Origin of the sequence: Aeromonas sp. ASNIH7 (assembly GCF_002903485.1) — a bacterium.
GTDB classification, from domain to species: Bacteria; Pseudomonadota; Gammaproteobacteria; order Enterobacterales; family Aeromonadaceae; genus Aeromonas; species Aeromonas caviae.
In genome coordinates this window covers 2,690,179-2,747,849 of record NZ_CP026226.1, presented here as the reverse complement: position 1 = coordinate 2,747,849, position 57,671 = coordinate 2,690,179, and the positions used below count along the sequence as shown (strand labels likewise).

Here is a 57,671-nt window from a genome sequence, read left to right as displayed (position 1 = left end):
TTCGCTGGCAGGCTCAGGCGAGCGACGGCTTCGACGTGCATGGAGTGCGGGAACATATCGACCGGCTGCACCTCGTCCAGCACGAAGCCCTGCTTGACCAGCCAGGCGAGATCGCGGGCCAGGGTCTGCGGGTTGCAGGAGACATAGACCAGACGGCGCGGCGCCATGGCCACCAGGGTCTGCAGTACGGCCTTGTCACAGCCTTTGCGCGGCGGATCCATCACCACCACGTCAGCGCTCACCCCTTCGGCATGCAGGGCTGGCATCAGCTGCTCCGCCTTGCCGACGTGGAACTCGGTCTGCTCGATGCCGTTGAGGGCCGCATTGCGACGGGCGTCGCTGATGGCGCTCTCGACCGACTCGATCCCCACGACCTTGGCGGCCTTGCCGGCCAGGAACAGGGAGATGGTGCCGATACCGCAATAGATGTCGAACACCGTCTCGTTGCCGGTCAGCTCGCAATACTCCAGTGCCTTGGAGTAGAGCACGTCGGTCTGGCTCGGGTTGTTCTGGAAGAAGGAGAGCGGCGAGATCTCGAATTCGAGTTCGTGGATCTTGTCGCGGATCACCCCGCTGCCCAGCAGCACCCGGTTGTTGTCGCCCAGAATGCGGTTGGTGCGCGCTTCGTTGATGTTCTGCACCAGGGTAGTGATCGGCAGATCCTGCAGAGCCGCCAGCAGCTCGGCTTCGAACGGCAGCTCCTCGCTCAGGGTCACCAGCACCACCATCAGCTCGCCGCTCTTGAAGCCCTTGCGGGTCATCAGGTTGCGCACACAGCCGGTGTGGGCCACCTCGTCATAGGCCGCGATGTCGTGCTCGCGCATCCAGTTGCGCACCCGGGCGTTCAGCTCCACATGCAGCGAGTCCTGCACCGCGCAATCATCGGCGGTGATGAGGTCGTGGGAGTGCTTGCGATAAAAACCGATCTCGGCACCGGCGTCACAGCCGCGCACCGCGTACTGCGCCTTGTTGCGATAGGCGAACGGGGTCTCCATGCCGAGGATGGGATTGACCACGGCATCACCCAGCCCGACCTGCTCCAGGGCGCTCTGCACCAGACTCTGCTTGAGCTTGAGCTGAGCCGGATAGGCCAGCGGGCGCACCTGACAGCCACCGCATTCTGTGTTGGGACAGAAGTCGGCTACCCGGTCGGCAGAGGGCTGGGTCAACTCGACCAGCTTGCCGTGCAGGTAGTTCGGTTTGACCTCGGTCAACTCGACCAGCGCCTGCTCACCGGGCAGCAGACCCTCGACAAACAGGGGGCGATCGAACAGGCGACCCTTGCCATCCCCCTTGTCGGTCAGTTCCAGAATATCGATCTGATGTTGGTGTCCCACTAACGGCATGAGCGGCTCCGAAGGCATGAAAGAGAGGGTGACGACGGGGCAGACCCGGCGACCCTGAATAAAGGGTGGCAGAGTTTAGCGGAGATCCGCCCAAAATGCAGGCATAAAAGACCCCGCAAACACAAATAGCGACCCCGGCCACCAGCGGCCCGGTCCGGGCAGCCTGGACAGCCCGCCCCAATAAAAAACCGCCGGACGGGGCCGGCGGTATGACATTCATGGCAGCAGGATCAATGGCTGTAGGCTTTCTCGCCGTGGCTGGTCACGTCCAACCCTTCGCGCTCGGCATCTTCCTTCACCCGCAGACCGATCAGCAGGTCCACCAGCTTGTAGGCCACGGCCGAGACCAGGGCGGTCCAGACCACGGTCACCCCCACGCCGATGACCTGTATCTTGACCTGGGCCAGGATGGAGTATCCCTCGGCCACCTGGTTGGTCACATAGTCCCACACCCCGGTGCCGCCCAGATCCGGGCTGGCGAACACCCCGGTCAGCACGGCACCCAGGATCCCGCACACCCCGTGCAGGCCGAACACGTCCAGGCTGTCATCGGCCCCCAGCAGACGCTTGAGACCGTGCACGCCCCACAGACCGGCCACACCGCTGAGCAGGCCGATGATGAGGGCGCCCCCCACACCGACGAAACCGGCGGCAGGGGTGATGGCGACCAGACCCGCCACCGCACCGGAGACAGCGCCAAGCAGGGAGGGACGGCCCTTCATCGCCCACTCGGCGAAGGTCCAGGAGAGGGCGGCAGCGGCTGGCGCGATCCAGGTGTTGGCGAAGGCCAGAGCCGCCGTGCCGTTGGCTTCGAGGGAAGAGCCAGCGTTGAAGCCGAACCAGCCGAACCACAGCAGGGCGGCACCGATCATGGTCATGGTCAGGCTGTGGGGGGTCATGGGGTCACGGCCATAGCCAACCCGTTTGCCCACCATGAAGGCCCCAACCAGACCGGCCACCGCAGCGTTGATGTGCACCACTGTGCCGCCGGCGAAGTCCAGAGCGCCGTGCTGGAACAGATAGCCTGCGGTGGCACCGGCCGCTTCGGCGGCGGCCGCATCCGTGTAGGCATCCGGACCCGCCCAGTACCACACCATGTGCGCCATCGGGATATAGGCGAAGGTGAACCAGATCACCGCGAACAGCAGCACCGCCGAGAACTTCATCCGCTCGGCAAAGCCGCCGACGATGAGCCCGCAGGTGATGGCGGCAAAGGCACCCTGGAACACCACGTAGATGAACTCGCTGATCCCGACCCCCTTGCTGAAGGTGGCGGCGATGGAATCCGGCGTCACCCCCATCAACAGCACCTTGTCGAAGGAGCCGTAGAAGGCGCCGCCCTCGGTGAAGGCCAGGGAGTAGCCGTAGACCACCCAGAGGACGGTGATGAGGCAGAACAGGGTGAACACCTGCATCAGCACGCTCAGCATGTTCTTGGCGCGCACCAGGCCGCCGTAAAAGAGGGCGAGGCCCGGCACGGACATCAGGATCACCAGGGCCGCTGCCACCATCAGCCAGGTATTGTCCCCCTTGTTGATGGTCACGGTCGCGGCCGCCTGTACCACATCGGCCTGCGCGGCCACCTCTTCGGCCCAGCCCGGGGCGGCCATGGTGGCGGCCAGCGCCAGCAGGCCAGTCATTACGAGTCTCTTGAACATACAGCCCTCTCCTTGTCGTCCCGGCATCCGGGTCCATTTCCTGATATGCATTTCCAACCTGGCCACCTGCCCACCGCACCTGTGTGGCTCACGGAGACATCATGGCGACATAACATGGGGAAAGCATAAAGCAGGCCAAGAAAAATAATTCTTTTATTTCATGGAGTTATGTTTTTATTACATTCAACACGCACCATCTTGGCGCACGATGCCCGGTTACAGGGGGAAAATCGCACTTTGGCTGTGCATTGCCGGGAAAATGCACCAGGATGACCCAACCACCTCACAATGACGGGGCGAACCCGTGGTGATGTCACCCTGGCAGGCTTACCTATCCCGCTAAGGTATTTATGAAATAAATGAAATGGGCCATACCATGGTGAAATCAAATGAGGCTGACGGCCAATATCCCCCCATCCGAGGGGCACAAGCACTTTAAGAGTGCAAACGCGCGCCATTCGTCTGGCCTGCCCCGAAATGCCCGGTCATACTGGCAAGCCATCTTCCCCTGTTCCCAGCGCCGCGAGGAGCCCATGCCCAATCTCAACGTGACCGAAATCAAGGCCTTCGTGCCTGCCCGGGATTTCACACTGTCAAAGCAGTTCTATCAGGATCTCGGCTTTACCCTGGCCTCCGGTGGCGACGGCGTGGCCTATTTTCATCTCGGCAACGCAAGCTTCCTGCTGCAGGATGGCAACCCCCCGGGGCTGGCCGAGCAGCTCATGATGCACCTCCTGGTGGAGGACGTGGCCGCCTGGCAGGAGCAGGTGGCAACGAGCCAGCTTGCCCGCCGCTATGGCGTCAGGGTCACGGAGCTCGTCACCCAGCCGTGGCGCATGAAGGAGTTCTGTCTGTACGACCCCTCAGGCGTGCTGTGGCGCATCGCGCAGAACATCGACTGAGGGGATGGCAGTCCGAGAGGCTGATGGCCTGACAGCCTGTGGGTCTGAGGGTCTGAGGGTCTGAGGGTCTGAGGGTCTGAGGGTCTGAGGGTCTGAGGGTCTGAGGGTACACCTCTTAGCACCGCCCGGAAAAACAAAAGGCCATCCGCGAGGATGGCCTTTTGTCATGGAATCTGATGGTGCCCGGGGTCGGACTCGAACCGACACGTATTGCTACGGCGGATTTTGTGTATGGAGATGGTATTCACCTGACAGTTGCCCACAAAAGGGAGTGGTCATACGGCTTCAAACCGGATAACAAAACGGTACCCCTACCGTGTTATCCGGAGTCACCGTATGACCACCAACGAGAAAGTAGCACGTCGTAAACTCAGCCTGCTAGAGCTCGCCAAAGAGCTCAATAACGTCAGCAAAGCCTGCAAGCTCATCGGCTACAGCCGCCAGCAGTTCTACGAGATTCGCCGTAACTACCAGACCTATGGCGCCGAGGGCTTGCTCGACAAACTCCCCGGCTGTAAAGGCGCTCATCCCAACCGGGTCGCTCCCGAGATTGAGCAAGCCATCCTCGATTACTCTCTCACCAGACCAACCCATGGCCCGCTGCGGGTCGCGCAAGAACTGGCTCTGCAAGGCATCAACGTCAGTGCGGGCGGTGTGCGTGGCGTGTGGCAACGTCACGACTTGCTCTCCAAGCATGACCGCTTGTTGCGCCTCGAGAAAACCCACAGGGAACAGACGATTGAGCTCAATGACGAGCAGATCCGCCTGGATTTGACCCCATAGGTCCAGACACTTTTTCCCGCTTAGGGTTGTGATACCCGACTGCGCAGAAATTCCCGTGGTGAACGGTATCCCAAGGCGCTGTGCGGGTGGTGCTCGTTATAATGCTCAAACGCGATAGCCAAATTGCCTACCGCTGTTCGGCTATCCGGTTTTGGCATCATCTCGATATAGTCTCGCTTCATCGTCTTCACGAAGCTCTCCGCTATACCGTTGCTCTGTGGGCTTCTCACAGCTGTCGTTCTGGGTTCCAACCCGATTTCTCGTGCAAACGCGCGGGTCTCATGGGCCCGATACGCCGCGCCATTATCTGTCAGCCACTCCACCGGTGATGCTGGCAACGAATCACCGAAGCGACGTTCGACAGATCTCAGCATGACATCTTGCACCGTGTCACTGTCGTAACCCCCGGTACTGGCAGCCCAGTCCAAGGTTTCCCTGTCACAACAGTCCATGGCGAACGTGACCCGTAGTTTTTCACCGTTATCGCAGCGAAACTCGAAGCCATCCGAGCACCACCGTCGATTGCTCTCCTTGACGGCAACACGCCCCTTATGTGCCCGCTGGGTCAATGGTGCAGCCGGTTTTCTTTCCAGCAGCAGGTCATGATCGCGCATGACGCGATATACCCGCTTGGCGTTTACCACAGGCTGTCGTGTTGCCTCTGACTGACGCCGTAACAGCGCCCAGACTCGGCGATAGCCATAGGAGGGAAGCTCTGCCATCGCCTCCATGATCCGGCCAAGTAAGACTGCATCATCACGCTGGCGATGATGACGACCATCTTGCCAATCCGGTTTTCGATGAACACGAACGGATAGCTGCGCACGCGATACATTAAGGGCCTGGCTCACAGCACTTAATCGTCGTCCCCCGGCAACAAGGGCGCATGCGCAATCCATTTTTTTGCTCGACCATACTCCACGGCTTCTTTGAGGATCTCGTTCTCCATGGTCTTCTTCCCGAGCAGACGCTGGAGCTCTCGGATCTGCTTGATGGCAGCAGCCAACTCGGAGGCTGGAACAACATCCTCACCGGCGGTGATCGCCGTGAGAGACCCTTCCTGGAATTGTTTACGCCATTTGAAAAGCTGGTTGGCGTTGACGTCGTGCAAGCGAGCGACATGAGAGACAGTCATTCCGGGCTCAAAGGTCTGCTGCACGATGGAGATCTTTTCCTGCGGAGTCCGGCGTCGACGGCGCTCAGCCCCTGTTAACACTTCGACCATCTTCTCGTTGTGACTAGTACTGAACATAGCTCCAAGACTACCTCTTAAGTTAAGAGGGGCGAAGTGTCTGGATCTTCAAGGGGCCAATCTACCGCCTGCTCGAGTGCTTCAGCCCCGAGTTTCGCGAACGCCAAATTGAGGTTCACTACACCGGGGAACTGGTGGCGGTCGACACCTTCTTCGTCGGCGCACTCAAGGGGGTGGGCAAGGTGTATCTGCAAACCGTGCTGGACTGCTACAGCCGCCACGCCTGGGGACGGCTCTACACCAGCAAGCTGCCGGTGACCTCGGTCCATGTGCTCAACGAAACGGTCCTGCCGTTCTTCGAGGCTCACGAGGCGCGGGTCTATACCATCCTGTCGGACAACGGGCGCGAGTTCTGCGGGCGCCCTGACCATCACCCCTACGAGCTGTTCCTGCAACTGGAGGGGATTGAGCACCGGACCACCAAGGTACGCAGGCCGCAGAGCAACGGCTTTATCGAGCGGCTACATCGCACCCTGCTGGATGAACACTTCCGTATCAAGGGGAGGACGACCTGGTATGAATCAGTAGAGCAGATGCAGACAGACCTGGACAGCTATCTGGATCACTACAACACCCAGCGGCCACATCAGGGCAGGATGATGGAGGGTCAAACCCCCTACAGCATGTTCAAAAAGGGTCTGAAATTGATACCGAAGGAAGTGCGCACTAAAGTAGCGTAAACAAGACACCGGTTTGAGGCCGGTGTCAGGTGATAACTAGATCTGTACAGATTTTGAATCCAGAAACTGCGGTTTCCTAGGAATAGTACGAATCTCAAGCCATTGAATCAAGTGGGGTTGAGTTATTTCAGGTTGGCTCAAGTTGAGGTGGGTTTGCACACTTTGCACATTTTTACCCACCATAACCATACGACCACGACATTGATAGCATTAGGCTGTGTTCTTAAAGTGATGAAGATATAATCTCACATCTTCTCAACAGCTTAAGATCCATTCCGTGTCCCGCCGTTATCAGCTGACTGATGCACAATGGGGGCTTATCGAGCCCCAGTTTCCTTCTCGAAGCCTGATCGGGCGCCCTACCCGTGAACCGCGCCAAGTGCTCGATGGCATTCTCTGGATACTCCACACCGGAGCTCCTTGGCGAGACCTTCCAGAACGTTTCGGACCATGGAATTCGGTCTACAACACCTTCCGGCGTTGGCAGGATGCAGGCCGGATTGATGCCATTCTGGAAGCGCTGCAACTCAAGCTCAATGAAGAAGGGCTCATCGATTTCGACCTGTGGTGCCTGGACGGCTCCAATGTCAGAGCATCCAAAGATGCTGCCGGTGCACGTAAAAAAACACCTCAATGAATCAAGCCCTTGGCCGTTCGCGGGGAGGTTTCGGCAGCAAAATTCACTTGGTCACGGACGGTCATGGCTTACCACTGAGCTTCTGCCTGTCACCGGGGCAATCAGCAGAAATCAGCTATGCAACCGTCATTCCGCACCTGATTTTGCTATTTTCAGTGCTTGACGGCGATCGGCCGTTCTGATCTATTACTCTCTTTTGCAGGTAGATCATCATGGCCGCACCCGCTATCTCGATCCGTAACCTCGATCACCTTGGTTTGGTCGCCGCACTCTGCCAGGAACTGGGCATTGCCCGCATGATCGATGCCTTGCTCCCCAAAACCCCGCCTTTCAAGGTCTCACATGGTGAAGCCTTGGTCGCCATGATAGTGAACGGCCTCGGCTTTCACAGCAGCACCCTGCACATGTTCCCGCAATTCTTCGCTAACAAGCCGGTTGAGCGCCTGATTGGCCCCGGGATCTGTGCTGATGACCTCAATGATGATGTGCTCGGTCGCTGTCTCGATGCCCTCTTTGAGGCCGATGTCAGCGCCTTGTATCAGGTGATGGCGGCGCAAGTTGTCGAGCGGCTGGGGCTCAAAAGCACCGCAGTGCACCTCGATATTACCAGCTTCCACGTCGATGGCGCCTATGACTGTGCCGATGGGGATCTGGTCGGTAAGCTGCAACTGGTGCGTGGTTATAGTCGTGATCACCGGCCAGAGCTGAATCAAGTGATCCTTGAGCTCATCTGTGAAAATCAGGCCGGCCTACCTGTCTATATGCAGGCCCTGAGCGGCAATAGTAATGACACCAAAGCCTTTGCCCAGACCGTTCGTCGCCATTTGAGCAGTCTCAAGGCCGCGCAGGAGTGCCGTTATCTGGTCGGCGATGCCGCACTGTACTGCGCCGATACCTTGCAATTACTGGCGCAACAGCAGCAACTATTTGTGACCCGGGTGCCCGTCACTCTCAATGAGGCAAAGCAGGCCGTGGCAACCATAGGTGCACAACCGCTGACCGCTCTGGGCAATGGCTATCATGGCCGTTGGCAACACGCGAATTATGCCGGGGTCGCGCAACGTTGGTTGCTGGTGCGCAGCGAACAAGCCAGCCACCGCGAGCAGCAGACATTGGCCAAAAACCTGCTCAAAGACAGTACCCGCGAGCTCAAAGCCTTCGCCAAATTGTGTGCCCGACGCTTTGCTTGTGAGGCGGATGCCCAAGCTGAGTTGAGCTGTTTTACCGCCAGCTTGATGCTGCTGCAACTGGATGCCGAAGTGGTAGGTGAACCCGTTTATACAGGACGTGGCAGACCCAAGCGTGGCGAAGAGCCAATTGGCCATCAGTTTCAAATCACTGGGTTGGCGGCAACTAGCCTGGCTTGCGTTGAAGAGGCCCACAACCAGACCGGGGTGTTCATCCTGGCGACCAATGACCACAGCGATACGCTGACCATGGCCGAACTTTTGGCCACCTATAAAGCGCAGCAGAATGTCGAACGGGGCTTTCGTTTTCTCAAGAGCCCGGAGTTTTTAACCTCCTCACTGTACCTGAAAAAGCCGGAGCGGATTGAAGCGTTGCTCATGGTGATGACCTGTAGCCTGATGATTTACGCAGCGTTGGAGCACCGGATCCGGCAGGGATTAGTGGAGCAGAATCGCAGTGTGGCGGATATGAAAAAGAAACCGACCCAGCAGCCGACGGCCCGTTGGATCTTTTTGCGCTTTGGTGGCATCCATGAATATCGACTGGGAGAAGCTCCGCCACAAGTAACGGAGCTAACAGGAGACCAGCAGATCATTTTGGAGGTATTGGGTGAGCGCTATCGGCAAATTTATTCCTAAATCAGGTGCGGAATGTCGGCTTAATGACCTAAATAGCGACTGTAGTGAAATTGACGTTAAGGTTAAAACTATAAATAGTGCTTATGAAGCTGCAGAATCATTACCGGCTGTAATTCAAGATCTGAATGATGCCAGAGAAAAACTAACATCCACAATAAAAGAAACTAGAGATGACATTAATAAATATAAAAATGAGATAAGTGAAATCAAAGCATATATTGGCGTGGCTCAATCAGAGTCTATATCCATGCGTGATAAAATAAAAACATTATTAGCAAACACTAATGCTTATGCCCAAAGTGCATCTAGCCTAGTTGAACAGTGTGATGATGCATTACAGATAACAACAACTCAGGGGCTTGCTGCTGGTTTCGATCAAAAAGCAAAGGAGCTTCAAAAATCTATCTGGGTTTGGATTATTGGTCTTTTAGTTGCCCTTGCTTTTGGCATTGGCATCGGCTCAAGTCGAGTTGCTGATTTTACAGAGGCATTAAAGGGCGATTTAACGGCTGGTCAAGCGATATTACATACTATTATTTCGATATTCTCTATTGGCGGTCCACTGTGGCTTGCTTGGATTTCAACACAACAAATCAACCACAGATTTAAATTATCAGAAGATTACTCTTATAAAGCAACTGTTGCAAAAGCATTTACTGGCTTTAGGAAAATATCCGAAGACTTCAATCAAGAAACAAGCGAGCGACTTTTCAACTCTACATTAGATCGTTTTGATGAGATGCCACTGAGATTGGTGTCAGGAAAAGACTACAATAGTCCATGGCATGAATTCATAGATTCAGAAGCTTTTAAAAAAGCTATCGACATGGTTCCATCCCTTGCAAAAGAGGCTGGCCGTTTCGCTGAAAGCACCAAGCTAAACAAGAAAATACCTACACCTAAAACTGATGACGGAATAGTGAAAGAGAAGACTGTAGAGAAATCAGCTGCCAACGAAGAATAATATCTACCATTTATTTAAGCGCTCATTAATAAGAAGGGCGCTTTCGCGCCCTTCTTTATTAATTACCCTTCCTGATTTTCCCCGGCTACCGGTTCTGCGCCGGCGACGGGTTCAATCTCGATGCGATCCACCCGCTGCAAGCCACGGGGCAGCTTGGCGCCACGTCGGCCGCGCTCGCCACGGTAGTAGTCAAGGTCAGACGGTTTGAGGGTGAGCTTGCGCTTGCCGGCAAACAGGGTGACCGACTGGCCCTGCGGGATAATGGCCGCCATCACCATAAACTCCTCCCGCGCCTTGACCCGCGCCGACGGGATGCTGATGAGCTTGTTGCCCTTGCCCTTGCCGAGTACCGGCAGGGTATTGAGCGGGAACAGCAGCATGCGACCCTCGTTGGAGATGGCCATGCAGAGATCCGTGTCCGGCGCGCCTATCCTCTGGGGCGCCATCACCAAGCCCCCTTCCGGCACGGTCAGCAGCGCCTTGCCGTTCTTGTTCTTAGCCGTCAGGTCATCGTATTGGCAGACGAAGCCGTAACCGGCGTCGGAGCAAACGAGGTACGGCTCGCCCTCGTTACCCATCACCAGATGGCGCACCTCTTCACCGGCCCCCAGCGCGAAGCGACCGGTGAGCGGCTCGCCCTGACTGCGGGCAGAGGGCAGGGTGTGGGCCTCCAGCGAGTAGGTTCTCCCCAGGGTGGAGAGGAACACCGCCTGCTGGTTGCTGCGGCCATGGGCGTGGGCCAGATAACCGTCCCCCGCCTTGTAGGAGAGGCCCTCCACGTCCACGTCGTGGCCCTTGGCGGCGCGCACCCACCCCTTGTCGGAGAGGATCACGGTCACCGGCTCGCTCGGGGTGAGCTCCTTCTCGGTCAGGGCCACGGCGGTGGCGCGCTCCACCAGCGGGGTGCGGCGATCGTCGCCGTACTTCTCGGCATCCGCCAGGATCTCTTTCTTGAGCAATGTGCTGAGACGGCGCTCGGAACCCAGGATCAGTTCCAGCTTGTCGCGCTCTTCCGCCAGTTCATTCTGCTCGGCACGCAGCTTGAACTCTTCGAGCTTGGCCAGGTGGCGCAGTTTGAGCTCGAGGATCGCCTCGGCCTGGGTCTCGCTGATATTGAAACGCTCCATCATCACCCGGCCCGGCTCCTCCTCGGTGCGGATGATCTCGATCACCTCGTCGATGTTGAGGTAGGCAATGAGCAAGCCTTCGAGGATGTGCAGGCGAGCCAGCACCTTGTCGAGGCGATACTGCAGGCGGCGGCGCACCGTCTCGCGGCGAAAACTCAGCCACTCGGTGAGGATGGTCTTGAGGTCTTTCACCTGGGGCCGGTTGTCCAGACCCAGGATGTTGAGGTTGACCCGGTAGTTCTTCTCCAAGTCCGTGGTGGCGAACAGGTGGGCCATCAGCCCCTCCACGTCCACCCGGTTGGAGCGCGGCACGATCACCAGACGGGTCGGGTTCTCGTGGTCCGATTCATCCCGCAGATCGGTCACCATCGGCAGCTTCTTGGCCACCATCTGGGCGGCAATCTGCTCCATGATCTTGGCGCCGGAGGCCTGATGAGGCAGCGCCGTGATGACGATGTCGCCATCTTCCTCGCTCCACACCGCCCGCTGCTTGATGGAGCCCTTGCCGGTCTCGTAGATTTTGCGGATGTCGTCGCGCGGCGTGATGATCTCGGCATTGGTCGGGTAATCCGGCCCCTGCACATGGGCCATCAGATCGTTCAAACCGGCGTTGGGATTATCCAGCAGCTCCACACAGGCGTGGGCCACTTCCCGCGCGTTGTGGGGCGGGATGTCGGTCGCCATGCCCACCGCGATACCGGTCACCCCGTTGAGCAGGATGTGGGGCAGGCGGGCGGGCAGCACCACGGGCTCTTTCATGGTGCCGTCGAAGTTCGGCGTCCACTCCACCGTGCCCTGGCCGAGCTCGGAGAGCAGCAGCTCGGAGAAGCGTGACAGGCGCGCCTCGGTATAACGCATGGCGGCGAAGGATTTGGGATCGTCCGGCGCCCCCCAGTTGCCCTGACCGTCCACCAGCGGGTAGCGGTAGGAGAAGGGCTGGGCCATCAGCACCATGGCTTCGTAACAGGCGCTGTCGCCGTGGGGGTGATATTTACCCAGCACGTCACCCACGGTACGGGCGGATTTCTTGTGCTTGGAGAGGGCCGACAGACCCAGCTCGCTCATGGCGTAGATGATGCGCCGCTGCACGGGCTTGAGGCCGTCGCCGATATGCGGCAGGGCCCGATCCATGATGACGTACATGGAGTAGTTCAAGTAAGCCTGTTCGGTAAAGGTGCGCATTGGCTGGCGCTCGACCCCGTCCAGACTGAGCTCGATGGCATCACTCATGTGATTTTCTCTTTCGGTTCGGGAGCTGGTTGGCGCTCTACTTCATCCAACAGACTGAGCTCGATAGCATCACTCATAAGGTTGTTCTCTTGCTATGGCACGCCCTCAGAGGGCGCGCCGGAAATGCGGGTCGGCAGGGGGCCGACGGTGAATCACAAGACCCCCTCCCAACCTCCCCCTCCATGAGGGGGAGGAGAGGCTTGGCCCCCTCCCCTTGCGAAGGGGAGGGCCGGGGTACTTGCGACTCGCTTTAGATGATGGCGAGGTTGCCCTTCTCTTCCAGCCATTCGCGGCGATCACCGGCGCGCTTCTTGGCCAGCAGCATGTCCATCAGTTGCAGGGTCTCGTCCCCATCTTCCCCTTCTGCCCCTCCTTCCGCGCCCATGGTGAGCTGCACCAGGCGGCGGGTGTTGGGATCCATGGTGGTTTCCCGCAACTGCTTGGGGTTCATCTCACCCAGCCCCTTGAATCGGGTCACCATCACCTTGCCCTTCTTCTTCTCGGCTTCGACCCGTTGCAGCACGCCGTTCTTCTCGTCCTCGTCGAGGGCGTAGAAGACCTCCTTGCCGATGTCGATACGATAGAGGGGCGGCATGGCCACATAGACATGGCCCTTCTCCACCAGCGTGCGGAAGTGCTTCACAAAGAGGGCGCAGAGCAGGGTGGCGATGTGCAGACCGTCCGAGTCCGCATCCGCGAGGATGCACACCTTGCCGTAGCGCAGGCCACTGAGGTCGTCGGAATCCGGGTCGAGCCCGATCGCCACCGAGATGTCGTGTACTTCTTGCGAGGCGAGCACCTGACCGGCCTCCACCTCCCAGGTGTTCAGGATCTTGCCGCGAAGCGGCATGATGGCCTGGAATTCGCGATCCCGCGCCTGCTTGGCACTGCCGCCCGCGGAGTCACCCTCCACCAGGAAGAGCTCCCCCTGCATGGGGTCGGCGCAGCCGCAGTCGGTCAGCTTGCCGGGCAGGGCCGGGCCTTGGGTTATCTTCTTGCGCACTACCGTCTTGGCGGCGCGCATCCGGCGCTGGGCGCTCGAGATGCAGAGCTCCGCCAGCTGTTCGGCCAGCTCGGTGTTGCTGTTCAAGTAAAGGCTGAAGGCATCCTTCACCACGCCGGAGACGAACGCCGAGCTCTGGCGGGACGACAGACGCTCCTTGGTCTGGCCGGCAAACTGCGGGTCCTGCATCTTGATGGAGAGGATGTAGGCGCAGCGATCCCAGATGTCTTCCGGGGTCAGCTTGACCCCGCGGGGCAAGAGGTTGCGGAACTCGCAGAACTCGCGCATGGCGTCGAGCAGCCCCTGGCGCAGGCCGTTGACATGGGTGCCACCGAGCGCGGTGGGAATGAGGTTCACATAGGATTCGGCGAGGCACTCGCCCCCTTCCGGCAACCAGCACAGGGCCCAGTCCACCGCCGACTGCTCGGAGCTGAAAGAGCCGACGAAGGGCTGCTCCGGCAGGCAGGTGAACTGCTTGACCGCATCGATGAGGTAATCCTTGAGGCCGTCTTCGTAGCACCACTCCAGCTTGATGCCGGTGTTCTTGTCGAGGAACTTGATGGTGAGGCCCGGGCAGAGCACGGCTTTCGCTTTGAGCAGGTGCTCCAGCTTGGAGACCGAGAAGCGCGGCGAATCGAAGTAGCGCGCCTCTGGCCAGAAGCGCACCCGGGTGCCAGTGTTGCGGCGTCCGCAGGTGCCGGTGATGGTCAGATCAGACACCTTGTCGCCCCGCTCGAAGGCGATGTCATAGACCTGGCCGTCCCGGCGCACCGTCACCTCGACCCGATCGGAGAGGGCGTTCACCACGGAGATCCCCACCCCGTGCAAGCCGCCGGAGAACTGGTAGTTCTTGTTGGAGAACTTGCCCCCCGCGTGCAGCTTGCAGAGGATCAGCTCCACGCCGGAGACCCCTTCCTCCGGGTGGATGTCCACCGGCATGCCGCGACCGTCGTCGATCACCTCGAGGGACTGATCCTCGTGCAGGATCACCTCCAGATTGCGGGCGTGACCCGCCAGCGCCTCGTCGACGCTGTTGTCGATGACCTCCTGGCCGAGGTGATTGGGCCGGGTGGTGTCGGTGTACATGCCGGGGCGGCGACGCACCGGTTCAAGGCCATTGAGGACCTCAATGGCATCCGCATTGTATTGAGTGGACATGGAGGGCCTTGCGAATTGACGTTTGGGGGGAATCTTACTCGCTGGGAGGGCCCGGGACAAATGGGGCGCTCGCAAAGGGTGATCCAGAGGGGCTCCGGCCTCCCCGCCCGGGATCAGGCGGGTTCCCCGGGCAGGGCCTGCACAAGCTGGGAGAGGGAGCAGTGGAGTCGCCACACCAGCCCCGCCAGAGCCCGGGCCGCCGGGTCTGCATGTTCCCCCAGCCCCTGGCTGATGCGGTCCAGCTCCGCCAGGGTGCGCCCCAGGGTCTCGTGCTGCACGCCCCCTTCGGTCAGAATGCCTTTCAGGCAGCGCAGACAGCCGTCCCGCACCAGATAGAGGGCCGGATCCCGGCTGCGCCAAAGCCTGAGCTGCCAGACGATATGGCTGCAATTGAGCAGCACCACGCCCCAGCGCAGCACCCAGAGCCGGGCCCCCTGATCCTGACTCTGGCTGAGCTGGCTCACCGCGTGATAGACCCGGGATTCAAACTCCCCCTCGCTCTGATGCGGGGCCGGGGCCAGCTGGTCCACGAAATCCCGCCGCAGACGATGCATCAGGCGGCGGCTCTTGCGCCGATCCGAGCTGGGCCTCAGGAGCTGGAACGCCAGTCCGGCACTCATCACCCCCAATGCCTGCGCGAGGCTGCTGTTGACGAAGGCGAGGTAGTCGTAGCTCGGCGGATTGGTGATGGCGAGGAAGGAGCCGAGCAGCACGATGAGCTGGCCCCAGAGCGCCGCCCCCTGGGGTCGCTGCAATTTCAGCAGTTGCAGGGTGATGAGAGCGGGGAACAGCAGGGCGCAGAAGATCCAGAAGTCGTCGATGCGGATCATCAGCCCGAACTTGACCCCGAAGCAGATAAAGCTGAGCAGCACGATGGCCTTGAGCATGGTCTGGGCCCCCTTCGCCGGGGCCGGGGTGGCGGAATAGAGCACGCAGCAGATGGCGAGCAGGGTCAGGGCCGCAGCGCCCGCATCCCACTGGCTGTGGATCCAGAAGGTGCAGCCCAGCATCACGCAGAGGAAGGTACGCCCCCCGTTGTAGGCCGCCTCCAGGCCGTCGGTGTGGCTGGTCAGAGAGCTGTGGCGCGGCGGCGCCGGCCACTCCTGGCCATCGTGGCGGGCCAGCCTTTCCAGCCAGCGCTGACACTCCAGGTAGCTCCAGCAGAAGTGGCGCAGCCGCAGCCAGAAGGCCTGACAGCGATAATCATCCCCCGAACGGGCCACGAAGGGCGCCATCAGGCGGGCAATGCGCAGCTTGTCGCAGCCCCCCTGTCCCAGCTCCCGCAGCACGGCGGCCAGCATGGGGGCCGGGTCGACGGCGTCCTCTGGCCAGTGTTGCAGCATGCGGCGCAGCCCCGAGATGAGGCTGACCATCCTCAGCTGGCGATGGAGCAGATAGTTCAGCAACTGGTTGTGGCGGCGCAGGCGGTGGTGGCTCCAGACTGCCTGGATGCGCAGCACGTTCAGGGTGAGGATCTGACCGATCACCCCCTCGTGGGCGGTGCGCACATCGGCGCCCGTCTCCCCGAGCCAGAGCAGCTGGGCATGTTCCAGCAGCCGGGTCTGGCTCTTGCCAAGGGAGTCCAGCAGGGTCTCGCCATCGGAGAAACTCGGCAGGATCATCATCATCAGGCCGCCGCAGAGGATGCCGACGATCACCTCGCTCACCCGGGCCTGGGCGATGTCGAAGATATGTTGCGGGTCGGTCAGGTTGACGCAGGAGAAGGCGATGATGGCGGCGGTATAGCCCGCCAGGGCGAAACCGTAGGAGACGTTGTTCTGATGGTGGTTGGAGATGTAGGTGCAACCCCCCAGCCAGAGGGCGATAAGCAGGCTGAAGAGCCAGGGATCACCGATGCCAAGGCCGGTGATCATCACCGCCGCCATGGCGCCGATGAGGCTGCCCACCACCCGCCCCAGGCTCTTGCTGATGACGCCCCCCACGGTGGGAAAGCTCACCACGGCGGCGGAGGTCATGGCCCAGTAGGGAGAGTCGAGTTGCAGCACGAACGCCAGCCAGAGCGACAGGCACATGGCCAGGGCATTGCGCAGGGCGTAGCGCCACTGGCCGCCGTTGGCCTTGCCCCAGGGGGTCTGGCGCCAGAGCGAGGGGATCACTCTAGTCCCCTATGGTGATGGTACAGGTCGTGCCCGCGATCAAGACCAGATCCGGGGGAATCGCCAGCAGCCTGATCCGCACCGGCACCCGCTGGGCCAGGCGCACCCAGGGCACGTTCGGCTTGACGTCGAGCAGCAGCCCCTCGCTGCCTTCCAGGCTCTGATCGTGAATGGCGCGCCCTATGCTTTCCACCTCCCCCCTGAGTACCCGATCCCCGCTGTAGAGCACCACCTCGGCCGGTTTGCCGGGGGCGATGTGCCTGAGCTTGGTCTCTTCGAAATAGCCCTGCACATAGAAGGAGTGGGTGTCTATCAGGGCCACCAGGGGCACCCCGGCGGTGGCGTAGTTGCCGACCCTGGCCTGCAGGTTGGTGATGTAGCCGTCGCTCGCAGCATGGACCTCGGTCCGGGCAAGGGACCATCTGGCCTGCTCCAGATTGGCTTGGGCCACCTCATAGGCCGCCTTCATCGCCTGGGCATTGAGCCTGGATTCATCCACCGCCTCGGCGGAGATGACGGTGCGGGAGAGGCTCTGGCGACGGTTCGCCTCGTGCTCCGCCTTGTCGAGATCCGACCTGGCCTTGGCCAGGGCCGCGCTGGCGTTGTCCAGCGCGATGCGATAGGGCTCGGGATCCAGGGTGAAGAGCAGGTCCCCCGCCTTCACCAGCTGGTTGTCCTTGACCCCTATCCTGACGATCTTGCCCGACACCTGGGGCGTGATGCTGACCAGCTCGGCCCGCACCTTGCCATCCCGGGTCCAGGGCCCCTGCATGTAGTCGTTCCACAGCCACCAGAGCGACACCAGCGCCAGGGCAAAGACCAGCAGGGTGGAGAAGTATTTGAGGGTCGCAAGGGGTGATTTAGCCATGTAGCAATATCCATAGGGCGCCGCTGACGGCGAGGATGAAGAGGGAGAGATCCATCAGCAGGGGGTGCCAGACCTCGCCGCCGTAGAGCCAGTCCCGCAGCAGATGGTGCAGCGGCAGCCAGCCCAGCAGGCCGAGCAGCACGGCCTTGAACAGGGGCGGAAAGTAGAGCGAGGCCCCGAGGATCAGATCCGGCAGCGCTGAAGCAGTCGTCACGGGTGTGCCCCCTGTTGGCAGAGATGAAATGAAGAGAGAGGCCGGGGTCCGCCGGGAGACGGACAGGGCAAGGTTAACACAGCCATGGCGGGGGCTACACCAGCAGATGACCCCCTGAGGCGTCGTCACGGGAGTGGCACGACAACGCCTCGCCCGTCCTCCCGCCACCCGTCGGGGCAGTCACCTCGCGTTCAATCGGTTACGGTATCTGCCGGGTGATGCACCCCGTCCCGGGTCGGCACCTCTCCCAGATCGAACGGGTTGACCCCCTCCAGACAGGCGAGGTTGTAGCCATATTCCGCCGGATTGGATCGGCGCTGGTGATGGGTGTAGATGCCGCAGACGCTGCAGAAGTAGTGTTTCGCGGTGCGGGTGTTGAACTGGTAGCAGCGAAGCGCCGCCTCCCCTTGCAGGATGCGGATGCCGGACAGCGGCACCGAGGCGACGATGGCCCCACGCCGCCGACAGAAGGAGCAGTCGCAGCGGCGCGGATCCACCACGCCATCCGGCAGGGTCAGCTCCAGCACCACGGCGCCGCAGTGGCAGCTCGCCTTGTGTTTCTTCTGGATGGGGGTATTGCCGATGCGTGTGATCATGCTGCCTCCTTGCCGCAGTGTCAGGCTGCGAACCGGTTAATCGAACAGGGTATCCCCCCGCCCCTGCGACAGATGGTCATGCAGGGTGCGCAACTGGGACGCCACCACCCGGTGGCGGGAGAGTTCGGGCAAGGCGTCGATGGGGAAGTACCCCGCCCCTTTGGTTTCATCGGTGTCGGTAAGCAGAGCGCCCCCCGTCACCTCGCACAGGAAGAAGGCCTTGTGGGCGTGGGGCAACTGCGGGGGATGGGGGTGCTTTAGCTTGTCGAACAGGGCCAGCAGTTGCACCGCCCGACAGGCGAGGCCGGTCTCCTCGCTCACTTCCCGCACCACGGCCCCCGCCGGCGAATCGCCGACATCACACCAGCCACCGGGCAGAGTCCAGCAGCCGTCGCTGCGCTCCTGCACCAGCAGGACATGGCCCGCATCGTTCTGAATGAAGGCCCGCACATCGAGCTTGGGGGTGGGATAGCCGCTGTCGAGGGCAATCCAGTCGCCGATGGCGTCGGGGGCCAGCTCGCTCTGGCTGGCGATGAGCGTCACCGTGGCCGCTCGCAGCGCCTCGAAGCGGGCGATGTCGAAGGGATCGCGGGAATAGGTGAGCCCCGCCTGGGCCGTGGCCAGCACCTGTTCGAGGAAGGCGGCCAACGGCGGCTGCACGGCTAGAGCCCGAGGAAACGGACGATCTGGGCGGGGTAGCGCTCGAAGCCTGTGAAGGCGTGATCGCCGCCGCACTCCAGGGAGAGACGGGCAAAGCGGTATTCGTCCAGCGCCTTGCGATAGTCGAGCACCTCGTCCTCCTGCTGTTGCAGCACCCAGAGCCGCTCGGGAGCAGTCACCGGCACCGCCAGCGCTCTCAGCTCGTCCATGTGTCCGGGCAACAGTTCATAGCGTTCGCCACTGTAGGGGTTGGTCTGGGGGCCGAGGTAGTCGCAGAGCAGCTCGTGGGGGCGCACCGCCGGGTTGATGAGGGCGGCGCGGCAACCGTATCGCTCGCTCACTCGCGTTGCCATAAAGCCACCGAGGGAGCTGCCCACGGCGCCCAGTCGCAGGGCGCTGCCGTGGCGGGCCTTCAGGTCGGCGATGGCCTGCTCGATGGCAGCCCAGGCGGCCGCCGGGGTGTTGGGCTGGGCCGGGATCACCACCTCGATATCGGGCCTGTTCTCTGCCACCCAGGCCGCCATCTGCTGCGCCTTGGCCGAGCCGGGGGATGAATTGAAACCGTGCAGATAGAGCAGGACGGGCTTCATGGCAACGCCTCAGTAACCGGTGGCATTGGGGTCGGGCACGAACTGCCCCAGCGGCAGGCGCCACACCTGACTCGCCACCCGGCCATCCGGGTGCAGGGTGAGATAGCGCCAGCCCGGGCCGGATTCGTCCAGTGCGAAACCGTCGGAGAGCGGCTTGAACTGGATGCAGGTAGAGGGGCTGGCGATGAGCCGCACTCCGTGGTGCACCTCGTCAAACTCCTGATGGACGTGGCCGAACAGGATGGTCTTCTGCTGCGGGTGGCGGGCCAGCACGGCGAACAGGTCGTCGGCATTCTTGAGGTTGTGCTGATCCAGCCAGGCGCAGCCCACCGGCACCGCCTGATGGTGCAGGGCGATCAGGGCGTGGCGCTCGGGATGCTGGCGCAGGGCCTGATCCAGGGCCGCCAGCTGGTGATCCCCCAGCACCCCGTGGGGTTTGCCGCGCACCTGGGTGTCCAGCAGGATCACCTGCCAGTGATCCCCCACCAGTTGCTTGGCCTCGCTGATGCCGGCCGCATGGAGGTATTCGGTCATCAGGGGGCCGTCGTCGTGGTTGCCGGGCAACCAGTAGATGGGGCGAGCCAGGGGCGCCATCATGGAGGCGAAGCGCTGGTAGGACTCCGGGCTGTGATCCTGGGAGAGATCCCCGGTGGCGAGGATGAGATCGAACGGGTGCTCGTTGGCCTGCACCCGCTCCAGCACGGCGGCCAGACTCTGCGCCGTGGGCACGGCCAGCAGCCGCCCCTCGGCACTGGCGAAGAGATGGGTATCGGTAATCTGTAACAGGCGCACACTGCCGTCCGGCGCCTGAGGTAGCTCTGTTTCCAAAATCACGCTTCTTTTTTATGGGTTCGACTAGAGGATGTTAATCAGGCTGGTGCCGTGTTTGAGACAAAATCTCAACCAATCGGCCAAGAATAGATTTACCTGCTCCTTTTCATCCCTGTGATGCATTTTTTGATTGGGATAATCATAACGTGGTTGCAACATTGAAATCTGTTGCGCCGCACACACTTCCGCCATTCGCACATCATGATACAAACGAATCTCTATCCGGGCTTGCAAGTAGCTCGGCAATTCGGGGTTGTGCTGGGCCAGGATCACCTGGCTGGTGAAGCGGCTCTCCTCGGTCACCGTGAGCTGGAACTGCAGGCCGTTGCCGACCTGATAGCGGCGCTCGGCACCCACGCTGCCGCCGGGCGGCAACAGTTTCATCAGCGCCATGTAATTGACCTCGCAGGTACGCTGCAAGGACATCAAATCAGGCACATAGCGCTTCATCGGGCTCTGGACTAATGACATGTCGCGGCTCCCTCAATCAGGGTCCATGAAGGGTGGACCCACTGCACAGTGTTCCAGTCGGACACAGGGCACCTGACCCGGGTCTGAACGAGCGTCACCTCAGCGCCCCGCCAGCCAGCGTGCCCGCAGCTCGCCGTGATTCAGGGCCAGCCACTGCAGGGCGATGACGGAGGCGGCATTGTCGATGCGCCCCTCTTTGAGCCAGGCATAGGCCTGCTCGCGGCTCACCACGTGGACCCGGATGTCTTCCCCCTCTTCCGCCAGACCGTGGATCCCCTTGGCCTGACTGGAATCCACCTCGCCCACGAACACCTCGATGCGCTCGGTGCTGCCACCCGGGCTCACCAGATAGCTGATGGCGTGTTCGCAGCGTCCCACCTCGATCCCTGCCTCTTCCACCGCTTCGCGCCGCACCACTGCTTCGGCGGTCTCCCCTTCATCGATGATGCCGGCCACCAGCTCCAGCAGCCAGGGGGTGGCGCTGGTCTCCATGGCGCCGATGCGAAACTGCTCCACCAGCACGATCTCGTCCCGCACCGGATCATAAGGCAGCAGGGCGGCGGCATGGCCACGTTCGAACAGTTCCCGGACGATGGGGGCGTTCCAGCCACCGGCAAACAGCCTGTGTTGCAGGCGGTAGACATTCACCTTGAAGAAGCCATTATATCCAGCTGATTTTTCAATGATTTTCACATCATCGCTGGAGTAGTGGCAGGTTTGAGGCAAGGCTTGCTGTGACATTCGAGACTCCTGCCAGCTTGACTTGGCTTGGTTTGACCATAATATTCGGGGGCATGAATGAACATTCATTCACTCGCTCTCGCCGACGATGAGGGAAGGATTTTAGCAGCCACAGGGCATTTGGCTAGGCGCGTTGCCGAGAAAACTCGCCCCGGACCTTGACGTTTCCGCAGCTGGAAAAGAGACAGTTCGCAATGAAATCTGCTTATAGTAGAGTGGTTAAGCTGAAATCAAGCTTGGTCGGTGACAATCCCCCCTTCATCCAGCGGACAGCTTTGGGTTGATACAAAAGGTTAAAACTATCATATGAAAAGAACACTCTTGTCAGTCATGGTGATGCTGGGTGTGAGCGGCGCCGCTCATGCCGAAAACCTGCTCGATATTTACCAACAGGCCCAGATCAAGGACACCCAGCTGCTGGAATCCAAGGCCAAGCGGGACCAGGCCTTCGAGAAGATCAACGAATCCCGTGCAGCCCTGCTGCCCCAGATCAACCTGGGCGCCGGCCTGAACTACCTGCAAAACAAGAACGACACCATGACCAACACGGGCGCTACCGGCTCCGTGACCCTGGATCAATCCATCTACCGTCGCAGCAACTGGGTCAACCTGGATCTGACCGAGAAGAGCGCCACCCAGTCCGACGTGGCCTACAACCTCGAGTACCAGAACCTGATGCTGCGTACCGCCCAGGCCTACTTCGACGTGCTCAAGGCCATGGATACCCTGGAATTCGTGCGTGCCAACAAGACCGCGGTCGAGCGTCAGCTTGAACAGACCCAGCAGCGCTTCGAAGTGGGCCTGACCGCCATCACCGACGTGCACGAGGCCGAGGCCGAGCGTGATCAGGCGCTGGCGGACGAGATCAATGCCGAGAACACCCTGGACAACAGCTACGAGAGCCTGCGCGAGCTGACCGGTATCGACCACCGTCAACTGGACGTGCTCAACACCGATCGCTTCAGCCCGCAGAAGACCGCGTTCAACTCCGACAAGTGGCTGGAACTGGCCCTGGACAAGAACCTGGAGCTGCACAGCGCCCGCATCGGCAAGGACATCGCCAAGGAGCAGATCGATCTGGCCAAGACCGGTCATGAACCGACCCTGGATCTGGGCGCCGGCCTGAACGCCGGTTACAACGATTACAAGGACGAGATCCGCAACCCCGAGAGCAACAGCAATCAGGGCAACATCGGCCTGAACTTCAAGCTGCCCATCTACACCGGCGGGGCCACCACCTCCCAGGTCAAGCAGGCACAGTTCAACTACGTGGCCGCCAGCGAACAGCTCGAGCGCAGCTTCCGCTCGGTGCAGAGCACGGTCCGCTCCTCCTACAACAACGTGAACGCCAGCATCGGCTCGGTCCGCGCCTACAGCCAGTCCGTCATCTCCGCCGACAGCGCCCTGAAAGCGACCGAAGCCGGTTACGAGGTCGGTACCCGCACCATCGTCGACGTGCTGGACTCCACCCGCAAGCTGTATCAGGCCAAGCAGAAGCTCTCCGAGGCCCGCTACAACTACATCCTCAGCATCCTCTCCCTCAAGCAGGCCGCCGGCATCCTGGAGCAGAAGGATCTGGAAGAGGTGAACCAGGGTCTGATGCCCGCCGCCCAGGTCACCAAGAAGTCCTGAGTCAGGCGCACACCATGAGAAAAGGCGACCCCGGGGTCGCCTTTTTCATCTCTGTTCGCCGCTGGAAGTGCGTTGGTCGGGGCCTGCCAGGCAGCGGCCATGTCACCGACCCGGCAGCCCCATCAAAAAACCCGGCCTTGGCCCAATGCTGATCAGTTAAGGATCCATTGACCGATCCTTCTGCTGTAGGACAATCCGGAACCAATCACTGGTTCCGGATTTTTTTATGTCTATTGCAAACGATCTGAACGATGTTGTTGAGGCATCTGGCGACATGCTGGCTCGGCTGGCCATTTTTGCCGACCATATTCCCGACGAATGGATTACTGCCGCTGCCGCCTTGTCTGAAAAGGCCACTATCCGCCGACGCCGCTTACCTTCTGATATGGTCTTGTGGCTCGTCGTGGGGATGGCCTTTTTCCGCAATGAGCCCATCTCCGAGGTCGCTCGGCGCCTCAACATCTGTGCAGAAGGGTTGGCCAATGATGCCTTGCTCGCGGACAGTGCCCTGTCTCAGGCCCGTCAGCGACTCGGCAAACAGCCGCTCGAGTGGCTGTTCAAACAGTGCGCCGATGTGTGGGGGCGGGAACGTTATCCTGAAGACCATTGGCACGGTTTACAGGTCTTTGCCATCGATGGGGCCCTGTTCCGAACCCAGGATATGCCTGAACTCAGAGCACATTTCGGCTCGGGTAACACCTCAACCAACCGGCAGACACCCTACCCGATGCTGCGGTTGGTCACGCTCATGAATGTCCGCTCGCATGTCATTGCCAACGCGGCCATCAGCCCGTACCGCAAAGGGGAAATCCCCCTGGCCAGCGAGTTCATTCACTCATTGCCGGACAAGTCAGTGACCCTGCTGGATAAAGGCTTCTTCGGTGCCGACCTGTTGCTGCGTATTCAGGCCGAAGACACCGACCGTCACTGGCTCATCCCGGAACGCAAGGGGCTGGTATACACGGAACTTGAGCGCTATGGCGACGGTGACCGTCTGTTGCAAATGACGGTCTCGCCTCAGGCTCGCAAGAAAAACCCGGCGTTGCCGACACACTGGCAAGTTCGCGCAGTGACCTATGAGGTGGCAGGCAAGGAGAAAACGGTCTTTACCTCCCTGCCCGTGGCGCGATTCAGTGCAGCTCAGGTGGCGACCCTGTACCACGAGCGCTGGGAAATCGAGCTGGGATACCGGGATATCAAAAGCGCGATGCAGCACAACGCCATCACGCTGAGAAGCAAGAAAGTGGACTTGGTCTATCAGGAGCTGTGGGGATTGCTGCTTGGATACAATCTGGTCAGGCGGGAGGCCAGCCAGGCCGCCGTAGCCCATCAGCGAGCGCCCAATGAGGTGAGCTTTAAGTTTGCCTGTCAGTTCATCGCGAACCAGATGGCAGTGATGGCGGGCGCGTTATCGCCAGCCCATACGCCACGGAGGTTGGCGGAGTTGCGGGGCTGCATAGGCGTCATGTTCATAGAAAAACGCCCCAGGCCATCGAGACCCAGGGCGGTGAAGATATCAAAGACCCGTTTTCCGGTAAATCGCAATGCGGCTCCGCTTAAGTGAACAGCATTGCGGCCTTGGCCGGGTTTTACGCTTATCCGCGCTCGCGGATGGTCTTGATGATGTCGGTGGTGGAGCAGCCGTCCTCGAAGTTCAGCACCCGCACCTCGCCGCCATTGGCTGTCACCTCGGCGTAACCGGCGATCTCTTCGGGCTTGTAGTCGCCCCCCTTGACCAGGAGGTCTGGCAGGATCTCGGAGATCAGGCGCTGGGGAGTGTCTTCGCTGAAGGGGACCACCCAGTCCACGGCACCCAGGGCCGCCAGCACCGTCATACGGCGCTCGGTCGGGTTGACCGGGCGACCCGGCCCCTTGAGGCGACGCACGGACTCGTCGGTGTTCACCGCCACGATCAGGCGATCCCCCAGCTTGCCCGCATTGGCCAGATAGGAGACATGACCCGCGTGCAGAATGTCGAAGCAGCCGTTGGTCATCACCACCTTCTCGCCGCGCAGACGGGCGGCCTGGACGGCCACCTTGAGCTGGGCCTCGGACATGACGCCAAAACCGGTCTCCTGCTCGGTGTAGAGGGCGTTGGCCAGCTCCACCGGGCTCACGGTGGAGGTCCCCAGCTTGCCGACCACGATGCCGGCGGCGGTGTTGGCCAAGGCGCAGGCCTCATCCAGACTCTTGCCTGCGGCAAGGGAAGTCGCCAGGGTGGAGATGACGGTGTCACCGGCACCGGTGACGTCATAGACCTCGTGGGCCTGGGCCGGCAGGTGCAGCTCGGGCTGCCCTTCGCGGATCAGGGTCATGCCGTTCTCGGAACGGGTGACCAGCAGGGCGTCCAGCTCGAAGCGCTTGACCAGCTCCAGCCCCCTGGCGACCAGGTCTTCTTCCCCCTTCACCTTGCCCACCACGGCCTCGAACTCGGACATGTTGGGGGTCAGCAGGGTGGCACCGCGGTACTTCTCGAAATCGGTCCCCTTGGGGTCAACCAGCACGGGGATACCGGCGGCGCGGGCACGCCGGATCATGCCGGGCACATCGTTGAGGGCGCCCTTGCCGTAGTCGGAGAGGATCATCACGTCCGCCTGGGGCAGCGCCTGCTCCACCTTGCCCATCAGCAGGCTGGCATCCACGTCGTGGAAGGCCTCTTCGAAGTCGAGGCGCAGCAGTTGCTGGTTGCGGGACAGCACCCGCAGCTTGGTGATGGTCGGATAGTCGGTCAGGCGCACGAAATCACAGGCCACCTTGACCCCGGCCATCTGGCTGGCGAGGGCATCGGCGGCTTCATCCTGACCGGTCAGGCCCAGCAGCACGGCCTGGGCGCCGAGGGCGGCGGAGTTGAGCGCCACGTTGGCGGCGCCACCCGGACGCTCCTCGATGTGCTCGACCTTGACCACGGGGACCGGCGCCTCGGGGGAGATCCGGCCGGTAGGGCCATGCCAGTAGCGATCCAACATGACATCGCCAACGACCAGGATGCGGGCTTTTTCAAACTCGGGCAGGGTGATTTTCATCTGTATCGGCTCTCAAAACCTGAAAAATTCAGCGGCCGATTTTATCACACTCTTTTCCGGGGCGTGAAAAAAGCACGGCCCTGCGCCCTGATGCCCCCTCTGACCAGATGACGGCGATTCGCGCCCGCCCCCGCTTTTCGGATAGAATCCTCGACATGCGAGTGACCGCATCCGCGCCGGGCCACCCCACACAGGCCCCCCGGTTCGGTCGGACTCCCCCCTTTGCCTTTGCGAACAAGAGACTCTTCATGGCCCAAGAACACGCTCCCCGCCTCGAACCCCGTCTGTTCCATCCCCGTTACTGGGGGAGCTGGCTGGGCCTCTCCCTGCTCTGGCTGCTGGTGTTGCTGCCCTGGCGCAGCCAGATGTGGCTGGGCCGCCAGCTCGGCACCCTGGCCCGCAAACTGCTGAAATCCCGCGTCAAGATTGCCCGCCGCAACCTGGAGCTGGCGATGCCCGAGCTCAGCCGGGATGAGCGCGAAGCCCTCCTGGTGCAGAACTTCGAGAGCGTGGGTTGCGCCATCTTCGAGGTGGGCATGGCCTGGTTCTGGCCAGACTGGCGGATGCGCCGCCTGATGAAGGTGGAAGGGGAAGAGCACGTCATCAACGCCATGGAGAAGGGCCAGGGGATGCTGCTGCTCTCCTGCCACTTCCTCACCCTTGAGCTCAATGCCCGCTGCTTCGGCCTGGTGCGCCCCGGGGTCGGTGTCTATCGCCCCAACACCAATCCGGTGCTGGAGTACGCCCAGTACCACGGTCGCTGCGCCTCCAACAAATACCTGGTGGACCGGATGGACGTGAAGGGGATGATCAAGGCGCTGCGCAACGGCGACGCCCTCTGGTATGCACCGGATCACGACTACGGCAGCCATGCCAGCGTCTTCGTGCCCTACTTCGCGGTGGAGCAGGCCGCCACCATCACGGGTACCGCCACCCTGGCCCGGGTGAAGAACACCGTCACCCTGCCCTGCTACAACATCCGCACCCGGGAGGGCTACACCCTGCATATCGGGGCCCCGCTCGCGGACTACCCGAGCGGTGACGACATGGCGGATGCCAGCCGCGCCAACCGCGAAATTGAAGCCGCCGTGCGCAAGGCGCCGGAGCAGTACATGTGGCTGCACCGCCGCTTCAAGACCCGCCCCAATCCGGACGATCCCGGCTACTACTGATGCCCTCCCGCCCCGTCGACCGGGCAAGTCCAGACGACAGGGCAGGATGGCACCGCGCCCCATGAAAAAGCCCTCGCACTGCGAGGGCTTTTTTGTTGGCTGCCAGCGTCTGCCTTACTGGCGGATCAGGCGGTAGATGGCGTAGCCGGGGTGCTTGGCGTCATCCATCGGCAGGGTGGACTGGTACGACAGATCCACCCCCGCCAGGGCCTTGGCCTCGTCGGTCGGCGAGGAGTAGAGGCGCACGTCCACGTTGGCGGGCAGGGCCTTCATGTGCCAGTTGTTGTTGGCCGCCGGGCTGAAGCCAGCCGGGTTGTCCGCAGACTGGGCCTTCAGGTACTGGGCGATGATCTCCCGCGTCTCGAAGGGATCTTCATGGACGATGTTGCTGCCGTCGATGCCCGGGAAGTGGCCGCCGCCGCTGGCGCGGTAGTTGTTGGTCACCACGTAGAACTTCTGGGCCGGGTCCACGGGCTGGCCGTTGAAGGTGAGGCCGCTGATGCGCTGGCCGTCGCTCACCTTGACCCCGTCCTTGCTATAGCGGGCCGGCTGGGTGATGTCCACCTCGTAGTTGACCCCGTCAATCACATCGAAGTTGTAGGTGGGGAAGCTCTCGTTCACCAGCCACTGCACCCCGGTCTTGCCGGTGTCGATCTGGTTGAACTGGCCAGCGCTCATCTCCAGCCACTCCTTGACGGTGGCCCCGTTCACCTCGACCACCTGCAGGGTGTTCGGATAGATGTAAAGGTCGGAGACGTTGCGCAGGGAGATGTCACCCTGGGCCACGTAGGTAAAGTCGTTGATGCCGTTGCGACCGCCACGGAAGGGGGCCGCCACCGACAGGATGGGGTAGGACTCCTTGAGCAGGCCGTCTTGTTGCAACTGCTCCGCGTGGCGGCGCTGGGCATCGCTCACCAGCTGCACCGAGGGGTCGTCCTGCACCAGGGCGAAGAAGCTGTGGATGGGGGAGGTGATCTTGCCGAGCGGCTCGTCCAGCCACTGGTTGGTGGCGTCGTGATCCGCCTGCACCAGGTCCACCACCCGCTGATCCACCGCACTGCCCTCGCTGGCGTCTATCTTGCGCAGGCTGGCCTGGCTCTGCTTCACCTGCCACTTGCCGTCCACCTGTTCCAGCTTGAGGTCGATGATGCCGAGGTGGTTGCCCCAGTAACCGGGCATCACGGTGGGGATGCCGCTGAGGGTACCGGCCTGGTTGTCCACCTCCGGCAGATCCGGGAAGTCCCCGGGGAAGTTCTTGTGGGCGTGGCCCAGCATCAGGGCGTCCACCCCCTTCACCTTGGCCAGATGCCAGGCGGAGTTCTCCATCATGGCCTCGTAGCTGCTGGCATTGATGCCGGTGTGGGCCACCACCACCACGATGTCGGCGCCCTTGGCGCGCAGCTCGGGCACATAGTGATTGGCGGTCTCGACCATGTCGGCCACCACCACCTTGCCCTCCAGATGACGCTTGTCCCACTGCAGCACCTGGGGCGGGGTCAGACCCAGGATGCCCACCTTGACGCGCTGGCGCTGGCCCTTGTCATCGGTCACCTCGCGCTCCAGCAGCAGATAGGGGGTGAACTTGTTGCCGCTCCAGTCAATCTGTCCCTTGGCATCGCGCTTGAAGGCCCCCGCCTCGAACACGTTGGCGTTCACATAGGGGAAGTCGGCTCCCGCCAGTACCTTGCCAAGGTAGTCCAGGCCGTAGTTGAACTCGTGGTTGCCCAGGTTGCCCGCGTCGTAGCCCAGCTCGTTCATCGCCTTGAACACCGGGTGCGCCTGCTTCTCGAGATAGCCGGCACCGGATTGCTCGAAGATGTAGTCCGCCAGCGGCGTGCCCTGAATGAGGTCACCGTTGTCGAGCAGCAGGTTGTTGGGGTTCTCGGCGCGGGCGGCGCGGATCAGCAGGGCGGTGCGGGAGAGGCCGAACTTGCGATCCTCCTTGTTCTGGTAGTAGTCGTACCCCAGCACGTTGGAGTGGATATCAGAGGTCTGGATCAGGCGCAGGGAGACGGTCCCCGGCTGCGCCTTGCTGTCATTCTCGTTGCTGCAGGCAGACAGCAGCACGATGGCGGCAATAGCCCCCAGCTTCATGGTGTTATTCACTGTTTTTTCCCTTTTATTATGAGTAACGCTTTACCAGCGCCGGGAATTTAACAGACGAATATGTCAGCAGATGGCACCGGGACTCATTTTTATGAAGCCCGGCACAAAAATAGCCTCATGAGGCCGGTATGGCACCCAATGCCAGCTTGACCGCCAGCACCAGCATGATGAGACCTACAACAAGATCAATGGCTTGCTGCACCCGGCCCCTGGCAAGCCAGGGGGAGAGTGCCGCCGCCCCGAACGCCAGTCCGTAGAACCAGACCAGAGAAGCCAGCATGGCCCCCGCCGCGAAGGCGGGTCTGAGCTCCTCGGCAAACTGGCTGCCGAAGGAGCCAAGCAGCATCAGGGTATCCAGGTAGACGTGGGGATTGAGCAGGGTCACTCCGAGGGTCATGGCCAGCACGCTCTTCACCCCCATCAACCGGGGCGAGTCCGCCAGGGCCGCCTCCTGGCCGCGCCAGGCACTGCGCAGGGAGCGCACCCCGAACCAGCCGAGGAAGAGCACGCCGCCCCAGGTCAGCAGGGCCAGGCCGATCGGGCTGGCCGCCAGCAGGTTGGCCCCGCCGAACACCCCGATGCCGATCAGCACGAGATCGCACAGGCAGCAGAGGGTCGCCGTCAGCAGGTGGTGATTGCGGTGAATGCCCCGGCTCAGCACGAAGGCATTCTGGGCCCCGATGGGGATGATCATGGCAAGACCGAGGGTAAAGCCTTGCAGGGTGGTGGCGAACATGGGGATGCGTTCCTGTGAAAGAGAGAAACGCACTATAAGGGGGCGCGGGTAATCAGAGAAATTCATTCATTTTCTGATACATTCATAAAACTGATGAAAACCGGGCCGAAACCACACAAAGAAGGTTGTCAATTGCAGGATCTGACAATTGTGGGGTCACAGCCCCGCCCCGAGAATCGGCGGCAGGATGGGACGGCGCAGGACAGCGGTGATGGCGACAGAGGGGATGCCAGGCGACGAGCCGGTGCCGCCGGGCCTGTATTCACTGCAGCAGGGAGGGGAAGTTGGTGACCACCACCTGCTCCAGGTTCGGCAGCAGGATGCCGCTGCTCACCCCCTTGGCGATGGCCTGGTAGCGGTTCATCGACCCCGTCTTGCGGGTGACCTGATTGAGGTGGTAGTTCACGGTGCGCTCCGTGATGCCGAGGATGCAGGCGATCTCCCCCGATGTCTTCCCTTCGCTGGCCCAGAACAGGCACTCGGTCTCCCGCTCCGTCAGGGGCTCCTGGGGATCGTCCTCCCTCATGCTCTGGCGCACGATCCGGATCGCCGCCTCGAAGATGTAGTTGGACATCCAGGAGAGGATGGGCGAGGACTCCAGCATCAGATCGCTCGACGCCCGCTCCCGGGTGATGAAAGAGAGTATGCCGTTCTCCCCCGCCGCCCCGTGCAGCGGGAACGAGATGCCGTTGCGCAACCCGAATTCCGCCGCCAGCCCCATCACATCCATGCTCCCCTCTTGCAGGAAGCGCGCCTTCTCGTCCAGCCGGTTCCAGTAGATGGGCAGGGTCTGCCTGCGGGCGAGCTGGATGATGGGATCGCAGGCCAGCATGTTGTTCAGGGTGTAGGCCTGTACCCAGGAGTCGGGGCACTGGTTGAACAGCACCACCTTGGGCCTTTGCATCGACATGGGCAGGATGAGGGCGAAGCGGTAGTAGTCGTAACCCATTCCCAGGGTGAAGCGGCCGATGAGCTCGGACAACCGGTTGCCATCGGTCACCAGCGTGAAATGTTCCAGGTACTCAAGCAGTTGGTCGCGTGTCATAGGCAAGCCTCCCCTGGCCAAGGCCTTGGATTATAGCGCCTAACCATGAAATGGAGAGACATGAATGCTTGTTTTCAAAGGAAAATTGAAAGAACACCCCAGATGGGAGGTCGAAAACGAGCTCTACCGATTTCGCAACCGCGTCTTCTCCGATCGACTCGGTTGGGACGTGGAATCCCGCCGTGGCCTGGAGCGGGACAACTTCGACAAGCCCGACACCCACTGGGTGCTGATTGAAGACAAGCAGGGGCTGTGCGGCTGCATCCGCCTGCTCAGCTGCGCCCAGGATTACATGCTGCCCAGCATCTTCCCCACCGCCCTCGCTGGCGAAGCCCCGCCGCGCGGCAACGACGTGTGGGAGCTGACCCGCCTCGCCATCGACGCCGACCGGGCCCCTCGCCTGGAGAACGGCATCAGCGAACTCACCTGCGTCATCTTCCGCGAGGTGCTGGCCTTCGCCAGGGAGCAGGGGATCCGCGAGCTGGTGGCCGTGGTCAGCCTGCCGGTGGAGCGCATCTTCCGCCGCCTCGGCCTGCCCATCGAGCGCCTCGGCCATCGCCAGGCGGTGGATCTGGGGGCCGTGCGCGGGGTCGGCATCCGCTTCCACCTGGACGAGCGTTTCGACCGCGCCGTGCATCGCCCCCTGCAGGGCCATTACCGGCCGGCGGGGGATGCACTGCTCGCCGTCATCTGAGCAAAAAAAGTCCCGGGACCGGCCCGGGATTCAAGACGCTCGCTATGGTCCGTTTCCACCCCATGCAAAAACGGACCGGATGAGTATCTTATGAATCTCATACCAGGACTACTGTCACATCTCACAGGGGCGGCCCCGGGCACGGGCCCCCTCCATGGGGGCGGTCAGGTTGTCCTCTGGCGCTCCCTTGAGTAGCATTCTTGCTGAACTCCCTTTTTTCATAAGGAATGCTGATGAAGACGCTGGACTACAAGCTGCTGCTGGCCCTGGACGCGGTGATCCGGGAGCAAAACTTCGAGCGTGCCGCCCAGCGCCTGCACATCACCCAGTCCGCCATCTCCCAGCGCATCAAGCAGCTGGAGCAGCAGTTTGCGGAGCCGCTCATCATCCGCAGCCAGCCGCTGCAGGCCACGGGGCTCGGCCAGAAGCTGCTGGCCCACTATCGCCAGGTGCGCCAGCTGGAGCTGGAGCTGGCCGGCGAGCTCTCCCCCGACGAGCCCAGGGCCCCCATCCGGGTCAGCATCGCCGTCAATGCCGACAGCCTGGCCACCTGGTTCCTGCCCGCCCTTGCGCCACTGCTGGAGCAATACCCCATCGAGCTGAACCTGCTGGTGGATGACGAGAGCCGCACCCTGGACCGGGTGCGCGAGGGGCAGGCGTTCGGCGCCGTCAGCCTGCAACCCCAGCCGCTGGCGGGCTGCTGCGTCGACGAACTCGGCGAGATGCGCTATCTGCTCACCGCCAGCCCCGCCTTCGTCGCCCGCCACTTCCCGAACGGCCTCACGGCGGCGGCCCTGGCCAAGGCGCCGGCGGTGGCCTTCGATCAGCGCGACGACATGCACATCAGCTACATGGCCCGTCATTTCGCCCTCCCCCCGGTGGCTACCCCTGCCACACGGTGCGATCCTCCGAGGCCTTCGTCGCCATGGCGGAGCAGGGGCTGGCCTGCTGCCTCATCCCGGAATTGCAGATCCGCCAGCAACTGGAAGAGGGGCGCCTGCTCGATCTCAACCCGGATCACCACCTGGTCGAGCAGCTCTACTGGCACCGCTGGGTGCTGGAGCGGGGGCTGCACAAGCAGATATCCCAGCGCCTGATCCAGCAGGGGCGACGGGCACTGCAACCCCGTTGAGGGGGCCATTCACCTTGGCTTTGGGGGGGTAAAAACGTATAGTGCTGGGCGATTAACCATCAGGTCTCCACTCAGGTTCCCCATTTATGTTCCAAGACAATCCGCTGCTGGCCCAGCTCAAGCAACAAATCCGCGAAAACATCCCCAAGAAAGAGGGTGTGATCCGCGCCTCCGATCGGGGCTTCGGCTTCCTGGAGGTCGATGAGAAGACCAGCTATTTCGTGCCGCCTCCCTACATGAAGAAGGTGATGCACGGTGACCGGGTGAGCGCCCTGATCCGCACTGAAAAAGAGAAAGAGGTGGCCGAGCCGGATGCCCTGCTGGAGCAGGCCGTCACCCGCTTCGTCGGCCGCGTCAAGATGTTCCGCGACCGCCTCAACGTGGTGCCCGACCACCCCCTCATCAAGGACGCCATCAAGGCCCGCGCCAAGAAGGGTCTGGACGAGAAATCCTTCAAGGAAGGGGACTGGGTGGTCGCCACCCTCAAGCGCCATGCCCTGGTGGACGGCAACTTCTCCGCCGAGATCACCCAGCTCATCGCCACCCAGGAAGATCACAACGTGCCCTGGTGGGTGGTGCTGGCACGCCACAACCTGGCCCAGATTGAACCGGCGGACCTGCCGGAGTGGAAGGTGATCGAAGAGGAAGAGCTGCCCCGCCGGGATCTGACCCAGGTTCCCTTCTTCACCATCGACGGTGCCAAGACCAAGGACATGGACGATGCCCTGGCCATCACCAAGCTGGAGAACGGCTGGGAGCTGCTGGTGGCCATCGCCGACCCGACCGCCTATGTGGCCGAGGGGAGCGAGCTGGACAAGGAGGCCGCCCAGCGCGCCTTCACCGTCTACATGCCGGGACGCAACGTACCCATGATCCCGCGCACCCTCTCCGACGAGCTCTGCTCCCTGAAAGAGGGCGAGGAGCGCAACACCCTGTGCGCCCGTCTGCTCATCGCCGAGGATGGCCTGCTGCTGGAGGAGACCGAGTTCTTCGCCGCCCGCATCAATTCCCATGCCCGTCTCAGCTATGACGACGTCTCCGACTGGGCCGAGCACGGCAAAGCGCTGGATATCGACGCCGGCGTCCTGGCCCAGCTGCCCCTGATGAAGGCGATGACGGAGGCCCGCATCAAGTGGCGTACCGAGCACGCCCTGGTGTTCCCGGACAGACCCGACTACGACTTCGAGCTGGGTGAAGACGGCGAAGTGCTGGCCATCCACGTGGAGCCGCGCCGCATCGCCAACCGCATGGTGGAAGAGTCGATGATCGCCGCCAACATCTGCGCTGGCCGCGTGCTGGGCAAAGAGGTCGGCTACGGCATCTTCAACGTCCACACCGGCTTTGACGAGGAGTCCCTGGACGGCGCCATCGAGCTGCTCAAGACCGCCGAGGCCCCGTTCGAGAAGGAAGAGATCGCGAGTCTCTCCGGCTTCTGCGCCCTGCGCCGCTGGATAGACAACCTGGACACCCGCTGGCTGGACGGCAAGATCCGCCGCTTCCAGAGCTATGCCCTGATGTCCGCCGAACCGGGCGCCCACTACGGCCTGGGTCTGGATGCCTACGCCACCTGGACCTCCCCCATCCGCAAATACGGCGACATGGTCAACCATCGCCTGCTCAAGGCGGTCATCGCCGGCAAGACCCCGGGTGAGCGCCCCAGCCTGGAGCTGACCGAGCACCTGACCGCCTGCCGCCGCCTGCACCGCATGGTGGAGCGCGACATCGGCGACTGGCTCTATGTGCGCTACCTCAAGGCCGATGCGGGCACCGACAAGGTGTTCAACGCCGAGATCATCGACGTGATGCGCGCCGGCCTCAAGCTGCGCCTGCAGGAGAACGGCGCCGTGGTGTTCATGCCCGCCCGCCATATCCTGGACAACAAGGATCGGCTGGAGTGCAACTGGGACAACGGTCGCGTCTATCTGGACAAGACCGAGGTGGTCTACGAGCTCGGCCAGATCATCGAGGTGAAGCTGACCGAGGCGGTGGAAGAGACCCGCTCCCTCATCGCCAAGCCGGCGGTGGATCTGGTGCCGGGTCCGGCACCGGTCGCCCCGACCAGCGAGGCCGATGCCGCGCCTGCCGACGAGGCCCCCAAGGCGCAGTGATCCCCCTGCTTGTCTGCTCTGCAAAAGCCCGCATCCTGCGGGCTTTTTTTATGGCTGCGCTCCGCGGGCAGACGGGATGGGAGACCCGCTCGCAGGCCCCTGCCTGCGTCGCGACCGGCAGGGAGGAGCGAGACGGGAGCGGATCAGGATCCGCCACCCGGGCGTCACAAGAGGCCCTTTCAGAACCGATCCTCTCGGGGGAAAAACTGAAAGTGGGTTACAAAATAAATGATTCATTGGTGATTAACGATGAACTGCGGCATATCCATCGTCATTACTTGCGAATACGAGGCGACAAACCATGACTCATTTGAGTGCAAAGTTTGGTTTTGTGACGATAGTCACGTTGACACCGTATTTGCGCAAACCACAAAACGAGACGTAAATCACAAAAAATTGACACCCAGAGGCGAGAAGATCGAAATGTAGCCGAAATACAGCGACTGACTGTGATCGTCATCACTATGTTGGGAGGGGGGAGGTCGGGGTATTTGAGATCCAGGTCACAAGACACCCCGTTTTCAGCCTAATTTGATCACAAGCTGGTAGATTGAAGTTGCTTAGACGACTGGGATGGGAGTTCGGCAAAACTCGTCATCCCGACTACCACTTTTAATCACACAGGCTTAAAACGGGGTCCCGACATGTTATCACCGGATACCAAAGTCAAGATACAGAATTTTGGACGCTTCCTGTCCAATATGGTCATGCCCAACATAGGCGCCTTCATCGCCTGGGGCTTCATCACCGCCCTCTTCATCCCCACTGGCTGGCTGCCCAATGAAACCTTGGCCAAGCTGGTCGGTCCCATGATCACCTACCTGCTGCCGCTGCTCATCGGCTATACCGGCGGCAAGCTGATGGGTGGTGAGCGCGGCGGCGTGGTCGGTGCCATCACCACCATGGGCGTCATCGTGGGGACCGACATCCCCATGTTCATGGGCGCCATGATGGTCGGCCCGCTGGGTGGCTGGGCCATCAAGCGCTTCGACAAGGCGATGGAAGGTCGCGTCAAGAGCGGCTTCGAGATGCTGGTGAACAACTTCTCCGCCGGCATCATCGGCATGTTGCTCGCCATTCTCGCCTTCTTCGTCATCGGTCCCTTCGTCAAGGTGCTCTCCGGCGCCCTGGCCGGTGGTGTCGACTTCCTGGTCGCCCACAGCCTGCTGCCGCTGACCTCCATTTTCGTCGAGCCGGCCAAGATCCTGTTCCTGAACAACGCCATCAACCACGGCATCTTCTCGCCGCTCGGGATCCAGCAAGCCACCGAACAGGGCCGCTCCATCTTCTTCCTGATCGAAGCGAACCCGGGTCCGGGCATGGGCGTGCTGCTGGCCTACATGGTGTTCGGCCGTGGCGCCGCCAAGCAGTCCGCAGCCGGTGCGTCCATCATCCACTTCTTCGGCGGCATCCACGAAATCTACTTCCCGTACGTGCTGATGAACCCGCGCCTCATCCTGGCGGTGATCGCAGGCGGCATGACCGGGGTCTTCACCCTGACCCTGTTCAACGCCGGTCTGGTCTCCCCCGCCTCCCCGGGCTCCATCTTCGCCGTGCTGCTGATGACGCCGAAAGCCTCCCTCATCGGGGTGCTGCTCTCCATCGTCGCCTCCGCCACCGTCTCCTTCCTGGTCGCTGCCGTGTTCGTCCGTGCCCAGCAGCCGGAAGCCGACGAGGCCGATGCCCTGGGTGAAGCCACCCGCAAGATGAAAGCCATGAAGGGTGCCAAGCCCGAGACCACCGCCGCCAAGAAGCCGGAAACCGAGCTGACCGCAGTGCGCAACATCGTCGTCGCCTGCGATGCGGGCATGGGCTCCAGCGCCATGGGCGCCGGCATGCTGCGCAAGCGGGTGCAGGCCGCCGGTCTCGACATCAGCGTGACCAACCGTGCCATCAACAACCTGGACGATCAGGTGGATCTGGTCATCACCCACAAGGATCTCACCGACCGTGCCCGTCGCCATGCGCCGCATGCACAGCACATTTCGCTGACCAACTTCCTCGACAACGCCCTCTATCAGGAGCTGGTGCAGAACCTCAGCCTGGCCAACGCGGCCAACGATGACGTCGCCAACCCGCAACTGCTGGTGGCGGCCAACGACGACAGCTACGAGCCGCAGGAGCCGGAAGTTTTCACCCTGAGCCTGCAGGACGTGCACCTGGGCCTCAAGGCCGAGAGCAAGGAAGCGGCCATCGTGACCGCCGGCAAGCTGCTGGCCGAGCGAGGCTATGTGGCACCGGACTACGTCGACGCCATGCTGGAGCGCGAACAGCTGGTCTCCACCTACCTCGGCGAATCCATCGCCGTGCCCCACGGCACCATCGCCGCCAAGGAGCACGTGAAGCGTACCGGCATCGTCATCTGCCAGTACCCGGCCGGAGTCGCCTTCGGCGAGGGCGCCGATGAGGTAGCGCGCCTGGTCATCGGCATTGCCGCCCGCAACGATGAACACATACAGGTCATAACCCGCCTGACCAATGCACTGGATGAGCCCGGTCTCGTCGACCGTCTGGCCAGCACCCAGGATCCCCAGGAGTTCCTGGATCTGCTGGGGGCCGAGCAGGCCGCGTTATCATCCGTCATCGTCTTTGGTTGTAGAGGTTAATATCATGAAAACATTGCATTTTGGTGCCGGCAACATCGGTCGGGGCTTCATCGGGAAACTGCTGGCTGACGCCAGCCATCAGGTCACCTTCGCCGACGTCAACGAGACCCTGATCGACCAGCTCAACCACCGCCAGGAGTACAAGGTGCACGTGGTGGGCACGGATCAGAAGCTGGACGTGGTGCGCAACGTTGCCGCCGTCAGCTCGGCCGGACACGAGGTGATCGCCCGTATCATCACCGCCGATCTGGTCACCACGGCGGTCGGCCCCAACATCCTGGACAAGATTGCCAGCACCCTGGCCAAGGGGCTGCAGGCCCGCTTCGATGCCGGCAACCTGACTCCCCTCAACGTCATCGCCTGCGAGAACATGGTGCGCGGCACCAGTCACCTCAAGGAGGAGGTACTCAAGTACCTGCCGGTCGCGTATCATGCCACCCTCGAGCAGTGCGTCGGCTTCGTCGACTCGGCGGTGGATCGCATCGTTCCGCCCGCCGCGGCGAACGACGATCCCCTGGAGGTGACGGTGGAGAGCTTCAGCGAGTGGATCGTCGATCGGACCCAGTTCAAGGGGGAGTTGCCCCAGGTGGCAGGCATGGAGCCCACCGACAACCTGATGGCCTTCGTCGAGCGCAAGCTGTTCACCCTCAACACCGGCCACATCGTCACCGCCTACCTCGGCAAGCTCAGGGGCTATCACACCGTGCGCGAGGCGATCGAGGATCCGCTGATCCGCAGCAAGGTACGCCGCGCCATGGAGGAGAGCGGGGCCGTGCTGGTGAAACGTTACGGCTTCGACCCGCGCCTGCACGCCGCCTACATCGAGAAGATCCTCTCCCGCTTCGCCAACCCCTACCTGGTGGACGAGATTGACCGGGTCGGTCGCCAGCCGCTGCGCAAGCTGGCGGCGGGGGACAGGCTGGTGAAGCCGCTGCTCGGCACCCTGGAGTACGGCCTGCCGAGCGATCACCTGCAGGAGGGCATCGCCGCCGCACTGCATTACCGCAATGAGGACGATCCCCAGGCGGTGGAGCTGCAGGCCATGCTGGCGGAACTTGGTCCGGCACGGACACTGGCCCGCGTCACCGGCCTGGATGAGCACAGCGATGTGGTACGCACCATCGTCGCCCGTTACAACAACTTGAAGTGACCTGATGGGGTGGCGTCACACCGCCCGTGACGGACCCCATACGATACAAACCGGGGGAGGGCCTGCTCTCCCCCTGTCAGCCGGACCCGAAGCACTTATGACCACACACCAGGAAGATGAAGTACTGGAGCGACTGAACGAGCAGGATGGCCCCCGCGGCTTCTTTCTCGAGGTCGTGACCATCCTGGAAGAGGCGGTCGACTCCCTGATGCGGCGAGCCTTTCGTCAGGAGGAGTATGCCGTCAAATACGCCATCGAACCCCTGCTCAACCAGAGCGGACCCCTCGGCCAGCTGGAGGTGCGCCTCAAGCTCATCTTCGCCCTCGGCCTCATCTCCCTCGAGCGCTATCAGGATCTCGAGGCATACCTGAAGATCCGCGACTTTCTGGTACGCGACCCCAAGGATTACCGCTTCAGCGACAAGCCGGTCCGCGATCTGCTCGAGCGCCTGAATGCCATCCAGCAGGGCAGCATGATGCCGCAGGATCCCCCGGCCAACGAGGAGGACTGGCCCCTCTACCAGATGCAGCTCAACCGGCTCGATCAGATGGTGCGCTCCGCCCTGGTGCTGGCGGTGACCGATTGCGTCACCGAACTCCACAAAGAGAGCCCCATCTGATCTGAGTGGCTCTCCCCTGCACGCCTGGCGGGTGTCATCTTGCCCCCCTTCCCCGCTACACTAGGTCCAACCCCATCACCTGTACGAGGTTGGCATGATTGCTCTCTCCCTCGCCGGAATAGCCCTCATCTCCCTGCTCGCCCAATGGCTTGCCTGGTCCGTGCGCGTTCCCGCCATTTTGTTCCTGCTGCTGAGCGGCCTCTTGCTCGGCCCGGTGACCGGTCTGCTCGATCCCGATCAGTTGCTGGGGGATCTGCTGTTTCCCCTGGTTTCCCTCTCGGTCGCCATCATCCTGTTTGAAGGAGCGCTGACCCTGCACCTGACCGAACTCAAGGGGATCGGCAAGGTGGTACGCAACCTCTGCTCCACCGGCATGGTGACCAGCTTTGCCGTCATCGGCGCCGCCAGCTACTTCCTGCTTGGGCTGGACTGGCGGGTCGCCATGGTGCTCGGCGCCGTGCTGGTAGTGACCGGCCCCACGGTGATCGCCCCCATGCTCAACGTGATCCGCCCGGTCCGGGAGGTGGACAAGATCCTGCGCTGGGAGGGGATCGTCATCGACCCCATCGGCGCCCTGTTCGCGGTACTGGTGTTCGAGGCGGTGCGCCTCGGCAGCCAGGGAGATCTGGTCGGTCATACCCTGCTGGCCCTGGCCAAGACGGTGGGAGTGGGGTCGCTCATCGGGGTCGGTGCCGGCTGGCTCACCACCCTGCTCATCCGCAAGGACTGGCTGCCGGTCAGCCTGCACAAGTTCGGGGTACTGGCGCTGGTGCTGGTGACCTTCACCCTGTCTGACTGGCTCAGTCACGAATCCGGCCTGCTGGCGGTGACGGTGTTCGGCATCTGGCTCGCCAACCAGGAGGGGCTGGATCTGGAGGAGGTGCTGGCCTTCAAGGAGGATCTCGCCGTCATTCTCATCTCCTCCCTCTTCATCCTGCTGGCGGCCCGCCTCGATCTGGCCCAGCTCTGGCAGCTCGGCCCCATGGTTCTGGCCCTGCTGTGCGTGGTGCAGTTCGTGGCCCGTCCGCTCTGCATCCTGGTCTCGACCCGGGGGTCGGACCTGCCCTGGCGCGCCCGCGCCCTGCTCGCCTGGATAGCCCCCCGGGGCATAGTGGCGGCGGCGGTCAGCGCCTCCTTCGCCATCAGCATGCATGAGGCCGGCATCGAGGATGCCGACAAGCTGGTGCCCCTGGTGTTTGCGGTCATCATCTTCACCGTGGTGCTGCAGAGCCTGACGGCCACGCCATTGGCCAGATTGCTCGACATGCGCCAGAGCGCCCCCAATGTCTGGCTGCTCATCGGCGCCAACTCGGTTGCCCGGGCCATCGGCAAGGCGCTGGCGGATCAGGGGATCCCGGTGCAGCTCTCCGATCCTGCCTGGGAGCACTGCAAGCTGGCCCGCATGAGCGGCCTGCCCTGCTACTTCGGCAACCCCCAGTCGGAGCACGCCGAGCGGCACCTGCCCCTCACCAGCATCAGCACCGTGCTGGCGCTCTCTCCCAGCCGCCACAACAACGCCCTCGGGGTGCTGCACTTCGCCCACCTCTACGGGGAGGAGAAGGTCCACTCCCTGCGTTCCAGCGAACAGCACGGCAAGGCCAACCGGGAGAGCGCCACCTTCCGTGCCCGCCAGAACCTGTTCGGCGCCGACATCAACTTCGCCAGGCTGAGCGGCCTGCTGAGCCGGGGCGGGCAGATCAAGGCGACCCGCCTGAGCGACACCTTCGACTGGGACCAGTATCAGGAGGCCAATCCCGGCGCCATTCCTCTGTTCGTGCTGGATGCCAAGGCCAGACCCAGGGTGGTCACCGGCCCTGTCACGCCGCTGCCCGGGGAGCTGCTGATCGCCCTGCAACCGCCCCGTGAGGGGGCGACGGGGCCCTGATCCGATGACGGCGCCAACGGGAAGGAGAACTAGACTTGAGGGTGGCGCCATGAGTCATAGGAGGATGTCATGACAGTCAGTGAATTGCGCGCGCTTCACCAGCAGCACAGGTTCAAGGAGGCGGAGATCATGCACGACATCGTCTCCCCCGGCTGGATCGTGGAGTTCAGGGGGCAGGACGGCCACCTCTACGTGATGACGGACACCCTGGGGTGCCCCATGAGTTTCTCGTCCACCGAGGAGGCACGGGACCACATCCACCTGGTGGCCGACTGCCCCGTCCAGGTCGAGCACCTCTACCGCTTCTTCGAACGCTGAACAGCCATCGAAAAAGGCTCCCGAGGGAGCCTTTTCTCATTCCGGCTGCGTGGACTCAGCCTCCTTTCCCTCCAGCCGCCTCACCGGCTTTTGCAGAATAAGGTTCGCCGGATAGGTGACCAGATCGCCGTTGTCATCCCGCACCCGCACGTAGAAGAGGCCGATCTCGGTGATGATGCCGGTGACGGAGTCATCCTTGTCGAGGATGCGGATGCGATCGCCAATCTTGTAGGGGAAGGCGAAGAAGATGGTGATGCTGGCGGTGATGTTGGAGAGGATCGACCACTGGGCCACCATGGCGACCCCCAGTACCGCGAAGAAGGAGGAGGCGAGCACCACCAGCCGGGAGAAGTCGAGCCCCCAGACCCCGGCCAGGATCAGCAGGGTGGCGCAGCCCAGCAGGAAGTGGAATACGTGCTCCACGTAGAGTACCCGGTTCTCGCTCACCTGCCGGCTCTGGCCAAGGGCCATCAGGCTCTTGTGAATGAGGCCGCGCACCAGGGTGTGCCCCAGCAACAGCAGCAGGGTCACGCCAAAAGATTCCCATGTCGTCATGTTCACCCCTTACCACCAGCGCCTGTGCTTGAGCCAGACCGCCAGTCCGGTCGCCAGCACCAGCAGGAAGCCACAGAACACCCAGAAGGCGGTCGGACTCTCGGCCCCGGGGATCCCCCCCAGGTTGATGCCGAACAGGCCGGTCAGGAAGCTGGCGGGCAGGAACAGCAGCGCCATCACCGACATCTGGTAGGCACGGCGGTTGGTCGCCTCCGCCATCAGGTTGTTGATCTCGTCCGCCAGCACGGCGGTGCGCGCCACCCCGGCATCCAGATCGTCGAGCCAGCGCCGCAAGCGGTCGGCGATGTCGAGCAGGCGTCGCCTGTCATCTTCGTCCAGCCAGCTGATCTTCTCGTTGGCCAGGCGCGCCACCAGATCCCGCTGGGGGGAGAGGTAGCGACGGATCATGATGAGCTGCTTGCGGATGCGCGCAAGCCGACCGTTGGCGGGCAGGTCGCGCATCAGCACCATCTCCTCCAGATCCAGGATCTGGTCGTGCAGCTCCTCGACGAACTCCCCGGCCCGGTCGGTCAGGGCGTCGCATATCTCCACCAGCCAGTCGGCGGGTGTGTCGGCACCGCCCCCCAGCGACAGCTGCTCGAACACATCTTTCTCGGAGAGCAGCGGACGACGTCGGCTGCTGATGATGAGATCCGGCGTGATGAAGATCCGCAGGGCCACCATCTCTTCAGGCCTGTGATCCTTGTTGTGGTTGATGCCGCGCAGGATCAGCAGCACCGTCTCCCCCATCCGCACCAGCTTGGGACGATTGCTCTGGCCGAGCAAGGCCTCCCGGGCCGCCTCCCCCAGCAGCGGCGTCTGCAGCAGCCAGCGCGCCGACTCCGGGTTGCCGTAGTCCAGATGCAGCCAGCCGGGCTGGGTACAGGGGATCTCGCTACCTTCGGCCAGCGGGGTCATGCCCCCCTTGCCGTCCAGGGTCAGGCCATAAATCACGTCACCGGGCACCCGATCCATCTCGTCTCCTTCTCGTTTCATGTGCAGGCCCCAGCTTACACCAAAGGCGGGGACGACTCAGCCCCGGGGCAGCCGCCCCGCACCAGCCATGCTAAGATGCGCCACCCGTTCCAGACACAGGAAGCCATGCCATGCCCATCTGGGTTGATGCCGATGCCTGCCCCATCCCGGTCAAGGAGATCCTCTACCGCGCCGCCCACCGCGCCCAGGTGGTGACCACGCTAGTGGCCAACCAGGGGCTCAGAGTCCCCCCCTCCCCCTTCATCAAGACCCAGCAGGTGGAAAAGGGCTTCGATGTGGCAGATCATGTCATCGCCCAGCAGGTCAAGCCAGGCGACCTGGTGATCACCGGCGACATTCCCCTCGCCTCCTGGGTCATCGACGCCGGGGGCGAGGCGCTCAATCCCCGGGGTGAGATCTACACCCGGGAGACCATCCAGGCACGGCTCGGGATGCGCAACTTCATGGAGGAGCTGCGCTCTGCCGGCGTCCAGACCGGTGGCCCTGCGCCCTTCAACGCCGCCGACAAGCAGCGCTTCGCCAATGCGCTGGACAAGTGGCTGGTCAGGGGCAAGCTGAGCTGATCACCCTCTCCCCGGCCCCCTGCCGGGGAGAGCCATTCATTTCCCTTTTCCCTTAATTCTTCCTTAATGCTCCTTGATTAGCCTTGCGACTGTTGACCCAACCACCCGCAAGGAGCAAGCAATGAAACTGACCCCCCTGTTGTTACTGATCCCCCTGTTGAGCGGCGCAGCCCTGGCCGACCCCCAATGCACCCAGGCCGACAAGAGCAAGTGGATGAGCGAAGCCGACGCCCAGCAGCAGATCAAGGCGATGGGCTACGACATCAAGAAGTTCAAGGCCACCAAGACCGGCTGCTACGAGATCTACGGCTGGGACAAGGAGAAGCGCAAGGTCGAGATCTACTTCGACCCGACCGACCTGAAAAAGGTGAAAGAAGAGATCGACGAGTAACGCCGCCCCGGGCCGGTCTTCCCCCGGCCCCCACCATGGAGCCTTGCCATGACACCTGCCTCTGAAGTGAAAGTCTGGGATCCCCTCATCCGGGTGTTTCACTGGGCGACCGTCACCCTCTGCCTGCTCAACTTCTTCGTGCTGGAAGAGGGCAGCAAACCCCACAGATATGCTGGCTACGCGGTGGGCATCCTGCTCATCATCCGCCTGCTGTGGGGGCTGGTCGGCCCCTATTACGCCCGCTTCGGCCAGTGGTGGCCAACTCCTGCCCGGGTCCGCTACTACCTGCGTCAGCTCGCCCAGGGGCGCCACCCCTACTACCTCGGCCACAATCCGGTCGGCTCCCTGATGATCTGGTTGCTGCTGCTGTCCCTGGTCGGGACCGTCGTCACCGGCTGGCTCACCACCTGGGATGCCTTCTGGGGCGAGGAGTGGCTGGAGGAGCTGCACGGCATCATCGCCAACACCCTGATGGCCGCCGTTGGCGTCCATGCGGCAGTGGTACTCCTGACCGATCGCCTCACCCGCAGCGATTTGGTCCGCGCCATGGTGCTGGGCAAAAAGCGGGTCCCCGCCAACATCAAGGTGGAAGACCCCCGCGCTTGATGGCCGGGCTGCCGACCAGTCCCCTCCTCTGTTCACCCGCTCATCTGCCCAAAAAAAGACCCCCTGCCAAGGCAGGGGGTCGTCATGAGCAGCGCGGGGGGAGGACCTAGATCATCACACCGGCAATCACGGCGGAGAGCAGGCTCACCAGGGTGGAGCCATAGACCAGCTTCAAACCGAAGCGGGAAACCATGTTGCCCTTCTCTTCGTTGAGCGCCTTCACCGCACCGGCAATGATGCCGATGGAGCTGAAGTTGGCGAACGACACCATGAAGATGGAGAGGATGCCGACGGTGCGCGGGGAGAGCTCGGCGGCAATCTTGCCCAGATCCATCATGGCCACGAACTCGTTGGTCACCAGCTTGGTCGCCATGATGGAGCCGGCCTGCAGCGCTTCACTGCCCGGGATGCCCAGGATCCAGGCAACGGGATAGAAGATGTAGCCCATGACGTGCTGGAAGTTGACGCCAAACGCCGCCTCGAACAGGTAGTTGATGAGAGCGATCAGGGCGATGAAGCCCACCAGCATGGCACCGACGATCACCGCCACGGTGAAACCGGCCATGATGTACTCCCCCAGCATCTCGAAGAAGTTCTCCTTCTTCGGCGTGTGGTGCTCGTCACCCTCGGCCAGCGCCTTGGCATCGGTCACGGTGTTGTCGGGCTCGTAGGGGTTGATGAGGGAGAGCACCACGAAGGTGCTGAACATGTTGAGTACCAGTGCGGCCACCACGTAGCGCGGTTCGATCAGCTGCATGTAGGCACCGACGATGGACATGGAGACGGTGGACATGGCTGTCGCCGCCAGGGTGTACATCTGCTTCTCGTTCAGGTGCGGCAGTATGTTCTTGAGGGCGATGAAGTTCTCGGACTGACCGACGATCATGGAGCTGATGGCGTTGAAGGACTCCAGCTTGCCCATACCGTTGATCCTGGCCAGCACGGTGCCGATGCCACGAATGACGATGGGCAGCAGACGGATGTACTGCAAAATGCCGATCAACACGGAGATGAAGACGATGGGCATCAGCACCATCAGGAAGAAGGAGAAGGCCCCTTCGTTGACCAGACCGCCGAACACGAAGTCGGTCCCCTGCTTGGCAAACTCCATCAGCTTGGTGAAGCCGGCGGCAAAGCCACCCACCACCGCCAGACCCACTTCGGAGTTGAGCATGAACCAGGCGAGCGCCAGCTCGACCACCAGCAGCTGGCCGATGTAACGCAGCTTGATCTGTTTCCAGTTGCGGCGGTTTGCCAGCAACGCCAATGCCAGGACCATCACGAGTCCGAGCAAGAAATGAACGTATTCCATACCAGTAGCACCCATTGAATTGTTATTTTTGACCGGCGCCATCATAAAGAACTGCATATTTAAAAATCAGAGAATCATCACAATCCGCGGTAAAAATATGCATGCGAAATAATACAAACGTTTTTAAATTAATTGCCAAGACACATGATTATTAATCGTCATTGAGAAAGCTTAAAAATAAATCAAAAACAATAAGTTATGCTATTTCATTAATTTTATTCCTCATTCGTATATATATTTCATAACGGCTATATCCCATATGGCATCCTCCGATGACTTATCATCACCAGGACATGTTTAATTAAAAACGTTTTCTCGCCATTCATCATGATCTGGCCATGACCACCCTGTTCCATTGTGCTCTTTTTACATACCGCAAGCCCGCCAACGCAGACAGAAGCCTCCATCGGCAACCCATGACACCAACCGTTCAAATATTCACCGCATCCGGCGGCACATTCTGGTATGATGCGCCCCCTTGCGCACCGCGCACCCCCATTTCTGATTTTCCGACATAGAGTCCTTTTGTGAACAACAGCGAATTTAGCAGCCTGAACCTCTCCTCCGCCCTGCAGGACAACCTCGCCAGCCTGGGCTATCTGCAGATGACCCCGATCCAGGCCCAGAGCCTGCCCCTGGTGCTCGACGGCAAAGATTTGATCGCCAAGGCGAAAACCGGCAGCGGCAAGACCGCGGCCTTCGGCCTGGGTCTGCTGGCCAAGCTGGACGTCAACCGGCTGGCCGTGCAGGCGCTGGTGCTCTGTCCGACCCGCGAGCTGGCGGATCAGGTGGCCACCGAGATCCGCCGTCTTGCCCGCACCCTGCCCAACGTCAAGCTGGTGACCCTGTGCGGCGGCACCCCGACCGCACCGCAATCCGCCACCCTGGGATTTGGCGCCCACATCGCCGTCGGCACCCCGGGCCGGATCCTCAAGCACCTGGAGCAGGGCACCCTTGAGCTCGACGACCTCAAGACGCTGGTGCTGGACGAAGCGGATCGCATGCTGGACATGGGCTTTGGCGAAGACATCAACCGCGTCATCAGCCACGCCCCGCGGGATCGCCAGACCCTGCTGTTCTCCGCCACCTATCCGGAAGGGATCGCCCAGATGAGCCGCGGCGTGCAACGCAACCCGGTGGAGGTGAGCGTGGAGTCCCTGCATGAAGAGAGCGCCATCGAACAGAAGCTGTATGAAGTGCCGGCCGGCCAGCGCCTCGATGCCCTCACCTGGCTGCTCAGCCACTACCAACCGGGCTCCTGCGTGGTGTTCTGCAACACCAAGCGCGCCTGCAACGACGTGGCTGATCACCTGGCCGCCAAGGGCTTCTCGGCGCTGGCGCTGAATGGCGATCTGGAGCAGCGTGAGCGGGATCAGGTGCTGGTGCGCTTCGCCAACGGCAGCGCCACCATACTGGTCGCCACCGACGTGGCGGCCCGCGGCCTCGACATCAAGGAGCTGGGCGCCGTCATCAACTACGAGCTCACCTACGACCCCGAGGTGCATGTGCACCGCATCGGCCGTACCGGCCGCGCCGGCCAGCAGGGCCTGGCCCTGAGCCTCTACCAGCCGAACGAGGCCCAGCGCGTCAACTTCATCGAGGAGTACCAGCAGGCCCCCATTCCCCAGGGCGACCTGGCCGGGATCGGCCGCGACATCAAGCCGATCGCGCCGCAGATGGTGACCCTCTCCATCGATGCGGGCCGCAAGAGCAAGGTGCGTGCCGGTGACATCCTCGGCGCCCTGACCGGCGAAGGCGGCATTGCCGGGGCCGATGTGGGCAAAATCCAGATTTCCGAGCAGTACTCCTACGTGGCGGTGAAGCGCCAGGTGGCGAGCGCCGCCCTCAAGCGGTTGCAGGAAGGCAAGATCAAGGGGCGCAGCTACCGTGCCCGCAAACTGGGCTAAGGTATTTCACACGCCCGGCCAGACCACAGGCGCCTGACAGGCGCCTGTTTCATATCATTCGCCGCCATGCGGCAAGACAGGTGACATGACCCAAGCAATCCAGAGCGATGTGAGCTGCCAGAACTGCGAAGCCTGCTGCTGCCGCCTCGAGGTGATGCTCTTCACCGACACCGGCGTGCCGGACCGCTATATCGAGGAACGGGAAGGAGAAGTGCCCGTGATGCACAGACTGGAAGATGGCTGGTGCGCCGCCCTCGACCGCAACACCATGATGTGTCGCATCTACGAGGTGCGGCCGCTTATCTGCCGTGAATTCGAGATGGGGGAGCCCGACTGCCTCGACGAGCGGGACAAGTGGTTCATCAGGCTAGAATGAACGGGAAGTTCAACCCGTGCTGACGTGGATCTCCTTGCCTTGCAGCCCCTCGAGGCGCTGTGTCAGCCAGTGGATGGCCTGTGCTTCCTCCTCGAAATAGCGCACCTCCTGAAAGGGAAGCTCGCTGAAGACGTGATCCGCCAGATAACGTTTGAAATCCCCGATCATGACCACCGCCAGAAAGGCGCAGCCATGGGTGGCGCACCAGTTGAACTGGCGACGAAAACGGGCCAGCACCTCGGGGCCGGCGGCCTCGAACTCGGTCGCGACCTCGACGATGCCCCAGGGGGCTCCCTGCAAACGGCTTATCTGCTGGCTGAACTTGCCCTCATAGGCCATGGCGCCTGCCAGGTTGAAAGGGCCGCTCGGCCGACAGATCAGCAGTTGCCCTTGTCGCTGCATCTCAAAATGGCCGTGTGCTTGCACGTTCACCTCCTGCCTTGAGTCCTTCGCTGCGGCTGATATGCCCTGTGTTGCCACAAAGTAAGAATTTATCCCCGAAAAGTCCATGAAGCTCCCCGCATTGTGAACGGAAAGCTCCATTCAACCCCCGTTTTTACCCCGGTGGCGGAATGTACATTTCTTCGACATGTTCTGTTGCAGTTAACAAAACGTTGCTGCTATTATCCGCGCCACTCAAAACATTCCACCTACTGAAACCTTTTGGCGTTCACCCAGGGAACAACGATGAAGCAACAAGACGCAAGTTATTACCAACGGATCTGGCGCTGGCATTTCTATGCTGGTCTCTTCGTCGCCCCCTTCCTGATCCTGCTCTCCCTCACCGGCATCGTCTACCTGTTCAAGCCGCAGCTGGACAACCTGCTCTACCCCCAGCTGATGAAGGTGACGCCCGCCACCCAGACCCTGAGTGCCGACCAGCTGCTGGCCAAGGCAACCATCGCCATGCCGGACGCCAGCCTGCGCAAATACCTGCCCCCGGTGGCAGCGGACGCGAGCGCCCAGATAGTCGTGATGCGTGAAGGGCAGGAGCTGACCCTCTTCATGGATCCCGCGAACGGCGCCCTGCTCGGCACCATGGACAACAAGTGGAACCTGCAGGCGGTGGCGCGTGCTCTCCATGCGGAGCTGATGCTTGGCACCACGGGTGATCGCCTGATCGAGCTGGCCGCAGGCTGGGGAATCGTGCTCCTCGTCAGCGGACTCTATCTCTGGTGGCCCCGCAAGGGACCGGGTGTGGGAGGCATCCTCTGGCCGAGAATGCACCAGCGCGGCCGTCTCTGGTGGCGTGATCTGCACGCCGTGGTCGGCTTCTGGGGCGCAGGTTTCCTGCTGCTGCTGCTGCTGACGGGCATGACCTGGACCGGTTTCTGGGGCGGCCAGTTCGCCGACGTCTGGAACCGCTTCCCTGCGGCCATGTGGAACGAGGTGCCCAAGTCGGCCCCCCTCACCCGCAGCCTCAACCAGGCTCACGAACAGACCGTCTCCTGGGGGGCCGAGACCCTGCCCATGCCGAGCTCCCAACCCACGGCAGAGAGCCATGATCACAGCGCCATGACCCATGGCGGCGGACACGAGGGCATGGTCATGGCCAGCCATCGCATTCCGCTGCAACAGGTGGTCGACATCGCCAGCGAGCGTGGGGTCAGCCCGGGTTACAGCATCACCCCCCCGGTCGGTGAAACCGGCGTCTATACCATCGCCATCTTTGCCGATGATCCCCGCAACGACGCCACCCTGCACATCGACCAATACAGCGGCAAGGTGCTGGTCGACGTGCGCTGGCAGGATTACGGCCCGGTCGCCAAGACGGTGGAAACCGGCGTCATGCTGCACATGGGCAAGCTCTACGGCTGGCCGCACCAGCTCGTCATGCTGCTCATCTGCCTGATGATTCTGGCAAGCTCGGTGAGCGGGCTCTGGATCTGGTGGAGCCGCCGTCCCAGTGGTCGCCTCGCCGCCCCGCCCCTGCCCGCCAAGCTGCCTCCCATGGGCGGTGCCATCGCGGTGCTGGTCGTGCTCGGGATCTGCTTCCCGCTGGTGGGGGCCTCCATGGTCGTCATCTGGCTGCTGGACAGTCTCTTCTTCTCTCGCCGCACGGCCGTGGCCCAGGCAAGTTGATCCAGGGGCAAGCACGCCTCATGCACACGAGGGCTCCCTGTCGGGGGCCCTCGTCGTCTGCATCACCTGGCACCATCCTTCGCCTGGCGGCATGCTCCTCCCCTGGCGATCATCACATCGGTCTGATGAAACAACAACGCATCGACACATCAGCAAAAAGGGCTCCCGTTCGGGAGCCCTTTTCATTGCCAAACGCGTCGGCCTCAGGTGAGCGCCAGCCCGGCAGAGAGCAGCAGGCTGAACAGAAATGCGCTGATGGCGGTCTTCTTGAGGGCGCCGGTCAGCACCTCGCCATCGAAACTCTCTCGCAGGGTGCAGGCGGCATCGGTGAGGGGCTTCATGGCGGGCAGGAAGATCCAGGGCCAGAGGCTCGCAGGCTGAGTCAGCAGGAAGGCGATGGTCGCCAGCAGCGCCGCCCCCAGCAAGACCCAGTGATAGGCGATGGCACGGTTGCGGCCAAGGCGCACCGCCAGGGTGATCTTGCCGCTGGCGGCATCGGTCTCGATGTCCCGCACGTTGTTGATGTTGAGCACGGCAGTCGCCAGCAGGCCGCAGGCGGTGGCGGGCAGCAACAGGTCCCACTCCAGGCTATGGGTGAAGAGGTAGTAGGAGCCGAGCACCCCCAGCAGGCCGAAGAACAGGAACACCGAGATGTCCCCGAAGCCGCGATAGCCGTAGGGGCTCTTGCCCACCGTGTAGGTGATGGCCGCGACGATGGCCGCTCCCCCCAGCAGGATGAACGTCAGGATCTGCTGCCACGCCTCCCCGAAGGCGCAGACCAGCAGGGAGAGGCCGCTCACCACGGCCGCCAGGGCGGTCAGCCCCATGGCCACACACATCTGGTGCCGGGTGATGAGGCCGGAAACCACGGCGCGCTGGGGACCGATCCGCTCCCCGTTGTCGGCTCCGGAGACCGCATCGCCATAGTCGTTGGCCAGATTGGAGAGAATTTGCAGCAGGATGGCGGTCAGCAGGGAGAGCCCCATGATGGTGCCGTCAAACGCTCCCCGGCTGGCTGCCAGCCCCGAGCCCAGCAAGATGGAGGAGCACGCCAGGGGCAGTGTTCGCAAACGCGCCGCCAGCAACCAAACAGAGAAGGTATTTGTCATATTGTGATGGCCAAACAATCAGATATTGATCGTGTTAAGGGTTATCGAACCGGATTTAGGTATACTTGGCTGCGCGGGGGCGTCGGCTCCCCCGGGCAATTTACATGGACGAATGGGCAGATAATATATAGGAAATCGTCGCCCTTTGGCATCAACCTGCGCCATCCTCCCCCGGAGCGATCGCGATTATCCGGCTCAGACTAGACATCCATGTTGGCTCAGACCCACCTCAAGCAACAACTGGACGCCCTGCGTCACAGCACTGTCAGCGGTTTCGTGCGACTGCGCGTGGCCGCTCACGTCGACGTCTTTCCCGGCTGGTTGGCGGCCCAGACGCTCTACCCCCGCATCTATTGGCACGCCAGAGGGCAACAGAGCCCGGAGTACGTGGCGCTTGGCGCCATCCACGAACTGACCCGGCCGGAGGATATCCAGCGGGTCTGCGACCTTGCCGGCACGGCCAGTGAAGACAGCCCTCGCTACTACGGCGGTCTGGCGTTCGACCCGGATCTGCCCGGCTGGCAGGGTTTTGGCCCCTGCCGCTTCGTGCTGCCCCGCATCGAACTGGTACGCCGGGGGGAGTGCACCAGCCTCTGCCTCAATCTCTGGCTGCCTGCCCGGGAAGAGGGTCACGCATTCGAAGCCGAACTCTGCGCCGCCGAGGCGGCGCTCGATGCCCTGCAACCCGAGGCCCCCCTGCCCGCCCTGCAAAAGCGGCCATGGCAGCGCCAGGACCTGCCGGGCCCTGCCCAGTGGCAGACCCTGGTGGAGCAGGTCACGGCCCCCGACTTCCAGGCCCGCACCCCCAAGGTGGTACTGTCCCGGGAGAGCCTGCTCCAGAGCGAGGCGCACGATGCGCCCCTCTGCCCCTGGTCCCTGCTGACACAGTGGGCTCGCCACGCCCAGGAGTGCTTCCACTTCGGCTTCCAGTTCTCCCCCGAGCAGAGCTTCATCTCCTGCTCCCCCGAGCGCCTCTACCGCCGGGAGAAGGGCCACCTCTTTACCGAGGCGCTGGCAGGCACCATTCGCCGTTCCGGGGATGAGGCGACCGACGCGGCCCTGGCCGCCGAGCTGCTGGCCGACAGCAAGAACCGGCTGGAGAACCGGCTGGTTCACGCCGACATTCTCAGCCGCCTGGCCCCCCTCACGACCGATGCCACCCTGACAGAGCCGCGCATTCTGAAATTGCGGCTGCTGCAACACCTCAAGTGCGACATCGAGGCCGAGCTCAAACCCGGCGTCTGCGACTGGCAACTGCTGGCTGCCCTGCACCCCACCCCCGCCGTGGGGGGCGCCCCCCGCGAGGCGGCGCTCGCCTTCATCCGTGAATGCGAGCCCCATGATCGCGGCTGGTATGCCGGTGCCTGTGGCATGCTGAGCCGGGAGACCTCGGAGTTCTCCGTCGCCATTCGCAGCGCCCGGATCAGGGGCCCGCGCATCAGCCTGTTCGCCGGTGCCGGCATAGTGGCGGGATCGGAGCCCGCCGCCGAGTGGGCCGAACTCGACAACAAGATCGCCAACGTGCTCTCCCTGCTGGGATAGCGTTTCTTACCGACTCCTCACTGCGAGAGCTTCATGTCCGCCAGCCACGTGTCCGCGCATCACGCCTTTGCCAGCCATCACGCCACCTTCAACCATGTCTGGTCCTCCCTCTTGCTGGAAGAGCTCTTTCGCCTCGGCGTGCGTGACATCGCCCTGGCCTCCGGATCCCGCTCGGCGCCGCTCACCATGGCCGCCGCAGCCCACCCGGGCTTTCGCCGCCACCTGCACTTCGACGAGCGGGGTCTGGGCTTCATGGCGCTGGGGCTGGCCAAGGGGAGCGGCCGCCCGGTGGCGGTCATCATGACCTCGGGCACCGCGGTGGCCAACCTCTGGCCCGCGGTGGCGGAAGCCCAGCTCACCGGGGTCCCGCTCATCATTCTCTCTGCCGACAGGCCACCCGAGCTCATCGACAACGGGGCCAACCAGGCCATCGATCAGCCGGGGATCTTCGGTCGCTACCCCGTCTATCAGCAAAATCTGCCGAGCCCCACTCCCACCATTCCGGCGGCCTTCGTGCTGAGCTCGGTGGATCAGGCCCTGGCCCGACAGGCGCACACCCCGGGGCCGGTGCACTTCAACTGCATGTACCCCGAGCCCCTCTACCCCGGCGACCACTATCTGGACTTTGCCGACTACCTGGCGCCTCTCGGCGACTGGCTGCACTCGGCCAAGCCCTGGAGCCCCTGGCTGGCGGGCGAGCCGGGCTGCCCCGCCCAGCCGGACTGGGAGGAGCTGAAGGGCAAGCGCGGTGTCATCGTCGCCGGACGCATCCAGGATCCGGTGCAAGGCAAGGCGGTGGCCGAGCTGGCCGACCGCCTCGGCTGGCCCCTGCTGGCGGATCTGCAAAGCCAGATCCGCTTCGATGATCGCAACCTCGTCCACACGGATCTCGCCCTGCAACACAGCGACTTCGTGGCCGAGCTGGCCCGCGCCGAGGTACTGCTGCAATTCGGCGCCCGCCTCATCTCCAAGCGCCTCGGCCAGTTCATCAAACAACACCCCTGGCAGGATTACTGGCTGGTGGACCCGCAGCCGGCACGCCTCGACCCCGACTACCGGCTGCGCCGTCGCCTGGTGTGCGACCCCGCCGCCTTTGCGGCTACCCATCCAATCCCCCATTCGCAGCAGCCCTGGCACCAGTTGGCCGCGCGCCAGCAGGCTATCAGCCAGCAGATCCGCACCGCCTGTGATCGCTTCTCGGAGCTCGGGGTGTGCCACCGCCTGAATCAGCTCATCCAGGGTCAGTTGTTCGTCGGCAACAGCATGCCGGCCCGGCTGATGGACATGCTGGGCGAGGTGGGCAAGGGCCCCAGCCGGGTGATGACCAACCGCGGCGCCTCCGGCATCGATGGCCTTATCGCCACCGCATACGGCTTCGCACAGTCGGTCCCGCCTGACAGTCGCGAGCCCACCACCCTGCTGCTCGGGGATCTCAGCGCCCTGCACGACCTCAACAGCCTGGCGCTGCTCGGCAAGGGGAGCCGCCCCCTGGTGGTGATCCTGCTCAACAACGACGGCGGCAGCATCTTCCGCATGCTGCCTGTGCCCACCCAGGACGCCCTGCTGGAGACCTACTACTGCCTGCCCCACGGCCTGCACTTCGAGCACGCCGCCGCCATGTTCGGCCTGCACTACCGGGCCCCCACCACCCTCGACGCATTTGAGCAGGACTATGCCGCAGCCCTGAAAAACGGGGTAACCCTGATTGAAATCAAGGTACCGAGCAGTGAAGTCGCCGAGGATCTCAAGGCACTGGGAGCCGCTATCCGTGGTCTCTGATCCCGCCGTACCACTGGTGCTGCTGCACGGCCTGCTGGGGGACGCCGACGACTGGCGACCTGTTATCCAGGCCCTGCCCGGCGTCCCGTGCCATGCCCTGGATCTGCCGGGCCACGGCCGCAACCGGGCACTGCGGGTGAGCGGCTTTGACGAGGCCCATCGCTGGCTCTGCGCCGAGCTGGCCGCACGGGATATCGCCCACTACCGGCTGGTGGGGTATTCGCTGGGGGGGCGGCTCGCGCTTCATCACGCCAGCCACACCCCGGCGGGGTTGCAGGCCCTGCTGCTGGAGAACTGCCACCCCGGGCTGCCTGCCGGTGAACGTCCGGCCCGCATCGCTCACGATGAAGCCTGGGCCCGGCGTTTCGAGTGCGAGCCCCTGACCTGGGTGCTTGCCGACTGGTACCGCCAGGGCGTCTTCGCCGACCTGGACGACGATGCCCGCACCCGCCAGGCCGCACGCCGCCTTGGCAACGACGGCAAGGCCGTGGCCGCCATGCTGAGGGCCACGTCCCTGGGGCGGCAGCCGGATCTCGCCCCCTGGCTTCGGGATACCCGGCTGCCGGTGCAGTGGATCTCAGGCAACCGGGATCACAAATTCCATGCCCTCGCTTGCCAGTTGGTAAAGCAAGGCTGCAATATCAAACACTTGGCTCTGGATGGCGGACACAATCTGCACACAAGCCAGCCCGATACCTTTGCCCGGCTCCTGCGGGAGTGGGCTCACCAACCAGAAGAGAAGATCCATGATTGAAGCAATGACGGAAGCCGAGCTCTATGCCCCTGTCGAGTGGCACGACTGCTCCGCCGGTTACGAGGACATCCTCTATCACAAGTCCCCAGAGGGCATTGCCAAGATCACCATCAACCGTCCCCAGGTGCGCAACGCCTTCCGCCCCCGCACCGTGAAAGAGATGCTGCAAGCCCTGGCCGATGCCCGCTACGACGACAAGGTCGGCTCCATCATCCTCACCGGCTTTGGCGAGAAGGCCTTCTGCGCCGGCGGCGACCAGAAGATCCGCGGCGACTACGGTGGCTACAAGGACGATGAAGGCACCCATCACCTCAACGTGCTCGACTTCCAGCGTGACATCCGTACCTGCCCCAAACCCGTGGTGGCCATGGTGGCTGGCTACGCCGTCGGTGGCGGCCACGTGCTGCACATGATGTGCGACCTGACCATCGCCGCCGACAACGCCCAGTTCGGCCAGACCGGCCCCAAGGTGGGCTCCTTCGACGGCGGCTGGGGCGCCTCCTACATGGCCCGCATCGTCGGCCAGAAGAAGGCTCGGGAGATCTGGTTCCTCTGCCGCCTCTACGACGCCAAACAGGCCCTCGACATGGGGCTGGTCAACACCGTCGTGCCCCTGGCCGAGCTGGAGCGTGAAACCGTGCGCTGGTGCCGCGAGATGCTGCAACACAGCCCCATGGCCCTGCGCTGCCTGAAGGCGGCCCTCAACGCCGACTGCGACGGCCAGGCCGGTTTGCAGGAGCTGGCAGGCAATGCCACCATGCTGTTCTACATGACCGAAGAGGGTCAGGAAGGGCGCAACGCATTCAACGAGAAACGCCGTCCCGACTTCTCCAAATACAAGCGGAATCCCTGATGACACTCGCCCTCTACCGCTACCAACTGCCCTTTACCCAGCCCCTGGCCTTTCATGGTCAGTTGCAGGTAGCGCGCGAGGGCCTGCTGGTACGCATCGATGATGGCTGGGGGGAGATAGCCCCCCTGCCAGGATTTTCCACAGAGACCCTGGCCGACGCCCAGGCCGAGGCCCTCGACTGTCTGGCGCAGCTGGCGCGGGGACAGACCCCGACACCACAGCTGCCCTCGGTGCAGTTCGGGCTCGACTGCGCCCGTCGTAGCTGGCCCGAGCAGGGTGCCCCCCTGCCCGAGCCCTATCCGCTGATCCAGGGCTCCCCCCAGGAGCTGCTCAAGAACTGGAAGCAGTGGCTGCACGAGACCCCCCTCAAGGCCAAGCTGAAGGTAGCCCGCTACCCCATGCGCGACGAGCTGGCGCTGATCCGGCTGCTGCTCGATCGGCGCCCCAATCTCAAACTGGTCCTGGACGCCAACCAGGGCTGGACCCGCGAGGAGGCCTGGGCCTTCTGCGGCCACCTGGATCCGAATCGCATCGAATACCTCGAAGATCTGTGCGCCGACTTCGAGGACATCGCCTTCGTCGCCAGCCGCACCGGCATGCCGGTGGCGCTGGACGAACTGCTGGCCCAGGGCAAGCCCTGGGAGCCCATCCCGCAACTACGCGCCCTGGTGCTCAAGCCGACCCTGCTCGGCGCCCTGGCCAACAGCGAAGCCCTGGTGGCCCGCGCTCGCGAACTGAAGCTCAAGGTGATCGTCTCCTCCTGTTTCGAGTCCGGTCTCGGCCTCGGCCAGCTCGCCCGTCTCGCGGGGGAGTGGGCGCCGGATCAGGCCCCTGGCCTCGATACCCGCCGCTGGCTGGCCAGGGATCTGCTGGACAAGCAGGGGCAACCCGATCCGGGCAGGATGGACCCCCTGTTTCACCGTGACTGACCCATGGTGACCCGTCAGATCCCACGGCAGGAAACCT

The 57,671-nt window shown here is 62.6% G+C and carries 47 protein-coding genes and 5 pseudogenes (2 of these 52 only partly in view); 29 read left to right on the top strand and 23 right to left on the bottom strand.

Translation table 11 applies throughout. From position 1 onward, the window contains the following. Both rlmD and amt read right to left on the bottom strand, forming a co-directional pair. Positions 1-1,346 carry the 5' portion of a 23S rRNA (uracil(1939)-C(5))-methyltransferase RlmD gene (rlmD, locus tag C2U47_RS12870; protein ID WP_069785013.1) on the bottom strand. It extends 7 nt beyond the left edge of the window, so only the first 1,346 of its 1,353 coding nucleotides appear in the window; its start codon is at positions 1,344-1,346; its stop codon lies off the left edge, out of view. Between the two features lie 230 nt (positions 1,347-1,576). After that, entirely contained in the window at positions 1,577-3,004 is a 1,428-nt protein-coding gene (amt, locus tag C2U47_RS12865) for an ammonium transporter (protein WP_069785014.1), read from the bottom strand. 533 nt (positions 3,005-3,537) lie between these two features. On the opposite strand from amt, the gene C2U47_RS12860 reads away from it, so the two are divergent. Both C2U47_RS12860 and C2U47_RS12855 read left to right on the top strand, forming a co-directional pair. Next, the gene (locus tag C2U47_RS12860) at positions 3,538-3,906 is read left to right on the top strand and encodes a VOC family protein (protein ID WP_069785015.1); all 369 of its coding nucleotides are present in this window, start codon (positions 3,538-3,540) and stop codon (positions 3,904-3,906) included. 336 nt (positions 3,907-4,242) lie between these two features. Then, positions 4,243-4,674: pseudogene (locus C2U47_RS12855) on the top strand (IS481-like element ISAs19 family transposase); the annotation flags it as partial. Positions 4,675-4,709: 35 nt separating this feature from the next. On the opposite strand, the gene C2U47_RS12850 reads toward C2U47_RS12855, so the two are convergent. Further along, positions 4,710-5,914, bottom strand: a protein-coding gene (locus C2U47_RS12850; protein ID WP_103261960.1) for an IS3 family transposase whose coding sequence is annotated in 2 segments (ribosomal slippage) — positions 4,710-5,596 and positions 5,596-5,914 — 1,206 coding nt in all. Because the reading frame shifts where the segments join, the coding sequence is not laid out codon by codon here. 92 nt (positions 5,915-6,006) lie between these two features. Here C2U47_RS12850 and C2U47_RS12845 point away from each other — a divergent pair. The 4 genes and pseudogenes from C2U47_RS12845 to C2U47_RS22915 all read left to right on the top strand — a co-directional run. Next, positions 6,007-6,621, top strand: a pseudogene (locus tag C2U47_RS12845) (IS481-like element ISAs19 family transposase); the annotation flags it as partial. A gap of 277 nt (positions 6,622-6,898) precedes the next feature. Continuing rightward, positions 6,899-7,383 (top strand): annotated as a pseudogene (locus C2U47_RS12840) (IS5 family transposase); the annotation flags it as partial. Positions 7,384-7,470: 87 nt separating this feature from the next. Further along, positions 7,471-9,084 (top strand): IS1634-like element ISAs25 family transposase, encoded by a 1,614-nt coding sequence (locus C2U47_RS12835; RefSeq protein WP_049636888.1) that lies wholly within the window; start codon positions 7,471-7,473, stop codon positions 9,082-9,084. Then, positions 9,056-10,048 carry a hypothetical protein gene (locus C2U47_RS22915; protein ID WP_158657414.1) on the top strand — a complete coding sequence of 331 codons (993 nt, stop codon included), beginning with the start codon at positions 9,056-9,058 and terminating at the stop codon, positions 10,046-10,048. The genes C2U47_RS12835 and C2U47_RS22915 overlap by 29 nt, the downstream gene beginning before the upstream one ends. A gap of 62 nt (positions 10,049-10,110) precedes the next feature. Here C2U47_RS22915 and parC read toward each other — a convergent pair whose 3' ends face one another. From parC to nudF, 11 genes are all read right to left on the bottom strand, one after another. Then, positions 10,111-12,405: a DNA topoisomerase IV subunit A gene (parC, locus tag C2U47_RS12830; protein WP_043153981.1), complete on the bottom strand. Its 2,295-nt coding sequence runs from the start codon at positions 12,403-12,405 to the stop codon at positions 10,111-10,113. A 250-nt stretch (positions 12,406-12,655) separates the two neighbouring features. Continuing rightward, positions 12,656-14,566, bottom strand: a complete 1,911-nt coding sequence (parE, locus tag C2U47_RS12825; RefSeq protein ID WP_042015440.1) for a DNA topoisomerase IV subunit B — start codon at positions 14,564-14,566, stop codon at positions 12,656-12,658. 113 nt (positions 14,567-14,679) lie between these two features. Continuing rightward, entirely contained in the window at positions 14,680-16,683 is a 2,004-nt protein-coding gene (locus tag C2U47_RS12820) for an FUSC family protein (RefSeq protein ID WP_043153984.1), read from the bottom strand. Between the two features lies 1 nt (position 16,684). Further along, positions 16,685-17,551 carry an efflux RND transporter periplasmic adaptor subunit gene (locus C2U47_RS12815; protein ID WP_039039753.1) on the bottom strand — a complete coding sequence of 289 codons (867 nt, stop codon included), beginning with the start codon at positions 17,549-17,551 and terminating at the stop codon, positions 16,685-16,687. Continuing rightward, complete coding sequence (locus tag C2U47_RS12810; protein ID WP_039039819.1) at positions 17,544-17,786, bottom strand: DUF1656 domain-containing protein; 243 nt, start codon at positions 17,784-17,786, stop codon at positions 17,544-17,546. The genes C2U47_RS12815 and C2U47_RS12810 overlap by 8 nt, the downstream gene beginning before the upstream one ends. Positions 17,787-17,956: 170 nt before the next feature. Continuing rightward, complete coding sequence (locus tag C2U47_RS12805) at positions 17,957-18,361, bottom strand: GFA family protein (protein WP_043153985.1); 405 nt, start codon at positions 18,359-18,361, stop codon at positions 17,957-17,959. Between the two features lie 36 nt (positions 18,362-18,397). Then, entirely contained in the window at positions 18,398-19,021 is a 624-nt protein-coding gene (locus C2U47_RS12800; protein ID WP_043153987.1) for an NUDIX hydrolase, read from the bottom strand. A 2-nt stretch (positions 19,022-19,023) separates the two neighbouring features. After that, entirely contained in the window at positions 19,024-19,611 is a 588-nt protein-coding gene (locus tag C2U47_RS12795; RefSeq protein ID WP_041214383.1) for a YqiA/YcfP family alpha/beta fold hydrolase, read from the bottom strand. Between the two features lie 9 nt (positions 19,612-19,620). Continuing rightward, positions 19,621-20,439, bottom strand: a complete 819-nt coding sequence (gene cpdA / locus C2U47_RS12790; protein ID WP_039039757.1) for a 3',5'-cyclic-AMP phosphodiesterase — start codon at positions 20,437-20,439, stop codon at positions 19,621-19,623. Between the two features lie 27 nt (positions 20,440-20,466). Further along, positions 20,467-20,913, bottom strand: coding sequence for a DUF1249 domain-containing protein (locus tag C2U47_RS12785; RefSeq protein ID WP_039039758.1), 447 nt, complete (start codon positions 20,911-20,913; stop codon positions 20,467-20,469). Between the two features lie 99 nt (positions 20,914-21,012). Beyond that, on the bottom strand, positions 21,013-21,654 hold the full coding sequence (nudF, locus tag C2U47_RS12780; RefSeq protein WP_043153989.1) for an ADP-ribose diphosphatase: 642 nt from the start codon (positions 21,652-21,654) through the stop codon (positions 21,013-21,015). A 306-nt stretch (positions 21,655-21,960) separates the two neighbouring features. Between nudF and tolC the strand changes: the two genes are divergently transcribed. Both tolC and C2U47_RS12770 read left to right on the top strand, forming a co-directional pair. Beyond that, complete coding sequence (gene tolC / locus C2U47_RS12775) at positions 21,961-23,286, top strand: outer membrane channel protein TolC (RefSeq protein ID WP_029313618.1); 1,326 nt, start codon at positions 21,961-21,963, stop codon at positions 23,284-23,286. A 226-nt stretch (positions 23,287-23,512) separates the two neighbouring features. Further along, complete coding sequence (locus C2U47_RS12770; RefSeq protein WP_041205253.1) at positions 23,513-24,850, top strand: IS4-like element ISAeme15 family transposase; 1,338 nt, start codon at positions 23,513-23,515, stop codon at positions 24,848-24,850. A 31-nt stretch (positions 24,851-24,881) separates the two neighbouring features. Here C2U47_RS12770 and hldE read toward each other — a convergent pair whose 3' ends face one another. Further along, on the bottom strand, positions 24,882-26,309 hold the full coding sequence (gene hldE / locus C2U47_RS12765) for a bifunctional D-glycero-beta-D-manno-heptose-7-phosphate kinase/D-glycero-beta-D-manno-heptose 1-phosphate adenylyltransferase HldE (RefSeq protein ID WP_043153992.1): 1,428 nt from the start codon (positions 26,307-26,309) through the stop codon (positions 24,882-24,884). 248 nt (positions 26,310-26,557) lie between these two features. On the opposite strand from hldE, the gene lpxL reads away from it, so the two are divergent. Then, entirely contained in the window at positions 26,558-27,481 is a 924-nt protein-coding gene (lpxL, locus tag C2U47_RS12760; RefSeq protein WP_010672769.1) for an LpxL/LpxP family Kdo(2)-lipid IV(A) lauroyl/palmitoleoyl acyltransferase, read from the top strand. Positions 27,482-27,595: 114 nt separating this feature from the next. On the opposite strand, the gene C2U47_RS12755 is transcribed toward lpxL, so the two are convergent. From C2U47_RS12755 to C2U47_RS12745, 3 genes are all read right to left on the bottom strand, one after another. Next, positions 27,596-29,575 (bottom strand): bifunctional 2',3'-cyclic-nucleotide 2'-phosphodiesterase/3'-nucleotidase, encoded by a 1,980-nt coding sequence (locus C2U47_RS12755; protein WP_049637232.1) that lies wholly within the window; start codon positions 29,573-29,575, stop codon positions 27,596-27,598. Positions 29,576-29,702: 127 nt separating this feature from the next. Beyond that, positions 29,703-30,323: an L-lysine exporter gene (gene lysE / locus C2U47_RS12750; protein WP_049637233.1), complete on the bottom strand. Its 621-nt coding sequence runs from the start codon at positions 30,321-30,323 to the stop codon at positions 29,703-29,705. Positions 30,324-30,585: 262 nt separating this feature from the next. Next, entirely contained in the window at positions 30,586-31,368 is a 783-nt protein-coding gene (locus C2U47_RS12745) for a LuxR family transcriptional regulator (RefSeq protein ID WP_010672766.1), read from the bottom strand. A 64-nt stretch (positions 31,369-31,432) separates the two neighbouring features. Here C2U47_RS12745 and C2U47_RS12740 point away from each other — a divergent pair, with 64 nt between their 5' ends. The 8 genes and pseudogenes from C2U47_RS12740 to C2U47_RS12705 all read left to right on the top strand — a co-directional run bounded on the left by C2U47_RS12740 (position 31,433) and on the right by C2U47_RS12705 (position 41,880). Then, the gene (locus C2U47_RS12740; protein ID WP_029313613.1) at positions 31,433-32,062 is read left to right on the top strand and encodes an acyl-homoserine-lactone synthase; all 630 of its coding nucleotides are present in this window, start codon (positions 31,433-31,435) and stop codon (positions 32,060-32,062) included. 233 nt (positions 32,063-32,295) lie between these two features. After that, a pseudogene (locus C2U47_RS12735) lies at positions 32,296-33,194 on the top strand (LysR family transcriptional regulator ArgP). Between the two features lie 86 nt (positions 33,195-33,280). Continuing rightward, complete coding sequence (locus C2U47_RS12730) at positions 33,281-35,302, top strand: exoribonuclease II (protein ID WP_049637234.1); 2,022 nt, start codon at positions 33,281-33,283, stop codon at positions 35,300-35,302. 644 nt (positions 35,303-35,946) lie between these two features. Further along, positions 35,947-37,908 carry a PTS mannitol transporter subunit IICBA gene (locus C2U47_RS12725; RefSeq protein ID WP_053288790.1) on the top strand — a complete coding sequence of 654 codons (1,962 nt, stop codon included), beginning with the start codon at positions 35,947-35,949 and terminating at the stop codon, positions 37,906-37,908. Between the two features lie 4 nt (positions 37,909-37,912). Next, complete coding sequence (locus C2U47_RS12720; RefSeq protein WP_042015428.1) at positions 37,913-39,058, top strand: mannitol-1-phosphate 5-dehydrogenase; 1,146 nt, start codon at positions 37,913-37,915, stop codon at positions 39,056-39,058. Between the two features lie 97 nt (positions 39,059-39,155). Next, positions 39,156-39,677: an MltR family transcriptional regulator gene (locus C2U47_RS12715; RefSeq protein ID WP_010672759.1), complete on the top strand. Its 522-nt coding sequence runs from the start codon at positions 39,156-39,158 to the stop codon at positions 39,675-39,677. Positions 39,678-39,771: 94 nt separating this feature from the next. Beyond that, on the top strand, positions 39,772-41,562 hold the full coding sequence (locus C2U47_RS12710) for a cation:proton antiporter (protein WP_041214376.1): 1,791 nt from the start codon (positions 39,772-39,774) through the stop codon (positions 41,560-41,562). Between the two features lie 69 nt (positions 41,563-41,631). Continuing rightward, entirely contained in the window at positions 41,632-41,880 is a 249-nt protein-coding gene (locus C2U47_RS12705; protein ID WP_010672757.1) for a hypothetical protein, read from the top strand. 36 nt (positions 41,881-41,916) lie between these two features. Here C2U47_RS12705 and C2U47_RS12700 read toward each other — a convergent pair whose 3' ends face one another. Together C2U47_RS12700 and zntB are read right to left on the bottom strand one after the other, a co-directional pair. Continuing rightward, entirely contained in the window at positions 41,917-42,435 is a 519-nt protein-coding gene (locus C2U47_RS12700; RefSeq protein WP_039039767.1) for a mechanosensitive ion channel domain-containing protein, read from the bottom strand. Between the two features lie 9 nt (positions 42,436-42,444). Beyond that, positions 42,445-43,410: a zinc transporter ZntB gene (gene zntB, locus C2U47_RS12695; protein WP_174217498.1), complete on the bottom strand. Its 966-nt coding sequence runs from the start codon at positions 43,408-43,410 to the stop codon at positions 42,445-42,447. Positions 43,411-43,541: 131 nt separating this feature from the next. Between zntB and C2U47_RS12690 the strand changes: the two genes are divergently transcribed. From C2U47_RS12690 to C2U47_RS12680, 3 genes are all read left to right on the top strand, one after another. Further along, complete coding sequence (locus C2U47_RS12690; RefSeq protein ID WP_039039769.1) at positions 43,542-43,994, top strand: YaiI/YqxD family protein; 453 nt, start codon at positions 43,542-43,544, stop codon at positions 43,992-43,994. 121 nt (positions 43,995-44,115) lie between these two features. Next, entirely contained in the window at positions 44,116-44,385 is a 270-nt protein-coding gene (locus C2U47_RS12685; RefSeq protein WP_010672753.1) for a PepSY domain-containing protein, read from the top strand. A gap of 48 nt (positions 44,386-44,433) precedes the next feature. Continuing rightward, positions 44,434-44,991, top strand: coding sequence for a cytochrome b/b6 domain-containing protein (locus tag C2U47_RS12680; RefSeq protein WP_041214375.1), 558 nt, complete (start codon positions 44,434-44,436; stop codon positions 44,989-44,991). A 106-nt stretch (positions 44,992-45,097) separates the two neighbouring features. On the opposite strand, the gene C2U47_RS12675 is transcribed toward C2U47_RS12680, so the two are convergent. Continuing rightward, entirely contained in the window at positions 45,098-46,303 is a 1,206-nt protein-coding gene (locus C2U47_RS12675) for a NupC/NupG family nucleoside CNT transporter (RefSeq protein WP_043154001.1), read from the bottom strand. A gap of 527 nt (positions 46,304-46,830) precedes the next feature. Here C2U47_RS12675 and dbpA point away from each other — a divergent pair. Both dbpA and C2U47_RS12665 read left to right on the top strand, forming a co-directional pair. Next, complete coding sequence (dbpA, locus tag C2U47_RS12670; protein ID WP_039039771.1) at positions 46,831-48,210, top strand: ATP-dependent RNA helicase DbpA; 1,380 nt, start codon at positions 46,831-46,833, stop codon at positions 48,208-48,210. A gap of 85 nt (positions 48,211-48,295) precedes the next feature. Beyond that, positions 48,296-48,586, top strand: coding sequence for a YkgJ family cysteine cluster protein (locus C2U47_RS12665; RefSeq protein WP_039039772.1), 291 nt, complete (start codon positions 48,296-48,298; stop codon positions 48,584-48,586). A 9-nt stretch (positions 48,587-48,595) separates the two neighbouring features. Here the strand turns inward: C2U47_RS12665 and C2U47_RS12660 are convergent, their stop codons facing one another. After that, positions 48,596-48,988, bottom strand: coding sequence for a hypothetical protein (locus tag C2U47_RS12660; protein WP_200164893.1), 393 nt, complete (start codon positions 48,986-48,988; stop codon positions 48,596-48,598). 285 nt (positions 48,989-49,273) lie between these two features. Between C2U47_RS12660 and C2U47_RS12655 the strand changes: the two genes are divergently transcribed. Then, entirely contained in the window at positions 49,274-50,668 is a 1,395-nt protein-coding gene (locus C2U47_RS12655; RefSeq protein ID WP_043154002.1) for a PepSY-associated TM helix domain-containing protein, read from the top strand. A gap of 203 nt (positions 50,669-50,871) precedes the next feature. Here the strand turns inward: C2U47_RS12655 and C2U47_RS12650 are convergent, their stop codons facing one another. Continuing rightward, positions 50,872-51,777: a 1,4-dihydroxy-2-naphthoate polyprenyltransferase gene (locus tag C2U47_RS12650; protein WP_043154004.1), complete on the bottom strand. Its 906-nt coding sequence runs from the start codon at positions 51,775-51,777 to the stop codon at positions 50,872-50,874. 210 nt (positions 51,778-51,987) lie between these two features. Here C2U47_RS12650 and C2U47_RS12645 point away from each other — a divergent pair, with 210 nt between their 5' ends. The 6 genes and pseudogenes from C2U47_RS12645 to menE form a co-directional block, all read left to right on the top strand. Next, positions 51,988-53,319 carry an isochorismate synthase gene (locus C2U47_RS12645; RefSeq protein ID WP_043154006.1) on the top strand — a complete coding sequence of 444 codons (1,332 nt, stop codon included), beginning with the start codon at positions 51,988-51,990 and terminating at the stop codon, positions 53,317-53,319. A 33-nt stretch (positions 53,320-53,352) separates the two neighbouring features. Further along, complete coding sequence (gene menD, locus C2U47_RS12640; RefSeq protein WP_043154009.1) at positions 53,353-55,098, top strand: 2-succinyl-5-enolpyruvyl-6-hydroxy-3-cyclohexene-1-carboxylic-acid synthase; 1,746 nt, start codon at positions 53,353-53,355, stop codon at positions 55,096-55,098. Next, on the top strand, positions 55,088-55,852 hold the full coding sequence (gene menH, locus C2U47_RS12635; protein ID WP_043154011.1) for a 2-succinyl-6-hydroxy-2,4-cyclohexadiene-1-carboxylate synthase: 765 nt from the start codon (positions 55,088-55,090) through the stop codon (positions 55,850-55,852). Before menD ends, menH begins: the two co-directional genes overlap by 11 nt. Next, on the top strand, positions 55,845-56,705 hold the full coding sequence (menB, locus tag C2U47_RS12630; RefSeq protein WP_039039779.1) for a 1,4-dihydroxy-2-naphthoyl-CoA synthase: 861 nt from the start codon (positions 55,845-55,847) through the stop codon (positions 56,703-56,705). The genes menH and menB overlap by 8 nt, the downstream gene beginning before the upstream one ends. Then, a complete protein-coding gene (gene menC, locus C2U47_RS12625; protein ID WP_043154014.1) occupies positions 56,705-57,634 on the top strand; it encodes an o-succinylbenzoate synthase in 930 nt (309 codons plus the stop codon). The genes menB and menC overlap by 1 nt, the downstream gene beginning before the upstream one ends. 3 nt (positions 57,635-57,637) lie before the next feature. Continuing rightward, positions 57,638-57,671, top strand: a pseudogene (gene menE, locus C2U47_RS12620) (o-succinylbenzoate--CoA ligase); it runs 1,366 nt beyond the window's last position.

What these genes read in the sequence shown, in the direction of transcription:
- C2U47_RS12655 (WP_043154002.1), top strand. Translation starts at nt 49,274, where the DNA reads ATGAAGCAACAAGACGCAAGTTATTACCAACGGATCTGGCGCTGGCAT.
- amt (WP_069785014.1), bottom strand. Translation starts at nt 3,004, where the DNA reads ATGTTCAAGAGACTCGTAATGACTGGCCTGCTGGCGCTGGCCGCCACC.
- parC (WP_043153981.1), bottom strand. Translation starts at nt 12,405, where the DNA reads ATGAGTGATGCCATCGAGCTCAGTCTGGACGGGGTCGAGCGCCAGCCA.
- parE (WP_042015440.1), bottom strand. Translation starts at nt 14,566, where the DNA reads ATGTCCACTCAATACAATGCGGATGCCATTGAGGTCCTCAATGGCCTT.
- C2U47_RS12740 (WP_029313613.1), top strand. Translation starts at nt 31,433, where the DNA reads ATGCTTGTTTTCAAAGGAAAATTGAAAGAACACCCCAGATGGGAGGTC.
- C2U47_RS12755 (WP_049637232.1), bottom strand. Translation starts at nt 29,575, where the DNA reads ATGAAGCTGGGGGCTATTGCCGCCATCGTGCTGCTGTCTGCCTGCAGC.
- C2U47_RS12675 (WP_043154001.1), bottom strand. Translation starts at nt 46,303, where the DNA reads ATGGAATACGTTCATTTCTTGCTCGGACTCGTGATGGTCCTGGCATTG.
- hldE (WP_043153992.1), bottom strand. Translation starts at nt 26,309, where the DNA reads ATGAAAATCACCCTGCCCGAGTTTGAAAAAGCCCGCATCCTGGTCGTT.
- C2U47_RS12650 (WP_043154004.1), bottom strand. Translation starts at nt 51,777, where the DNA reads ATGACAAATACCTTCTCTGTTTGGTTGCTGGCGGCGCGTTTGCGAACA.
- C2U47_RS12785 (WP_039039758.1), bottom strand. Translation starts at nt 20,913, where the DNA reads ATGTCATTAGTCCAGAGCCCGATGAAGCGCTATGTGCCTGATTTGATG.
- C2U47_RS12835 (WP_049636888.1), top strand. Translation starts at nt 7,471, where the DNA reads ATGGCCGCACCCGCTATCTCGATCCGTAACCTCGATCACCTTGGTTTG.
- tolC (WP_029313618.1), top strand. Translation starts at nt 21,961, where the DNA reads ATGAAAAGAACACTCTTGTCAGTCATGGTGATGCTGGGTGTGAGCGGC.
- C2U47_RS12685 (WP_010672753.1), top strand. Translation starts at nt 44,116, where the DNA reads ATGAAACTGACCCCCCTGTTGTTACTGATCCCCCTGTTGAGCGGCGCA.
- C2U47_RS12725 (WP_053288790.1), top strand. Translation starts at nt 35,947, where the DNA reads ATGTTATCACCGGATACCAAAGTCAAGATACAGAATTTTGGACGCTTC.
- lysE (WP_049637233.1), bottom strand. Translation starts at nt 30,323, where the DNA reads ATGTTCGCCACCACCCTGCAAGGCTTTACCCTCGGTCTTGCCATGATC.
- C2U47_RS12660 (WP_200164893.1), bottom strand. Translation starts at nt 48,988, where the DNA reads ATGCAGCGACAAGGGCAACTGCTGATCTGTCGGCCGAGCGGCCCTTTC.
- C2U47_RS12680 (WP_041214375.1), top strand. Translation starts at nt 44,434, where the DNA reads ATGACACCTGCCTCTGAAGTGAAAGTCTGGGATCCCCTCATCCGGGTG.
- C2U47_RS12705 (WP_010672757.1), top strand. Translation starts at nt 41,632, where the DNA reads ATGACAGTCAGTGAATTGCGCGCGCTTCACCAGCAGCACAGGTTCAAG.
- C2U47_RS12710 (WP_041214376.1), top strand. Translation starts at nt 39,772, where the DNA reads ATGATTGCTCTCTCCCTCGCCGGAATAGCCCTCATCTCCCTGCTCGCC.
- menD (WP_043154009.1), top strand. Translation starts at nt 53,353, where the DNA reads ATGTCCGCCAGCCACGTGTCCGCGCATCACGCCTTTGCCAGCCATCAC.
- menB (WP_039039779.1), top strand. Translation starts at nt 55,845, where the DNA reads ATGATTGAAGCAATGACGGAAGCCGAGCTCTATGCCCCTGTCGAGTGG.
- C2U47_RS12715 (WP_010672759.1), top strand. Translation starts at nt 39,156, where the DNA reads ATGACCACACACCAGGAAGATGAAGTACTGGAGCGACTGAACGAGCAG.
- C2U47_RS12770 (WP_041205253.1), top strand. Translation starts at nt 23,513, where the DNA reads ATGTCTATTGCAAACGATCTGAACGATGTTGTTGAGGCATCTGGCGAC.
- C2U47_RS12795 (WP_041214383.1), bottom strand. Translation starts at nt 19,611, where the DNA reads ATGAAGCCCGTCCTGCTCTATCTGCACGGTTTCAATTCATCCCCCGGC.
- zntB (WP_174217498.1), bottom strand. Translation starts at nt 43,410, where the DNA reads ATGGATCGGGTGCCCGGTGACGTGATTTATGGCCTGACCCTGGACGGC.
- C2U47_RS12815 (WP_039039753.1), bottom strand. Translation starts at nt 17,551, where the DNA reads ATGGCTAAATCACCCCTTGCGACCCTCAAATACTTCTCCACCCTGCTG.
- C2U47_RS12665 (WP_039039772.1), top strand. Translation starts at nt 48,296, where the DNA reads ATGACCCAAGCAATCCAGAGCGATGTGAGCTGCCAGAACTGCGAAGCC.
- C2U47_RS12730 (WP_049637234.1), top strand. Translation starts at nt 33,281, where the DNA reads ATGTTCCAAGACAATCCGCTGCTGGCCCAGCTCAAGCAACAAATCCGC.
- C2U47_RS12720 (WP_042015428.1), top strand. Translation starts at nt 37,913, where the DNA reads ATGAAAACATTGCATTTTGGTGCCGGCAACATCGGTCGGGGCTTCATC.
- nudF (WP_043153989.1), bottom strand. Translation starts at nt 21,654, where the DNA reads ATGTCACAGCAAGCCTTGCCTCAAACCTGCCACTACTCCAGCGATGAT.
- C2U47_RS12805 (WP_043153985.1), bottom strand. Translation starts at nt 18,361, where the DNA reads ATGATCACACGCATCGGCAATACCCCCATCCAGAAGAAACACAAGGCG.
- C2U47_RS12860 (WP_069785015.1), top strand. Translation starts at nt 3,538, where the DNA reads ATGCCCAATCTCAACGTGACCGAAATCAAGGCCTTCGTGCCTGCCCGG.
- menC (WP_043154014.1), top strand. Translation starts at nt 56,705, where the DNA reads ATGACACTCGCCCTCTACCGCTACCAACTGCCCTTTACCCAGCCCCTG.
- C2U47_RS12645 (WP_043154006.1), top strand. Translation starts at nt 51,988, where the DNA reads ATGTTGGCTCAGACCCACCTCAAGCAACAACTGGACGCCCTGCGTCAC.
- C2U47_RS12700 (WP_039039767.1), bottom strand. Translation starts at nt 42,435, where the DNA reads ATGACGACATGGGAATCTTTTGGCGTGACCCTGCTGCTGTTGCTGGGG.
- C2U47_RS12745 (WP_010672766.1), bottom strand. Translation starts at nt 31,368, where the DNA reads ATGACACGCGACCAACTGCTTGAGTACCTGGAACATTTCACGCTGGTG.
- C2U47_RS12690 (WP_039039769.1), top strand. Translation starts at nt 43,542, where the DNA reads ATGCCCATCTGGGTTGATGCCGATGCCTGCCCCATCCCGGTCAAGGAG.
- lpxL (WP_010672769.1), top strand. Translation starts at nt 26,558, where the DNA reads ATGGCCCAAGAACACGCTCCCCGCCTCGAACCCCGTCTGTTCCATCCC.